Raw genomic sequence first — 57,192 nt, forward strand, 5'->3', positions numbered from 1 at the left:
TCACGGTGGGCGGCAGTGCGCAACTGGTGGCCGGTAACGACCTCATCAGCCAGGGTGCACAGCTCGGCGCGGGCGACCAGCTTGCATTGTCAGCCGGTCACGACATCACCCTCAACGCCGTCACCGACCGGCGCACGCAAACCACACAAGGCTACCAAGGCAAGACGCTGGTCAGCACCGGGCAATACGATGAAACGCTGCGCGGCACGAGCATTGATGCGTTCAACGGCGTGGCGATCACTGCAGGTAACAACCTCACTAGTGTGGCCGGTACCATCACCAGCGCCAACGGTGACGCCGTACTGATGGCCGGCCACGACATCAATCTCAATGCCGGCTATGAAAGCCATGCCTGGCAGCAAGACGGGACTCGCAAGACATCCGGTTTTCTGAGCACGGCCAAAACCGTGACCCACGACGCCAGCCAGAACAGCATCGCCGCGGGCAGCCTGCTGAGTGGCAACAATGTCAGCGTGATGGCAGGTAATGACATTACGACTACGGCAGCTTCTCTTGCGGCCACCGACGATGTAACGCTGGCAGCTCAAGGCAATATTGTCCTTCTCGCCGGACAACAGCTAACTCAAAGCGAGGAAAACAAACACCAAAGTGGTGGTTTAAGTGGCTCCAAGTGGAGCGATGTGAAAGCGCTCCAAGTCACCAATATCGGCACGAGTGTTCAAGCCGGTGGTGATGTCACCATCGTCAATGATGGTGCACAGGTGTATCAGGCGGCCAACATACAAAGCGGCGGCGACACGACTCTCGTCAGCGGTGGCGGCATCGCCTTCCTGACCGCTACGGACATTGATGAGCAAAGCCGTACATCGGGCAAACACAACATCGCCTGGCAAGCTAGTGACAACAGCGGTCACATCGATACAGCGGAAAAGCAGAGCAACTTCACGACCGGCGGCGATTTGAATGTCGCGACCACAGGTAACGTACTGGTTCAGTACGGACAGCAAAACGGTGAGACTCAAGATCAAGCGATCGCGCGTATGACCGAAGCGTCCCCCGGGATGAATTGGATGAGTACGCTACAAAATGATCCCTATGTCACATGGAACGCCGTCGGCGAACAACATGATGCATGGCACGAGCATCATGAAGGCATGACTCCCGCCTTGGGAGCTATCGTGACGGCAGTCGCTGCGTATTTCACAGCGGGTGCGGCGAGTGCACTTATTGGAAGTGCTGCGGGTGCTGCTGCAGGTTCCGGTACTGCTTTCGCGGCAGCAGGCGCCAGCGCAACGACAGGAGCAGCTGTCTCCGCGGGGTGGGCCAATGCGACTTTGGCCGGCGTGGCCGCAGGTTCTGTTGGCGGAGCAGCGGGAGCCGTAGCGCAAGGCAATGACTGGCGTACACCCGCTCTCTACGGCGGTATCACCGGTGGCCTGACGGGCTACCTGACAGCGGGCACCTACTACAACAATCCGGCCAACGGCGCCAAACAGTTGGGTGGCTATATCGTCAATGGAGAAGTCGAAAACATCGGTGAATTTGCCTTGACTTACGCTACCACCAACGCGATGGGGCAGGTGGAAGCGAAGCTGGCAAACAAGCTGGGGATGAATGGCGATCAGCTTAATTGGTTGCTGATGGCGGGGTCGATAGTGGGGAATGTTGCAACTGGCACAAGATACGAGTCACCTTCAACTAAAAGCACCAAAGATTTTGATCAGACTAGCTACACAGGTGTTCGTGGATACCTCAACCGAGGCCCGGCAGGACTACCATTCGACACTATTGACCTTTTGCTTGGATTTCAGGGCCTTCCTGACGCATCAACTGCATCGGTTCTCTACAACAGAGATTCAATCGGCATCAATCAGCCTGTAGCACAGAATCTTACTTGTCATAGCCTTGGCACTGTAACGTGCTCGTATCTCGGTCGGAATGGCCTAGTCAATGGCGACATTTACCTAGCTTCGGTGCCATTTACGGTGGTGGCGCCGCCCAATGCCAACATATTGCTTGGGAATGGCGATGCAGTGAACGGCTTTTCTGGAGGTGCACTGTTTAATTGGAATGCTACTGTGGTCCCCATTCAGTTCCTAAAAGGGCATCCTTTCGAGAATTATAAGAAATACGTTGATGAAATGGGGGCGAAGAAATGAGCTTCGTGAATCGTATCGGCACGTTGTGTCTCGCCGTATTGTCGCTGCCTGGCTGTGTCTCTTTGGCGGACTATCAAGTGGCAATGGCCAATGATGGGTCGTTTGCTGCTTACGATAGGCAATTTATTGTCGATCCAATGAGCTATCCAGTATTTGCGCTTGCTGGCAATGGGCCTATAAAAAACCCCGACTTTAAGGAGGGTGGCTCCCAATGGAAGGGTGACGAAAGCCCAGACATTTTGCCAACCGATAGGTGGGAAATTACTAGGGTCGTTAATGGAAATTATTTGGCTTACTCATTTGAATACGACGAGCGATTTTGCAGGCGTCAATTGTTAATGGACAGAAAGTGGCTTGCAAAAACTTGCAATAAAAACCATGAAATGAACACCCATGTAAATGAATATGCCTACCTTTACATAAGGAGAGATGGGGTGGTGTATGGATGGCAATATATAAACAATAACAAGAGGATGCCATTTGAAAAAACTTGGTTCAACGTGATGAATAAAGGGGATTGGTCAGGCCAGCCATGGTTCAAATGCGTAGAGCGTTGCGACAAGCTTGTGAATATGAAGTAATGCATGATTTTCTACGCCAATGTGTATTCACGATGCTATGTAAGAAATCTTGTCTGGCGTACGCCAATGAGCGTCAATTACATCGCCGTTTCGTCGGCCCGATATCGGGGAAAAATGCGCAAATCGTGGCAGCGGACGACGTCGCGACGGCCGCGGTTCGTCAGTGAAAATTCAATTCTTAGCAGGGCATCTATTTGAAAGCTACAAGAAGTAGTTTGAACAAAAAGGTGGTCGAAAAGTGATCAGTGGCGCGAATATGGTTGGAATTAATTCCTTCACATTACTCCTTTGTGGCTGCGCATCAATGGCCGACTATCAGGTGGCTACGGCAAGTGACGAGTCATTTGCAGCTTAAGATAAGAGGTTTTCGGTTGATTCGAAGAATTATCTGATTTTCGCCCTGGCGGAGGATAGGCCTAAGAAGAATCCTTGGGGACAGATACGTGATTGGCCCGAGAGCGAGACAACGGATATTTTACCGAGCGATAGATGGGAGGTCACAAGAGTTGTGGATGGTAAATATTTGGATTTTTCATCGGAGTACAACAATAGATTTTGCAGGCGACAATTTTTTATGAATCGTCCCAAATTGATGAATGCATGTAAGGTTGGCGTGATGAATGCTCATGTTGATCAATACGTTTATTTATATATTACGCGTGCGGGCTATGCATATTCGTGGCAATACGTTTTTAATAATAAAAAAATACCTTTCGAAAAAACTTTGTTTAAGGTGGTTAATAAAGGTGATTGGTCAGGCCCGCCTTGGTTCAAATGCATACAGCGTTGCGACAAGCTTCCGAGCATGCAGTAACGCATAGCTTCCTGCGCGGAGTGTATTTGCGATGTTTCGGAAGAAGATCTTTCCTTTGGTCGCTTACTCATCAGCAGCTGTGTCATCGTCACGGCCTACATGATGTCAACAGGCAGGTCGCGAAAATCTTCGCGACTGAGGATGTGATCGTGGCTGCCGGCAACAATTTCAAAATTGGCGTCGTTCTCGGTATGAGCAGTGCGACCGAACGACAAAATCCGGCAATGTGCGCTTGAACGTCTTTAACTGGACGGATGGCTCCAACAAAGAAATTCCGCACTGTACCTAAACCGACATCATCCCGCAGGGCGGCCTGAATGATGGTGTTTCACTAAGGAGGAAATATGAAGTGAATACTGGTATCGCTGGCAATGGCGGCTACGGCTGGATGCGCCTACCCAGCCAAAACAATAGTTGGTAAAAATGATGCGCAGGGTGCTGTGCAGGTGGCGCCATCCATCGTCGAGTTGCCCCCTCGTGTGGGAAGTTTCCAGGCGCCAAACCAGATCAGGGAATTCGATCGAGATTTTGTGCTGGCGTCCAGTTCTCAGAATGGCGGTCGGTTTCTATTCGAATACGTGAGCGCTAATGAAACCGTTGATAACTGGAAAACGATGATTTCCGTTGTTTACGCTAAGGGGCAGAGTCCTAGCCCTCTGCAATGGGGAAAGACTTTTTCCATGAGCGCAGCGAGAGATACGCCTCACTATAGCGTGTGGGCAACCAAGGATAACGGCTACGCCAAGGTGATATACGAGCCAAATGGCCAGTTCCCTGGCTACGAAGTTGACGCTTTCCGCACGTATCACCTTTCAGCCTGTAAGGGGCTTGTAGCCCTTCAATACGCAATTCGGCCCGATATGGCGGATGCGAATGACAATGACCCAAAAGCAAAGCATGAGGTTCTTTTAAAGCTTGCTGCTCAGTCTAAGGAGTTGGCCGATCGAATCAGGGATTCGGCTTGGGTCCCCGATTGTTCGAGAAAGTAGTAGGTGGATTCGTAAGCTTTCCATGCACGTGGCCGTGGCAAAAGCTGAACTTCGTGGAATGGTTGCCCCATTCAGGATGCTCTTTCAGGCTCAGTCCGGCACTTCAGTCAGCTTCTTTATAAACGCTTGATAGGGATTTTTAATATGCAAAGGACAGTGGTCCATCTCGTTGCCTTGTTGGCACTCACGCTTAGCTCGTCGTCGTGCACCAATGTGCGCCAAACCTCGGCTGATCAGGCGTCGAAGCGCATGGCGCTGGCGGCAAAAGCATTTCCAGGGCATCAGGAGTACCTGTATATCGACGTACCCGCTGCGGACAACGGTGTGAGCAACCTGATGATGCGAGCCGTCATCGGCGAAGCGGCGTGGATGGAGCAGCTGACAGATGCCATGGCCAGCGGAGCGAATGCACCCATCTACCTAGTGGTGGGCGGGCGCGATAACGGCGTTGCATATTCGGCCGTCAAGAAGGCCCTCAATACGTTCAAGGGACAACAACTGCCTCAATTGCATCTGGCACTGATCGGTGACGCTGGTCAGGCTGAGCAATTGCGGGGCGCAGTCGAGGCGCTTGGCTCGGAATATTGCGTACTCTCGTTGACGCCTGGATGACTGCGGGCAGACGAGCGATGCGTTGAGTCATGCCGGTGCGACTGGGATTGTTTATTGAGCTTCTTATGGTGCCCAGAGTCGCTGCCCAGTCTTGTCGATGGGTCGGGAGTATCGCCATCGCATTGGCTGCTGGTCGTGCTTCGATCGACGCTACGTCATGTTCGTCGGCCTGGGTTCCGTCGAAGCGGCGAACTGGAGATTGTGGCGAGATAAAAAAAGGCCCCCTTGCGGGGGCCGGTGCTACATGCGTGGAGTAGGCCAACCAGAGGAGTAGGCTGATTGCCCGCCGGGACTGGAGGAGTACCGGCCCGCATAGAATGAGCTAATCCAGATGTCGCCCGTAAGCAGCGGATGCCGCTAATTAGCGTGGGTGAAGGCCTACATTTTGCGGCGACGCTTAGGTCAGGTGAATGGCAACGCCGGATGGTGGTCAGCAGGCCAGCCTTATCTACGATGCGGACTGCGTACCGAGCACTTGTGGTTCACCCAGCAAGAATGCGCCTGCGCAGCACCTCGGCAATCGCCGCCGTCTCGCGCAACGGTGTCTGCTGCGCAAGCGGCTCACTGTCCAGATCATGCAGCAACCCCGCTTCGCGCAGACTTTGATGAAAGCGCGCCAGCTTGGGCGGCAATGGCGCGGTCACCAAGGTTTGCACGGCGCAACCCACGGCACAGGCTTCACTGAGCATGTTGACCGAATCGGGCGTGACCACCAGACGGTCGGCCCAGCCCATCACGCCGGGGTACGGATTGTTGCCGTCATCGGGCCCGGACCAGACGATGCCGGGGATGTTGCGCAAGGCTTCGCGCATCACGTCGATCACACCTGGGGGCGTGCGGCGTGAGCCCAGCACCATCACGCTGCCGCCTTCGCTGCGTTGGCGGGCGAGCAGCCGCGATACCAGCTGTTGTGCGTAATCGATGTCGATGCGGATACCGGTACGTGGTCCGCCGATCAGCACCCCGACGCGTGGACCGGGCAGGTCGCCCAGGGTGGAACAGGCATCGCGGCCGTCTTCGAGCCAGCTGTCGTCGATGGGGTTGAGTGATCCCAGCGGGCGCAGCACGTTGCTGCCGTTGAGCTGGTCGTGGCTTGGTGCGATGACGGTGTCCCAGTGTGCGGGATCGATGCGTGGATCGAGAATCTGTACCGTATGGCAATGGTGCTCGGTCAGGTCGCGCAGCATGCGGGTGAACAGGGCGGCGCTGCGGCCGCAGCCGATGGCGACGTCGGGCCAGGGTGGGGCGAAGGCGTTGCGTTGCGGGCGGGGCAGGGCGAGGCGTCCGCCCAGCGTCAGGCGCGGGGATAGCCATGACCAGGGCGCACGTGGCTCCCATACCAGGTGGCGTACCGGCATCCGTAGTCGTTCGGCCAGGGCCAGCGCCTGGCGCTGGTTGCCGGCGGCGAGGTCGGTGATGGCCCAGCATTCGCCTGGTGGCGCCGTATGGCTCATACAGGCCCGGCCTGGTTGACCGGCGGCAGCAGGGTGGAGGCGATTGTCGTCGGATTGTGCACAGTTCGTTCCGCCTTGTTTACTGCTGTCCGGTCTGGCTTGCCCTTACACTCTGTACCCGTTGCGCCGGCGAAGGCGCGTTGTCATGCAGAGGATACCGATGAGCGAGAAGCTTGCCGAGGCAGCACTGGATCAGTTGTTTCGTAGCGCCCGTACCTTTAACGCATTCCTGCCCAAGCCGGTGAGCGATGAGCAGTTGCATGCGTTGTACGATCTTGCGAAGTTCGGCCCGACCAGCGCCAATTCGTCGCCGATGCGCGTGGTGTTCGTGAAGTCGGCGGAGGGCAAGGAGAAGCTCAAGCCATTCCTCTCCGAGGGCAATCGCGCAAAGACGATGGCCGCGCCGGTCACCGCCATCATCGCCACCGATCATGAGTTCCACGAAAAGCTGCCGCAGCTGTTTCCGCATGCCGATGCGCGCAGCTGGTTCGTGGGCAACCAGGACCTGATCGACCGCACCGCCTTCCGCAACGCGACCTTGCAGGGCGCCTACGTGATCATGGCGGCGCGTGCGCTGGGCCTGGATTGCGGTCCGATGTCGGGTTTCGACAATGCGGGCGTGGACAAGGTGTTTTTCGCCGGTACGTCGATCCAGTCGAACTTCCTGATCAATATCGGCTACGGCGACAGCAGCCGTGATTTGTTCCCGCGCAGCCCGCGTCTGTCGTTCGACGAGGCATGCCGCCTGGAGTGAACGCGGCATGTTGCGGGGCCACCTAAGATAGGGGCTCCGCAGCGCGCTACTCGGGCTATCCAACGATGATCGAGCCACTAGAAGTTTTCCTGCGTCTGGCCCTGGCCGCGGTGCTGGGGGCGGTGATCGGTCTTAACCGCAGTCGCAATGAATGGACGGCGGGCATGCGCACTCACATGCTGGTCAGCGTAGGCGCGGCCCTGGCCATCATTGTTTCGGCGTTTGGCTTTCACGATGTGCTCGGGCAACCGAATGTGTCGCTTGATCCATCGCGTATTGCGGCCCAGGTGGTCAGTGGCATCGGTTTCCTGGGCGCCGGCACGATCATGTTCATGCAGCGCGAACAGATCATCCGTGGCCTGACCACCGCGGCCGGTCTGTGGGCCACGGCATCCATCGGTCTGGCGGCGGGTAGTGGTTTGTTTGCGGCAGCGGTGATCGCTACCGGCGTGTGCTGGCTGATCCTGGCACTGCTCAAGCCGCTGGAGCGCAGGCTGATGGCATGGGGCCAGCACGGTGTTCCGCGCTTGCGCCTGCATCTGAGCGATGCGACCGCGCTGGGTTCGGTGGAGGCGATCGTGTCACGCCGCCATCTGCCGCTGAAGAAAATAGTCCTGCGTCGTCTGGAAGATGGTGACGATCAGGTCGATCTGGTGTTTGGACCGGCGATACGCAACGACCAGCTGATGACATTGGCTGATGAGTTGCGTGGGCTGGAAGGTTTGCAATCTGTGTCATTTGAATCGGCGTCGCGAACGCCTTCTTCACCACCCCCTACTGATTGAAGCAGGAGATTCTTCAATGCGTACTCTTCGTTATGTGATGTTGGCCGGGCTGCTTGGTGCAGCGATGTCGGCGCAAGCCGCTCCGGTGACCTACAAGCTCGACCCCAATCACACCATGGTGTTGTTCAGCTGGAGCCACTTCGGCTTTTCCAATCCGGTGGCCGATATCGGTATTGCCGATGGCACGGTGGTGTTCGATCAGCAGAACCCGTCCAAGTCCTCGGTGGACGTGACCATGCCGCTGAGCAACCTGGACACCCACGTGCCGGCGCTGGACAAGCACCTGAAGGAGCCTGACTTCTTCGATGCCGACAAGTACCCGACCATCACCTTCAAGAGCACCAGCGTGCAGTCGCTGGGCGGCAAGCATTACAAGGTGACCGGCGACCTGACCGTGCACGGCGTGACCAAGCCGGTGGTGCTGAACGCCACCCTCAATGGCGTCGGCACGCATCCGATGACCGGCCAGCAGTCGATCGGCTTCAATGCCACCGGCACGCTGAAGCGTTCGGATTTCGGCCTGGGCGCTTATGTGCCGAAGGTGAGCGACGAGATCCAGCTGACCATCACCACCGAAGGCTCGGTGCCGAAGGCTGACGGCGCGAAGTAAGCGTTCTACGCCCTCTCCCCGCAGGGGAGAGGGCGGGGTGAGGGGCGATCTCGCGAAGGTGGTTGTCTGCAGCGGTTGTGCTGCGATGACGCGGCGAGATTGTCCGCTCATCCCGATCTCCTTCCCGGCGAGGAGCAGGGGCAAATGCCAAGGCGGCCCTGCTAACATTGTCAGCCCCAATGTCTCACCCGGAGCGACATCCCATGTCGGTTTCCCCTACCGCGGCCAAGCCCATCCTGGCGAATGCCGAAAATCGTTACGAAGTGACGCGTTCGGACCTACCGCTATCGTGTCCGATGCCGGGCATGGCCCTGTGGAACTCCCATCCGAAGGTGTATCTGCCGATCGTTCAGGACGGCGGCGAGTCCGTATGTCCTTACTGCGGTGCACATTACGTCCTGCGTGACTGATCGCGGGGCGGCATTCGGGCGCATGAGGCGTCACGCGGCACGATTAGTGCTTGTTTTCTTGGATGAAAGTTGCGAATGAGGGAACCATGTCCGTTGCCGCCACGCCGGCCAGGGCGCTGACTATCGTCCAGCTGATCCCTGCGCTGCGCGCAGGTGGGGCGGAGCGCTCGGTACTGGAGACGGGACAGGCGTTGGTCAAGGCCGGCCATCGTTCCATCGTCATTTCTGCCGGCGGCCGCATGACCGCCCAGCTGGAAGCCGAAGGCAGCCAGCACATCACCCTGGATATCGGCCGCAAGTCGCTGCTTACCCTGGGCAAGCTGGGCCGGCTGCGAAGTCTGTTGCGAGAGTTGAAGCCGGACGTCGTCCACGTCCGCTCGCGATTGCCGGCCTGGATGGGCTGGTGGGCGCTCAAGGGCCTGTCGCCCCGGCCGCATTTCATCACTACCGTGCACGGGCTCAATTCGCCGGGCCGCTATAGCGCCATCATGCTGCGCGGCGAGCGCATCGTGGTCGTTTCGCAGACCGGGCGCGATTACCTGCTGAGCCATTACCAGAAGCTGGATACCACGCGCATTCGCATCATTCCGCGCGGCATCGATCCGGAAGCCTTCCCGTACGGCCATCGCCCGGACGAAGCCTGGCAGAAGGCGTTCTTCAACGATTTCCCGCAACTCGCTGGCGCGCCGCTGCTCACCTTGCCGGGGCGCGGCACTCGGCTGAAGGGCCATCACGATGCCATTGAGCTGGTGGCCGAGCTCAAGCAGCGCGGCATCGAAACCCGGCTGTTGCTGCTGGGCGTGATCGAGCCTGGCCGCGAAGCCTATGTGCGCGAGCTGCAGGACCTCATCAAGGCGCGTGGCATCGCCGAGCAAGTGGCGCTGACACCGCAGCGTTCGGATGTGCGCGACATCTATGCGATGTCCGCCCTGGTATTGCAGCTGTCGAACAAGCCCGAAGCGTTTGGCCGTACCGTGGTAGAAGCGTTGTCGCTGTGCCGCCCGGTGCTCGGCTATGCCCATGGTGGCGTGGGCGAGCTGCTGGCCGAACTCTATCCCGCCGGCCGTGTGCCTCCCGGCGACCGTGAGCGCCTGGTCGAACGTGCCGCCGAACTGCTGCGCGTCGCCCCGCCGATTGCCCCGCTGCAACGCTATCGCCTGATCGATATGCAGCGCGCTGCGCTGGCGCTTTATGAGGAAGTGGCTGCCTGAGTCCGGTCTGCGATCCCCGCTGCGATCGTAGACAGGCTCCAAAGTGGCTCGCCTACAATGCAGGGATCGCTATTCCGGATCCGGCATGAGCCCTTTCGTTCCAGCGCTGAAGAACCTGCTGCGCTCACCACTGTTGCCGCTATGGCTGGTGGTGGCGCTGCTGCCGTTTGGGCGTAGCGCCGAGCTAGGCACCTTTCTGTGCACGATTGGGTTGCTGCTTGCCTGGCGGCGCGATCCTGCCGTGTTGCGTGGAAACGCCGGGGCTCGATGGCTGTGTCTGCTGCTGGCCTGCTATATCGGCGCTGCACTGCTTTCGGCATTTGGCGCTGTCATGCCAGGCAAGAGCTGGTCGACGGTGTTGGCGCTGCTGCGCTATGTCCCGCTGGGCTGGTATGCCTGCTACACCATGCGTGGTTTGCCGCGCTTGCACGGTTTCTATGTGGCTGTGGCAGCCGTTATGGCGTTCTGGGTGCTGGATGCGTGGATGCAGATGCTTACCGGCTGGAGCTTGCGCGGACACGCCGAACCGGAACGTATTTCCGGCCTTTTTGGCGCTGACGATCCCAAGCTGGGGCCAAGCTTGGCCGTGCTTTCACCATTTGCGCTGTGGGTGGCGCGTGAGCGTTGGCAAAGGCGTGGATTGATCGTCGCGTTTTTGTTGTTGCTGGGGCCGGTGATGCTTAGCGGCTCACGTTCGGCATGGATCTGTTTCGGGTTGGTTGCGTTGATATTCCTGTGGCGCGAAGCCAGGTCGCCGTTTCGTTTTATCGCGGCCTGCGCCGTAACCGGCATGATCCTGCTGGCAGCCGGTGGTGTCGCCTGGAAAACCTCGACCCGTTTCGAAGTGCGCATGCAGCGCACGCTCGCGGTCTTTGGCGGCAGCGAGCAGGATCTCAACGAAGCGACGACTGGCAGGCTGGATATCTGGCATAACAGTCTGGCGATGATCGCGGCGCATCCCATCACGGGGGTTGGTGTGCGCGATTTCCGTTATGCCTATCCACACTTTGCGCCGGCGAATGATCATTTCATGGTGGCGGAAAACTGCGGTGATGGCGTGGGCGCCTGCCATGCGCATCAGCTCGTGCTGGAAATCCTTACCGAGACGGGCGGCGTTGGTTTGCTGTTGTGGCTGGTGGGTGTCGGCATCGCATGGCGGGCATGGCGGCGCGCCGGCCAGATCGGCCGGGCCGCGGCTTTTCCGGTGACGGTGTCGCTGGTGGCCATGCTGTTTCCGATCAATACGCATATGGCCTTCTATTCGGCTTGGTGGGGGCTGTTGTTCGCCTGGTTGCTGGGCCTGTGGTGCGCGGCGCTTTATGCTCCGTCCGAGGAACCGCGTCATGGCTCGTGAGCCGCTCTCGGTAGTAGTGATTACCTACAACAACGCTGACACGCTCGATGCCTGTCTGCGTGAAGTGGATTGGGTCGATGAAATCGTCGTGCTCGATTCCGGTTCGACCGACAGCACGGTGTCGATCGCACGCATGCATGGCGCCAAGGTGGACGTGCATCCGTTCGACGATTACGGTCCGCAAAAGCAGCGTGCGTACGACATGGCGCGCAACGATTGGGTCCTGAACCTCGACGCCGACGAGATCCTCTCGCCCGGCACGCGCGCCATCATCGAGCGCGCGCTGGAAGATCCCCGGCATGCTGGTTTTCGCTTGCCGCGCCGTGAGCGCATGTTCTGGACCGTGCAGCACCGCTGGAGTCATCGCAACGGGCATTTGCGTCTGTTTAATCGCCGGCGCGGCGGCATGAACGATGTGGAAGTGCATGCGGCGGTGGAGGTGCGCGGCCCGGTGAAAACATTGTGGAGCGCCGACTTCGTCAACAAGGGCGATGGCGACATTGCCACGCGTGTGGAGAAGATCAATCGCTACAGCAGCGGCATGGTTGCGCACAAGCTGCGTCGTGGCCAGCGCTTTACCGGCTTGCGCATGGTGATCTACCCGCCGCTATTCTTCTTGCGGCAGTTCCTGCTGAAGCGTTACTTCCTCAGCGGCTGGGCTGGGTTTATTGCCAGCGTGCTGGGTTCGTTCTACGTGTTTCTCAAATATGCCAAGCTGCATGAGGCGCGCAGGGCCAAGCGAAACACATAGATAGCTACGTGGGTTGGGTAGGTTGGGTTAGCGCAGCGTAACCCAAAGATGTTTGTCGCTCCGGCGGAATTCCGTTGGGTTACGCTGCGCTAACCCAACCTACCCGACCTACGCTTAGCCGTCGCTCAAAATGCGCACGAACTCATCCGCGATGACGCGCGTGCTGAAATGCCGGTCGACAAAATCGCGTGCAGCGATGCCCATCGGTTCGCGTACTTCGGGATCGCACATCCGCGCGATGGCATTGCGCCAAGCGGCGACATTGCCTGGCGGCAGCAGCAGGCCGGTCACGTTGGGCGAGAGCGTTTCGGGAACACCGCCCACATTGCTGGCCAATACCGGTGCGCCTGCCGCCTGGGCTTCAACAGAGACGCGGCCGAAGGTTTCCGTGGCAATCGACGGGAAGGCCAGCATGGAGATCGCGCTGTAGTAAGGATGCACGTCGTCGATCCAGCCCAGCATGTGATGTCGGTGCGCAAATGAGCCGGCCTCAATGCGCTCTCCCAGCATTTGCGAATCCGGCCCATGTCCCAGCCACATGCAATGCAGGCGCGGCTCCTGGGCCATCGCGCCATCGAGCGCCTCCAGCACGGTGAAAATGCCTTTGCTGTGGTGGATGCGGCCAAAATAGCCGAGCACGATGGCATCTTGCGGCATGCCGAGCTTGTGCAGGATTTCCTGGCGCTGCTGTGCATCGGGATGGCACCAGGCCATGTTCACCGGGTTGTACAGCACTCGCACCAGTTGCGGTGGAACGCCACGATCGAGATAAGCCTGGCGCGCATGCTGGGAAACGGCGAAAAAGCGTTGCGCCAGCCGCGGCACCAGATAACCGGAAACACGCCCCATCGCCGGGGTGCGATGACGAAACAGCGCGACCGGCACGCTCAGCAAACGGCTGATCAGGATCAGCGGCCAGTATTCCTTGCCGAAATTGCCCACCAGCCAGTCCGGACGAAGCTCGCGCGCTGCCTTGAAGCTGGCGAAATAGCCGCGCAGATCGAAGATGTTGCGGAATTTCGCCGGATAAAGCCGCACCCCCGATGCTGCAAGATGATTGGCGATCAGCCCGTTCGGATACACCACTGCACTGACCTGATGGCCGGCTTCGACCATGGCCTGGGCCAGCGCGATGAAGTGCGTGGCCGCCCCGGTGTTCTCCGGGTTGGTGCCGACAAAAAGGAATTTCATGCGCGACGATTCTCGTAATTGGTAAAGGCGCGCATGGCGAACTGGGGCAGCACATGGTGTCGCGCGACTTGCACGCGTGGCAGGCGCCAGAGGTTCATGCCGGTGGTCGCGCGTCCGCGATGAGTGGTGGTGGCAGCGTCATACCCGGCCGCACGGGTGGCGTCGGCGACGCGATCGTCCATGTCACCGTAGGGATAGCAGAACTGCGTGACCGGCGCGCCGAGGTGATCTTCCAGATCCACCTTGCTGCCGGCGATTTCTTCGTGCAGCTGCGCATCGTTGCACTGGGTCAGGCGCGGATGGCTGCGCGTGTGTGCGCCGATCTCCATGCCGCCGGCATGCCAGGCGCGCAGTTGCGCCGGTGTCATCAACGGTTTCTGGATACCGAGCTTTTCGGCATCCCAGTTGTTGTAGCGGCCGATGCTGCCGCTCACCACATAGCAGGTGGCGGTGAAGCCGTAGCGTTGCAGCACCGGGAGGGCCCATTCGAGATTGTCGACGTAGCCGTCATCCAGCGTGATGACGGCAATGTGGCCCTGCTGCTCGCCACGCAGGTACGGCATGGCATCGGCCATCGACAGGCCCTTGTAGCCCATCCGCTTGAGCAACCACATTTGCCGTGCAAAAGCGCCCGGACTCACATACAGACTGCGCCAGCGGCGCAGCTCGCGCGGCGCCCGGTCAATGTTGTGGTACATGAAAATCGGGCAAGCCCGATCTTGCTGCCCCGCGGTCGCGCTCATGCGGACTCCCAGTCGGCCAGTCGCAGAATTTTACGGCAATTGGCGCCGCCGAAGGACGTGACGGGCTGTTTGGCGAAACACGGGTTAGGCATGGGAAGGTGTGGGGACGAGCCAGCGTGCTTATCTACCGGGCGATGCTGTCGATAGCCTGTCGCGGCTCAGTAAATCTGTGGATAGCCATCAGGGCGCGTTTTGAAGCGTTTGTGTACCCACAGGTATTGCTCCGGCGCTTCGCGCACCATCTGCTCGATGCTGTGGTTGACGCGGGCGGTATCGGCCTGGGCATCGGTGCTGGGCAGATCTTCCAGCGGCGCTCCCAGCCGAAGCACATAGCCCTGGCTGCCGGGCAGGCGGCGATGGAAAAACGGGATCACCGCCGACTGGGACATTCGCGCCAGATGATGGGTGGCGGTGATGGTGGCGGCCGGAACGCCGAAGAATGGTACGAACACGTTGTCCTTGCTGCGCATGTCCTGGTCCGGCGCGTACCAGAGCGTGCCGCCGCCGCGCAGGTATTTCACGGTGCCGCGGATATCGTCCTTGTCGAACATCGCCCGCGCGTAGCCGAGGCGCGCGCGCAGCACGGCCCATTCGAACACCGGGTTGTCCATGCGCCGGTACATGCCGGCAATGCGGATACGCTGGGAAACCAGTCGCGCGCACAGTTCCAGATGCGAGAAGTGGCCGCCGACCAGTAGTACGCCGCGTCCCGCCGCGTGTGCCGCTGCGAGATGTTCCAGTCCTTCGAACTGCACCGGGATTTTCGCGATCGCACGATCGGAGCCCATCCACCCCAGCGCGAACTCGATCAGCATCAGGCCAATGTCGCGCAGGTGTTCATCCACCAGCCTGGCCTGTGTCTTGGCATCAAGGTCGGGGAAGCACAGCGCGATATTGGTGGCGGCCACTTTGCGGCGTGGCGAGGGGTAGCGCTCGATCAGCGCACCCAGCCCGCGACCGATCGCCATCAGCACCGGGAAAGGCAGCATGGCCAGCAGCTTCATCACGCCCACGCCGATCCACGCCGGCCAGAGGCGTGGTGAGAGAAGGGCGGGGGTGAAGGATGGACGAGGAGTTCCGGGCATCCGATGCATTGTAGCGGCTGGTGCGAAGGGTGAGTGGGCGAGGGCACTTCCGACACGCCTCCAGGCCATGCACCCCTCGGTCCGTCGGCCCTGGACCCGTATACTTCCGCGTCCCAGCCAGGAATATCCGTTGCGCTACCTCTATACGCTCCTCATGTATCTCGCCACGCCGATCATCGTGATGCGGCTGCTGACGCGTGGCATGCGCTATGGCAATTACCACCATCGGTGGCCGGAGCGTTTCGGTATCTTCAAGGCTCCGGATCTGCGCGGCAGCATCTGGGTGCATGCCGTGTCGGTGGGCGAGGTGAATGCGGCCGAGCCGCTGATCAAGGCGTTGCGGGTGGATTATCCGAATGCGCCGCTGGTGGTGACCACGGTCACGCCGACGGGATCGGCGCGCGTGCAGCAGCTGTTCGGCGACAGCGTCTTTCATGTGTACCTGCCTTACGACTTGCCGTTCTCGGTGCATCGCTTTCTCACGCAGATCCGCCCGCGCCTGGCGCTGATCGTGGAAACCGAGATCTGGCCGAATCTCTATTTCGGCTGCTATCGGCGCGGGATTCCGTTGATGATCGTCAATGCGCGCCTGTCCGGGCGTTCGTTGCGCGGTTATGCACCGATGCGTGCCCTGCTGCGTTCGGCCTTGCGTTGCGTGAGCCAGATTTCCGCTCAGTCGCGTACGGACGCGGCGCGCTATCGATTGTTGGGCGCCGATCCGGACCTGGTGACGGTAAGCGGCAATCTGAAATTCGATATGCCGGTGCCGGTCGGTGCGTTGGAAGGCGGCGAGATTTTCCGCCGGCAGTGGGGCCACCTGCGTCCGGTGTGGATTGCGGCAAGCACGCACGAAGGTGAAGAGCTGGCGGTGCTTGAAGCGCATCTGGAGATACTCAAGCGACTGCCTGATGCCTTGTTGTTGATCGCGCCGCGTCACCCGGAACGCTTTCGGGTGGTGGAGAATTCGGCCCGCAGCCTGGGTTTTGCCACCGCTACGCGCAGTGCCGATCGCGTTCCTGGCGCTTCGCATCAGGTATTTCTGATCGACACGATGGGCGAATTGATGCCGTTTTTCGCTGCGTCGGATCTCGCTTTCGTCGGCGGCAGCCTGGTGCCGATCGGCGGCCACAACGTGCTTGAGCCAGCCGCTTTGGCCAGGCCGGTACTAGTGGGCCCGCATACCTTCAATTTCGAGGAAATCACGCTGACCTTGATTCGCGGTGGCGGCGCCAAGCGCGTGTTGCAAAGTGAAGCGCTGGGTGAGGAAGTACTGGAGCTGCTGCAGGACGAGGTGCGTTGCAGGCAAATGGGGCAGCAGGCGCGCGTGGTATTCGACAGCGAACGCGGTGCGGTGGGCAGGGTAATGAAACTGATCGACCGCATGCTGCAGGAATAGCGCGCGAATCGAAGACGCTCGAACCATAAAAAAGGCCGGGATAAACCCGGCCTTTTTTGTTGCGTCCCCCGTGCTGTTACTGCAGCAGCGAGTTCACGTATTCCATATCCTTGTAATCGATCGTGCCCGCCGATTGGCGCAGCAACAGGCGATTCAGCACCAGCTGATGGCGTGCTGCCGAGTAGGTGCTCTGGTTCTGCGTCAGGTTTTGAATCGCCGTCAGCACGTCCAGCATGATCTGCGTACCCACCTGGAAGCCGGCCTTGGTGGCATCGAGCGCTTCCTGCGCGGATTCGACCGCGGCCTTGCCCGACTTCACTTCGCTGATGCCGGCGATCACCGTGTTGTAGTAGTTGATCGTGTTCTGCACGGTCAGGCGACGCGTGGATTCCAGCGAATCCTGCGCCTCGTCACGCTCGTCGATCGATTGGCGCACCTTTGACTGCGTCGCGCCGCCCGTGAAGATCGGCACCGACAGGGTCACGCCGATGGTGTTGCCGTAACGGCCGTTGCCGATAACGTTGTAACTGCCGTTCTCCAGCCAGGACGTGCTTTTGTTGCGGCTCAGGCTGGCGGTGATGGTCGGCAGATGGCCAGCGCGCGCAACGTTGACATTGTGCTCGGCCGCGTCGACCGAATCCTGCGCCGACAGCAGGGTGGGATTGTTCTTCAGTGCGCTGCTCACCCACGCCTGTGGATCAGCCGGCACCGGCGCATCCATCGGTAGCTCGGGGCGCAGCACCTTGAGTTCACCCACCGGCTCGCCGGTGATCACGGTCAGCGCCTGACGATCGTTTTCCAGCGTGTTCTCGGCGCTGATGGTCGTTGCCTTGGCCGCCTCGTAGTACGACTTGGCCTGATACACGTTGGTGATCGCGGCAATACCGACCTTGTACTGCTGTTCGGCCTGATCGTAGGTGACCCGATAAGCCTCTTCGTTCGCCTTGGCGTACTTGAGCTGTTCCTGGTCGTTGAGGATGGTGAAGTACGCCGTGGCCACGCGGACGAACAGATCCTGTGCGGCTGCTTCGTAGGTCTGTTGCTGCGCATCGGCAGTCGAATGCGCGGCTTGCAGGTTTGCAATGTCCGCCAGGTTGAGGATCGTCTGATCCAGTTCGACACCTACCGAACGCGTACGCAGGTGCCCCGGGTTCTGGTTCTGAGACGTCTCGAACTCGTTTTCCGCGCCCGAAATAACGCTTTGCTGCTGCAGTCCGTACGTGCCATTGATCTGCGGCAACAGCAGCGCGCGCGCCTGCGGAATGCCTTCGTGCACGGCACGTTGCGTTGCATCGGCCTGGGCCAGTACAGGGTCGTTCGCACGCGCCTGACGGTATGCATCCAGCAAATCCTCGCCATGGCTCGGCAGGGATACTGCGGCCAGAGTCAGGGCAAGGGTCAGAAGCTTCAAGCGCATGAGTTCGCCTCGTGGGTTCGGGGTGTGTAGCGGGGAATCAGAAAACGAATCGGCGGGGAGGCTCGGCGTTAGCGAGGTACGGCAGATCCGTCTCAAGCACGCTTTCCTCGCGATAACGGTTATTGCCTTCGCTGGTGATCAGCATGACTTGCTGCACCGGCGACTCGCCGCGGATGGCAAGTAGACGGCCGCCGGGCTTGAGCCAGCTCAGGAAACGATCGGGGATACGGTAAACGGCGCCCGTGACAACCACTGCATCGAACGTACCCTGCGGCTGCCAGGCGTTGATGGCTTCGCCGGTGGCCAACTGCACGTTGGTAATGCCGGCGGCCTGCAAGCGCTGACCGGCGGTAGCGGCGAAATCGGCATGGATATCAACGCTGGTAACACGCGCGGCGAGGTTCGCCAGGCACGCGGTGAAAAAGCCCGAACCGGTGCCGATTTCCAGCACATGATCTTCCGGCTTCAGCGCCAGTGCTTGCAGCACGCGGCCTTCCATCACCGGCTTCATCATCACTTCGCCGTGGCCGATCGGCAGGCACAGATCAGCGAAAGCGAGCTGACGATGCTCGGGCGCAACGAAGTCCTCGCGGCGTACGCGGCCCAGTACTTCGAGCACGCGACCATCCAGCACCTCCCAGGGGCGCACCTGGTTCTCAACCATGTTTTGACGCGCCTGATCGAAGTTCATCGCCATGGAAAACTAGCCTATGTGGATCGAAAAAAGGTCAAAAAGGATAAGCGTTTAGACCCTGTTTCGACAATGGTTAGGGTGCGGGCGGAGGCTTGTTGCACGAAGTGCCGGAAGTCATCGCGATGACCTGACGTAAGTCATGCAAGAGCTTGTGTCCGCGGACACTTACGCAGTTTTTCGATGGTTGCGCAGCGTCTCCCCAACGATGTCGGCAGGCAGGCGCGCAAGCGCGCCTTCGGTACTTGCACCCAGGACGGCATCCAGTCGCTGGATGCGGCTCAGGATTGACTCCCCACGGCTCATCGCCGCCACGCACAGCCACGCCAGCCAGCGTGACAAGCTATGCCGGTCGCGCGCATCGAGCGCGGCGACGGCGGTACGCACGGCAAAAACCTGTTTGTGGATGGTCCGGTCGCGCTCCAGCCACGCGGTCAGCAACCGCTGAGCCTTGCGATAGGGGGCGCTGAGCGCCATTTCTGGGATAGTCGCGCACATCGGACAAATATTCGGTATCATTCAGGAAATAATTAAACCGCCCCGTATAATAAATTGGGTTTTTTGATTTGTGAAGGTGCCTCCATGAACTCGATCCCGCTGACCAAGCCACACGGGCCAGGCCGCCCGAAGGACATGGAAAAGCGTGCGGCCATCCTTGACGCCGCCAAGGCTCTGTTCATACGCAACGCCTTCGCCGGCACCAGCATGGATGCAATCGCCGCCGAAGCGGGCGTGTCCAAGCTGACCGTCTATAGTCATTTCGGTGATAAGGACAACCTGTTCCGCGAGGTCATTCGTGCACGGGTCCAGGACCTGCTCCCTGAAGAGACCTACAGCTTTGACCCACAGGCCGACATCGGCGATACCCTCCATCGCATCGCCCAGGCGCATGCCAACCTCGATTGCGACCCGGAAACCGTGGGCACTTTCCGCGCCATTCTCAGCGACTGCCGCCAGGGCAATCCCCGCTACGGCAAGTTGATGTGGGAAGAAGGGCCGATGCGCAGCCGTGCCCTGTTGGAACGCCTTATGCAGCAGGCCGTTGACGCCGGCAAGCTGGATATCGATGACGTGCCGCGCGCCGCCATCCAGTTCACCTCGCTGATCAAGGGCGAAATGGTGATGCGCCGCATGTTCGGCTGCGTCGAATGTGTGCAGACCTATGCCCGTGAAATCGAGGAAAACGCCCGGGCCGGCGTGGTCATGTTCCTGCGCGCTTACGTGCCGCGTTAAGACCTTTCGCAAGGTTTCACTCGTTTCTGCCCCCGCTTCGTGGTCAAATAGCCGCTTGGAAGCGGGGGTGCCGACTACATTCGGCTGAGAGAGTCCCTTCGAACCTGATCCGGTTAGCACCGGTGTAGGGAGCTTCGCCGCACAGGCCACCGTGCGTTGGCGCCATCGCTTCGATCCCGTGCGGATTTCCGTACGTTTTCCGCGCAACTCCATGCGGACACCAGAAGGACGAATGCCGATGAATGCCTTGCCCTCCGATCTCGTGCGTGCCGCACAAGAACTTTCCGAAGCCGTCACCCGGCCCATTCCGGGTTCGCGCAAGATCCACGTGCAGGGCAGCCGCCCTGACCTCAAGGTGCCGATGCGCGAGATCGAGCAAGCGCAGACCCCCACCTTGTTCGGTGGCGAAGCCAATCCGCCGGTTACTGTTTATGACACCTCCGGCCCCTATACCGACCCGGACTACACCGCCGATCTGGCTGCCGGGCTCCCGGCCTTGCGCGCCACATGGATTGCCGAGCGTGGCGACGTGGAGCAGCTATCGGGCCTGAGTTCCGCCTTCGGCCGCCAGCGCGCCGCGGATGCCGGGCTCGACGATGTGCGCTTCGGTCATATCCGCACCCCGTTGCGCGCCAAGGCAGGTGCCAATGTCACGCAGATGCACTACGCGCGTCGCGGTCTCATCACTCCGGAAATGGAGTACATCGCCATCCGCGAAAACCAGTGCATCGAAGCGCTGCGGGATAGCGCGCTGCGCACCCAGCATCCAGGCGAATCCTTCGGTGCCTCGCTGCCGAAGCTGATCACGCCCGAATTCGTGCGTGACGAAGTGGCGCGCGGCCGCGCCATCATTCCGGCCAACATCAATCACCCGGAAAGCGAGCCGATGATCATCGGCCGCAACTTCCTCACCAAGATCAACGCGAACATCGGCAATAGCGCGGTGTCATCGGGTATCGCGGAAGAGGTCGAAAAGCTCGTGTGGTCGATCCGCTGGGGCGGTGACACGGTGATGGATCTGTCCACCGGCAAGAACATCCACGAAACGCGCGAGTGGATCATCCGCAACTCGCCGGTGCCGATCGGCACCGTGCCGATCTACCAGGCACTGGAAAAGGTCGGCGGCGTGGCCGAAGAACTCACCTGGGATCTGTTGCGCGACACGCTGATCGAACAGGCCGAGCAGGGCGTGGACTACTTCACCATCCACGCCGGCGTACTGCTGCGCTTCGTGCCGCTGACCGCCAAGCGCGTGACCGGCATCGTGTCGCGTGGCGGCTCCATCATGGCCAAGTGGTGCCTGGCGCATCACAAGGAAAATTTCCTCTATACGCATTTCGAGGAAATCTGCGAAATCATGAAGGCCTACGACGTGTCCTTCAGTCTCGGTGACGGTCTGCGCCCCGGTTGCGTGGCCGACGCCAACGACGCCGCGCAGTTCGGCGAATTGGACACGCTGGGCGAACTCACCCAGATCGCATGGAAGCACGACGTGCAGGTGATGATCGAAGGCCCCGGCCATGTGCCGATGCAGTTGATCAAGGAGAACATGGAGCGCCAGCTGGAGAAATGTCACGAGGCGCCGTTCTACACGCTGGGGCCGCTCACCACCGACATCGCACCGGGTTATGACCACATCACCAGCGCCATCGGCGCGGCGATGATCGGCTGGTTCGGTACCGCCATGCTCTGCTACGTCACGCCGAAGGAACATCTGGGTCTGCCGAACAAGCAGGATGTGCGCGACGGCATCATCGCGTACAAGATTGCCGCGCATGCGGCGGATCTTGCCAAGGGGCATCCGGGCGCGCAGGTGCGCGACAACGCACTAAGCAAGGCGCGCTTCGAATTCCGCTGGGATGATCAGTTCAACCTCGGCCTGGATCCGGAAAAGGCGCGTGAATTCCATGACGAAACGCTGCCCAAGGATGCGCATAAATCCGCGCACTTCTGCTCCATGTGCGGGCCGAAGTTCTGTTCGATGAAGATCACGCAGGACGTGCGTGATTACGCCGCTGAGCATGGTGTGGATGAAATCGCTGCGCTGGATGAGGGCATGGCCGAGAAGTCGGCCGAATTCCGCGCGCAAGGTGCCGAGGTCTATCACAAGGCGTGATGGACTCTTCGTTCCCTCTCCACTGCGCTGGAGAGGGAACTGTCGGACGTACGCGGGCTCAGGGGCCTGAGCGCGGGCGTCCTGAGCCTGACAGAGAGAACAGCAAGAACAACGTTCCCACTAACAGCGCTCGCCACTCGTCGATGGCAGTGTGGTTCGCGGTCACGGCTGACAGATGCGATAGCTGAAAGATCGACAGTAGAAAAAGCAAGGCCAGAATGATCTGGCCAAAGCCCCGTTTGGTACGAGTCAAGCTTATCGTGAGTGCAGTTGGAATCTTCATGCAGCGCATTCTTCGCTCAGCGGCATAAATTTGCGATAACCCGTCAGGGCGTCACCGTATAAATCCCATAAAAAATCCTTTCCCGGGGCCTCGTTATCAACCTGGACGGGGGAGACGTGCCTCGTACTCCGCCTCCATCCGGGAATGCGTTTTCCAAAAAGCCGGCGGTTCACGTCCGTTGAGACGATCGGCCAGGATGCCCAAATGGGTATGCCAGCCACCGGCGACGCTGATCAGGGCGTCGTAGGAGGCAAGCCGTGTATGGGTGAGTACCAATAGCACCTGGTCTCCATGCGGAGTGAGTTCGAAACGTACTTCCGATTCCGCATCGCCACCCTCCACGCTGCCGAACGTGTAAGCCAGCACATGCGGTGGTTCGTAAGCCAATACGCGCCCACTCATGCGCACTTCGCCGCTGTGTCTGGCGTATTTTTCGGGCGGCGGATCGTCGTGTTTCGATAACTTGCCGTTGTTGAATATGTGTTCGATTTTTCCACCGACCCAGGGTTCGATCGGTCCGGACGAGAACCACTGTCCACGCTTTGTCGAATCGGTGAGATAGTCCCACACGCGCTCGATGGGGCCAGGGAGCAAGCGTTCGAAGCGTATCGAAGTGGGTTCGGTGACAGTGCCGTAGTCGTTCATGGAATTCACCTGCCTGGTCGATGGGGAAACTTGGCGCACTAACGTTTTCGGCGTGCTTTTTGGGGAGTGGATGCGGTTTTTTCTTCGGTGCGAAGCAGTGCCTCAAGTACATCCAGCTTCGGAGTCCAGAACTGTTCGTAGTGACGCATCCATTCCATGCCGGCGTGCATGGGTGCGGCATTCAATTGGCAAACGTGCGTGCGGCCCTGCACGTGGCGGTCGATCAATCCAGCCCGCTCCATCAGCTTGATGTGCTTGGAGGCGGCGGCCAGTGACATCGCGAATGGTTGGGCCAGTTCGCCTACGCTAAGTGATTGCTTGGCTAGGCGCTTGAGCATGGCGCGGCGGGTCGGGTCGGCCAGTGCCTGAAATACATCATCGAGTTGCGCGGAAGTATATTTAACCATGTGGTTGAATGTACGCCGGAGCAAAACATAATTCAACCTTTCCGTTAAATATGCCGGCGGCTTCCTGACTGGCTGCAGGAATGAGGCGCACTTTATCCTCACTTCCAATCCTTGCCCTCAAACGGAGAGTGACCATGCACGCAAGTGGAACCTTTGACGTAAAGCTCACGCCCCAATCCGCGGCGTCGGGCATCGAGGCGGCCAGGCTTGGCAGGCAGACCATCGACAAGCGTTTCAGTGGGGAGCTGGAGGCAACCAGCCTCGGCGAGATGCTGTCGGCCGGCGGCAACGTGCAAGGTTCGGCCGGCTATGTGGCGATCGAACGCGTTACCGGTGTGCTGCAAGGCAAGCGTGGAAGTTTTGTGTTGCAGCACGCGGGCACGATGGATCGCGGTGTGCCTGCCCTGTCAATCAGCGTGGTGCCGGACTCAGGGACGGACGAGCTGACGGGCCTGAGTGGCTCCATGCAAATCCAGATCGAACAAGGCAGGCATGTCTATCACTTCGATTACCGTTTGCCCTGATCGTCGGCCGGAAAAGCCTGAAAGGGAAGCGCGGCGAATACTCCAGTTTCACGCTTTGAATTCCGCCTTCATGATGTCTGCAGGAAGGCGGAATTCGCGGCGACACCATTACCAGCCCGAAACCACCAGCTTGCCGATCGTCTTGCCGGACTCCAGTCGACGGTGCGCTTCGCGTAGGTTTTCAGCGTTGATCGGGCTGAGTGCTTCGCGTTGGATACCGCGCAGTTCGCCCTCGTCGATCAGTGCGGCGACGCGCGCCAGAATGCGTCCCTGTTCGGCCATGTCGGCGGTTTTGAAGCGCGGCCGCGCGAACATCATTTCCCAATGGATACCAATGCACTTGGCTTTGTAGGGATCGCCGATGTTGAGCGGTGCGCTCGGCTCGACGATCAGGCCAACGTGACCTTGCGGCGCGAGCAGCTCACCCAGTTCTTCCCAGTAGCGCGAGGTATCGGCCAGATTGACCACCGCGTCGATCTGCGCAAAGCCCAGCGCCTGCAGCTGCGAGGTCAGCGACTGGTGATGATCGATGACATGCTGCGCGCCCATGGCGCGGCACCACGCCATCGTTTCCGGCCGCGACGCCGTGGCGATTACGGTAAAGCCGGCGCGTCGTGCCAATTGGATGGCAATGGAGCCAACACCGCCCGCACCGCCAATGATCAGCATCGACTTTCCATCGCCACCTTGTTCGGGGTGGTAAGGCATGCGTTCGAACAACAATTCCCACGCGGTAATCGCGGTGAGCGGCAGGGCTGCGGCGCCCACCGCATCGAGCCGGCGCGGGCGAAGCGCGACAAGACGCGCATCCACCGCCTGATATTGCGCGTTGCTGCCGGGGCGCATGACGTCACCGGCGTAATACACCTCATCGCCGGATTTGAAATCGGTGACGTCGGCGCCCACTGCTTCCACGACACCCGCAGCATCGAAACCGAGCACGCGCGGCTGCGTTTCCACTTGCGGCTTTGGCGCGCGCAGTTTGGTATCGACCGGATTGACCGAAATCGCTTCCACGCGCACCAGCAAATCCTGCGGGCCGATTTGCGGCTTGGGCAAGTCCACATCGATCAGCGATTGCGGATCGTCGATAGGTAGATAGCGGGTAAGGGCAACGGCTTTCATGACGGGTTCTCCTTCATTACTGGGTAGACGATAACGCAGGAACATCACGCGGGCTTCGCTCGGCGAAAGGCTTATGCCAATGCGGGTGAGCGGTAAGACGGGTGTGTGGCAATCAGGACTCGCTGCTTGCACACAGGCTGGCGGGCAGGCGCAGCTCGCTGTTTTCGCGCTGACGTGCCCATAGCGCGACCAGCAGGCCTGCCAGGGTGATGAGTGCCGCCACCCAGGTCAGCGCGCCAAGTCCCGGGCCATGCGCGACGACAGTACCGCCCAGCCATGCACCGAGCGCATTGCCAAGATTGAACGCACCGATATTCAGGCTGGATGCAAGGCTTTGCGCATCATTGGCCTTGTGCAGCACCCACAGTTGCAGCGGCGGCACGGTTGCGAAAGCCGCGACGCCAAGCAGGCCGACGAACAGCACCACAAGGACTTTGCTGTGCAGCGCGAAAGTCATCACGCTCAGCACGGCAATCAGCACCACCAGGGTCGACAGCAGTGCGGGCATCAGGCGGCGATCAGCCAGCTTGCCACCGAGCAGATTGCCTGCGATCAACCCGATGCCGAAGATCAGCAAGATCGGCGACACCGCGCTTTCGGCGAAGCCGGTGACTTCCGTGAGAATCGGCTGGATATAGGTGAAGACGGTGAACACGCCGGCAAAGCCAAGCACGGTCATCAGCAAGCCAAGCAGTACGGAAGGCTGGCTGATGGCGCGTACTTCTGCGCGAACGGCAATCCGCTTGCCGGCGTCATGGCTGGCCGGAACCAGCGCGGCAATCACCACCATCGCCAGCACGCCGATGGCGGCCACGGCCCAGAAAGTCGAACGCCACCCGAAATGTAGCCCTAGCCATGCGCCGGCCGGAACGCCGAGCAAGGTGGCAATGGTCAGGCCGGTAAACATGATCGAAATCGCCGAGGCCCGGCGGTCGGGCGCGACCAGGCTGGTCGCGACCACCGCGCCGACGCCGAAGAACGTACCGTGCGCCAGCGCGGTGATCACCCGCGCCAGGAGTAACACGGGGTAGTTCGGAGCCAGCGCGCAGAACAGATTGCCGATGGTGAAGATCGCCATCAAGGCGAGCAGTACCGTCTTGCGCGGCAGGCGGCTAGTCGCCACCGTCAGTACCGGGGCGCCGAAGAAAACCCCCAACGCATAGCCGGAAATCAACAGGCCGGCGGAGGCGATGTTGATCTTGAGGTCGGCGGCGACCTGCATCAGCAAGCCCATGATCACGAATTCGGTGGTGCCGATGCCGAACGCACCGGCCGCCAGGGCGTACAAGGCCACGGGCATGGAACGGGAGGGGTGAGCAGCCACGGGAGGCTCCGTCGGAAGAGGACGGACATAGCCTAGGTGCTTGCATATTCTTCGAAAACCACCAAAATGGCTAATTAATTTCAATGAAATATTGAAAATCATGGATCGCGTCGGCGACCTCATCCTGTTCATGCGGGTACTGGACCAGGGCTCGATCAGCGCTGCCGCGCGCAGCCTGGATCTTTCCGTAGCGGTCGCCAGCCAGCGGCTGAAACGCCTGGAGCATGATCTGGGTGTGCGCTTGCTGCACCGGACCACGCGCCGCCTGCATCCCACGACGGAAGGATTGGCCCTGGCCGAACAAGGGCGACCCCTGGTGGAAGATCTGGAAGCACTGACCTCGGGCCTGCGCCAGGGGGCAAAGGATGTGGCCGGTACGCTGCGCCTGACGGCCTCCGCATCATTTGGACGTCTATACGTGTCGCCCTTGTTGCCGGCCTTCATGGCGCGCTACCCGCGCGTGCGCCTCAGCGTGAACCTTACCGATGAACTGCAGGATCTGATCAGCGCCGGCTACGACCTGGCCATCCGCATCGGCGCGCTGCACGACTCCCGCCTGGTGGCGCGCAAGCTTGCGGCCAATCGTCGAGTGTTGTGTGCATCACCGGACTACCTGCGCCGCTACGGCATGCCACGCACACCGGAGGATCTGGCCAAGCACGAATGTCTGATGCTGATGGGCAGCGCCGGTCGCCAGGATGTTTGGCGTTTGCACGATGCGCAAGGTCATCTGCATAGCGTGCGCGTCAGCGGGCGGCTCGAGTCATCCCTGGGCGAACTGTTACGCGACGCTGCTCTGGCCGGATTGGGGATTGCCCTGCATTCCACCTGGCATGTTCACGATGATTTGCGTCGTGGCCGCCTGCAACTGGTACTACCCGAATATTCGATCGCCGACACCGGGATTTACGCGGTCATGCCGCAGCGGCGGCTGGTACCGTTGCGAGTAAGAGCCTTTGCGGATTTCCTCGCCGAGCAGTTTGGCGATACGCCACCGTGGGAACGGGGTTTGGCGGCCTAGGGATGCTCTGATCTATTCCACGCATCCGGCATGGCGTTTGGCGCGATACGCGATGGGCAAAAATGAAAGCGGCGCATCACCCGGGGCGACGCGCCGTTCCGTAGCTGCGGAGCTTCAGGAACTCAGTCTTTGCTCTGCTTGTGGCGCTCGATGCCGGCGAGGATTTCGGCCTTGGCTTCCTCGGCGCCCACCCAGCCTTCGACCTTCACCCACTTACCCTTCTCGAGATCCTTGTAGTGCTCGAAGAAGTGGCCGATGCGCTCCAGCCAGTGGCCCGACACACCCTTGATGTCTTCGATATGGGCGTAGCCCGGGAAGATCTTCTTCGACGGAATCACCACCAGCTTTTCGTCGCTGCCGGCTTCGTCCGTCATCTTCAGCATGCCGACCGGATGGCAGCGGATCACCGAACCCGGCACCAGCGGCAGCGGCAGGATTACCAGCGCGTCCAGCGGGTCGCCGTCACCGCCCAGGGTGCCCGGCACATAGCCGTAGTTGCAGGGATAGCGCATGGGGGTGGAAAGGATGCGGTCGACGAAAATCGCGCCGCTGGCCTTGTCGACTTCATATTTGACCGGCTCGGCATCCTTGGGGATTTCGATGACGACGTTGATTTCGTTCGGCACGTCGCGGCCGGCGCTGACCAGATCCAGGCCCATGGGGCACTCCTTACGTCTATCTAAAAGCGGGGAAGCCAATCAGGATACGGCAAAGCTTGCCGCGGCGCACCAAGGCCGGTGTAGGCGTGGCGCAATCGCCCGGCCATGCGAGTACGCAATTGTAAAAATGGCATGCGGATTGGCTCTACGCGATGGATGCAGATTGGTCATGGCAGGGCGGTTGGCTGGCGCCTAGCATGCGAACTTGGGCGCGCGGCAGCGCGCCCCGCAAGTGCGCAACTCCCTCATCCCGCGGGACGGTTCCCCCCACGCCGCCCGCGGGCTTTTTGTGACGGGCAGGGCTCGGAGCCGGGTGTGGTCGTCGCAGGTTGGCAGAATCGTTCAGCGCGCCTGGAAATGATCCAGACATTGGCCGAAAAGCTGCATGGCCTCGCGTATTTCCGTGACGGAGAGACTGCAGTAGCCGAGCATCAAGCCGGGCCGTGGTGGTGCGTGCAGATAGAGCGGCGCCATGGGATACAGGCCCAGACCCTGGTCATGCGCGTAGGCGATCAAGGCGTCGCACCGGGTTTGATCGTAGCCGGGCAGCCATACCACCAGGTGCATGCCGGCCGGCGTATCGGCGATCTCCACGCGATCTCGCGCATGCTCCTTCAAACCGGCGATCAAGGCTTCGCGGCGTGATTTTAGTTCCTTGCGCGACAGTCGCAGGTGACGCTCAAAACCTCCGTCTTCCATGAAATGCGCCAATGCCGATTGCTCGATCACCGGACAGGACATGTCGCCAAGGTATTTGGCATTGCGAAAATCCACGCGCAACGCGGCAGGCAAAACCATATACGCAAGGCGCAAGCCGCCGAACATCACTTTGGAAAACGTGCCGACATAGATGACGCGGTCGCCATGATCGAGCGAGCGCAAGGCGGGCATCGGTTGCGATTCGTAACTGAATTCGCCGTCGTAATCGTCTTCAACGATCCAGCACTGATGCTGTTCCGCGTAGCGCAGGAGTTCCTTTCTGCGCTGCAAGGAAAGAATGCTGCCGGTAGGAAACTGGTGCGACGGGGTGACGTAGATCAGGCGCGGCGATTGCTCGGGAAGTTCGCTGCACAGGATGCCTTGTTCATCCGTACGTATGGCTACCAGTTCGACGCCATGCGCGACCAGCGCCTGGTGCGCGCCGAAATAATGCGGTTCCTCCAGCACCACGCGATCGCCTTCCTCAAGCAATACGCGTGAGATGAGCGTAATCGCTTGCTGGGTGCCGCAGACGATCAGCAGGTCATCCGGTTCGGCCTGCACACCGCGACGACGCGCCAGATAATCGCAGGTCTGCTTGCGCAAGGCGTTCAGGCCGGCAACTTCATTGACCACCAATCGCGTGTAGTTCGCAGCGCGCGCCAGCTCGCGGCCCCACGCATTATTGAGCGCGGGATTGACCAGCGGATTGCCGTATTGCAGGTTGTAACGCAGCCCGCGATGGATGCGGGGTATGTCCCAGTTGCGTACCTCACGCGCGCGTTGCGCATAACGGGAAGGCGCCGGGATGGATGTTTCGGCATGGTGATTGCACGGTCTGGCTTGCAGATCGCTGACGTAGCTGCCGGAACCGACCCGGCCGGCGATAAAACCCTCCGCGCGCAGCTGCTCGTAAGCGGCCAGCACGGTGGTACGCGAAAGATCCAGTTCGTCCGCCAGTTCGCGCGTGGGCGGCAATTGCGTGCCCGCGGCAATGCGGCCGTCCAGAATGGATGCTTTCAAGGCTCGCGTGAGTTGGTCATACAGCGGCCCACGGCCGTCGAGTTCCAGGTACACGCCACGTCCTCCAGTTGGGATGACAGGTCCTTGCAATTGGCTCTAAGAAAATACGAGCAATTGGTTATGGAGGGAACGTTACTGAATACCTAGTCTGGCGTTGCGCGGGGTTCCGGAGCGAACCCTGTGCCGGCTCTACCCCAGGCCGGCAGACACGGCGGCGTGCTCCCTCACGTCCCGCACCCGCGGGATGGCCAACTCTCACGGCCATCCCGCGGTTTTTGGGCGAGCGCGTAAAGCGACCACCTATCGCACATGAGTCAGGACGAATGCCGACACCTCAGGCCGATCATCACACGCTGCTTGATCTCCCACCACCTCGCCGAGCCTGGCTGCCCATCGCAGCGATAGCTTTCTTGCTGGCCACGGTGGATCTGATTTTTGCCTGTAGCTACTGGCAGCGGCTTTACGGCCTGCCACCGTCGCGACTGGTGCAAAACATTGCTTCAGGCCTGCTCGGCAAGGCGGCTTTTGCAGGCGGTAGCAACACGGTGTTGCTGGGCCTGCTGCTGCAATACGCCATGATGTCGGTGATGGTGGGCGTGTATTACCTGCTCAGTCGGCGATTTGCCGGGCTGCGCAGGTATCCCTGGCGCTACGGTTCGCTATACGGCGTGATGCTCTACATCGTCATGAATGACATCGTGCTGCCGCTGTCGGCCGCACCGAAAGCGCCGTTCGTGATGAGCTGGATTTTTGCCAGCATCGTGATGCACGTGTTGATCGGACTAGCATCGGCGCATAGTGCGCGCTGGGCAGCCAGCCGTGGGTGAGGCGCTGCAGCTAGCTTCGCGATGACTTTTGAAGCGGCCGCTCGCGCAGCCACTTGGTCGCAATCCACTTCTCGCCCTTCTGCACCGGCAGGCCGGCGTGCAGCGACGCAGTATCGCCTGTGTCGTAGGCGAAATAGACGGCTGAACCGCGCAGCGCGGTTACCGTCAGTCCGATCTCGGGAAATGCAGTGCCGCCGCCCGAGTCAGGCGTGTTGAGATACATCACCAGACTGGCGATGCGCTGACCACCTTTTGCGGTGATAGCCGCAAAGCCGGGTTGCTCCGGATCGAACCAATCGTAGTGCGGCTCGTACTGCTGGCCGGGCAGGTAATGCAGCACCTGCAAACCTTCCCCATGATCGATGGGAAGGCTCAGCAGGGTCGCGATACGTTGTTCGATGCGCTTGATCAACGGCGATTCGCCGATGGTGAAGAACATGCCTTCGCTGGTGCGGCGCGCATCGATCTGTTGCTTGCCGGAGCTATCGACCGTCTTGGCGCGTTGCAGGCGCGGTCGGGATTCGGCGATCAGCGCTTCGCATTCTTCTGGCGACAGCAAGTTGTTGAGCACGCGCACCGTCGGTGATTCGACACTCAGCGCGACATCGATCGTCCGCCCATCCACCGAGACCTGCGGTGCTTCCGGATGTCGCGTACGCCGCCCCGGCTGGGCTTTCGGCTGCGTATGCGCATCGAGCGCCGTGATCGGCATGTTGAGCACGCTGGCGACGATGCTGCGGCTTTGCCGCGGGTCGTAGCCGGTTTCCTGCATCAGCTTGAGGACGGCTTCGACACTGTGGCCGGCGCGGGTGGTGGAGAGGATCCACTCGCGGAGTTCTGGGCGGATCGGGGGGCGCGATGTCATGGCGAGAAACAGGGGGAAGGGAAACGGCGAGGGGCATTCTATCCCCTCGCCACCTATCCCTCATTCCTGCGGGTTACTCCAGCCGATCCCACAGGAAGTCATAGGCCAGCGCATGCAGGTAGGCGGCCTGCTTGTTGTCGGCGCCGCCGCCGTGGCCGCCTTCGGTGTTCTCGAAGAACCAGACGTTCTTGTAGCCCATGCCTTCCATCTTGGCGGCCATCTTGCGGGCCTGTACCGGGCCTACGCGATCATCGCTGGTGGCGGTATAGAACAGCACCGCAGGGTAATGCATGCCGGGTTTGACGTTCTGGTAGGGCGAGAACTGCTTGATGAAGGCCCACTGTTTGGGATCGTCCGGATTGCCGTATTCGGCGATCCAGGAAGTGCCGGCGGACAGGTGGATGTAGCGCTTCATGTCGAGCAGCGGCACTTCGCAGGCAATCGCGCCGAACAATTGCGGGTAGAGCGTGAGCATGTTGCCCATCAGCAGCCCACCGTTGCTGCCGCCCTCCGCGCCCAGATGAGCGGGCGAGGTGACGCCGCGCTTGATGAGGTCTTCCGCCACGGCGGCGAAGTCTTCATAGGCACGCAGACGATTCGCCTGCAAGGCGGCCTGATGCCAGCGCGGTCCGTATTCGCCGCCGCCACGAATGTTGGCAACCACGTAGACACCGCCGCGTGACAGCCATGCGCGACCCACGCTGCCGCTGTAGGACGGTTGCAGGGAGACTTCGAAACCGCCGTAGCCGTAGAGCAGCGTGCGGTTACGGCCATCAAGTTTGAGGTCCTTCGGGGCGATCTCGAAGTAGGGCACCTTCGTTCCGTCTTTGGAAGTTACGAAGTGCTGGCTTACCTCGAGCTTCGATGCGTCGAAGAAGGCCGGACTCTGCTTGATGACTTGCGCCGGGCCTTCGCCAAGCACACCGCGTTCCAGCGACGACGGATTGAGGAAGCCGGTTACGCTGAGCCAGTATTCGTCAGTGTTGTCCGGATCGGTGTCGATCACGGAGATCGTGCTGAAGGTCGGTGCACCGGGCACATCCTCGCGCGCCCAGTTGCCTGTGGCTCGCGGGGTCAACACGTCGATGCGGCTTTTCACATCGTCCATGATGTCGAGGATGAGGTGATGGCGCGTCCATGAATAACCCGACAGCGCGGTGTGCGCATCCGGCGCAAACAGCGTGACGAACTGGCGCTTGCCGGCGATGAAGTCGTCGTACTTGATCGCGATCAATGCGCCAGAAGGATAGGTGGCGCCGCCAACCGTCCAGGTGCTGCGAAGCAGCACGAGCAACCATTCGCGATGCGGATCGGCGGTCGCATCGCTGGGCACATCGAGATGGATCAGCTTGCCGTTGTTGAGCTGGTAGGTATCGCTGTGGAAAAAATCGTGCGCGACGGTGACAAAGTCACGTTCGAAACCGGGCGTGCGGTCGTGCGAGGCGGCGATCACAAGATCATCGGCTTTGCCTTCGTAAACGGTCGTGGCGGCGCTGAGCGGCGTGCCACGCGTCCATAGTTTGGCAATGCGTGGATAGCTCGACGTGGTCATCGAGCCAGGGCCGAAATCGGTGCCGACGAAGAGATGGTTCTCATCGATCCAGCTCGCCTGGGTCTTGGCGACGGCAAGCTCGAAGCCGCCTTTCACGAAGGACTTGCTGGGAATATCGAACTCGCGCACTTCGATCGCATCGCCACCGTCCGGCGACAGGCTGAGCAGGCAGCGGTTGTAGTCCGGCTTCAGGCAATCGCTGCCCTTGAACACCCAGCGCTTGCCTTCGGCCTGGTTGAGCGCGTCGATATCCAGCAGCACCTCCCACTTGGGATCGGCCTTGCGGTATTCGTCCAGCGTGGTACGGCGCCAGAGGCCGCGTGGATGGGCCTTGTCCTGCCAGAAGTTGTAGAGGTAGTTGCCGCGGCGCGCGACGTAGGGAATGCGCGCGTCGGAGTCGAGCACTTCCAGGATGCGATCGCGCGTTTGCGCGAATTCGGGGCTGTCTGCGAATTGCTTTTGGGTGATCGTGTTCTGGGTTTTTACCCAGTCCATCGCGCGTTCACCGTGGACGTCCTCCAGCCAAAGATAGGGATCGTCGCTGCTGGCGGCCATGCCGGGCGCCGAGGTGTCATGTGCCTGAGTCATGCCGCCCATTATGACGGCAAACGCCAGCGCCAGCCGGACCGATGTCTTCAAGCTCATGCCTACCCTCCGTGATGTGCGCGATCCCTCCGTCGCGCGGAAGCTCCAGCATGCACGTTCCCGAAAAAAGCGCCAGTGAGGGACGTCAGCCGAAGCCGCCGAAGTGGTCGTTTTTGGGGTATCAGGCTCGGCCTTGCAGGGTTGGGGTTGCACGGAAGGGGTGCGGCGCGAGTTTTCGCGCCTTGGGCAACGCATGCGCCATGCGCCGCACCGCTTCGTCGATTTCCTTCTCGTCGAGATAGCTGAAACCCAGGCGCGTGTAAGGCTGTTCGCGTTGCTGGAAGTCGTAGCGCTTGCCATGGAGCAATTGCACGCCGTGCCTGGCTCCTTCACGGATCCAGGCGGAAAGATCGATGGAGTCATCCACACGTGCCCATAAACCCATGCCGCCTTCGGGAATACGAAAGCGCAAAGCACCACCCAGGTGCCGGGTCAGCGCATCGACCAACGCATCGCGCCGCGTACCGTAGACACGCCGCATGCGGCGTACATGGCGAAGCAGTTCGCCGTCTTCGAACAACTCGGCGATGGCGCTTTCCATCGCGACATCGCTGCGCGCATCGCTAGTGGCGCGTAGCGAGGCCAGCTGTGTGAACACGGACGGTGGCGCCAACACGAAGCCCGTGCTGATACCGGGCGCCAGCAAGTTGGCCAGTGAGCCGATATAAATCACATTCGCGCGTCCTGGACCTGACGCAATCGGAAGCACCGGTTTGCCGGCGTAATGAAACTCGTGATCGTAGTCATCTTCGATGATGGCGAAGCCGTGCGACAACGCCAGCTGCGCCAGGCGCGCGCGTCGTTGTTGCGACATCACGCTGGTGGTTGGAAATTGATGGTGGGGTGTGAGAAACACGGCACGAATGCTTTGCCTGGATAGCAGTGCTTCCAATGCTTCCACATCGAGTCCGTTTTCATCGAGCGGCACCGGGATCAGCGTGGCGCCCGTCAGGCTCAGCATGTTCCACGCTGGTGGATAACCGAACGCTTCCACGGCGACCACATCGCCCGGCCGCAACAGCATACGTGCGACCAGATCGATCGCTTGTTCCAGACTTCGCGTCACCATCAGGCAATCGGGCGTTGCGGGCAAGCCACGGGTGCTGCCGAGCATATTGGCGAGTTCTTCGCGCAAACGGCGGTGACCGCATGGATCGGCATAGCCGAGCAGCGAGTGACCGCGCTGCGCAATCGCGCGACGGAATGCGCGCGTGAGTGCGGCGGCGGGAAACAGGCGCGTATCCGGCAAGCCGTTTGCAATGAACAGCGTACCCGGCGCCGGTGCAACGACGGATGGCGCTGCGGAGGCTGGTGCGGCAAGTGGGTAGGTTGGCGTGTCGCTGGTGGGGGCAACGGTGTGCGTAACCGTGTGCATGGGTGTGGCGACGAAGGTGCCGCCACCCACGCGTGTGCTCACCAGGCCTTCGGCAACGAGTTCTTCGTAGCCGGCCACCACCGTATTGCGATTGATCGACAGCTGCTGGGCCAGTTCGCGCGTGCCCGGCAGGGGTTCGCCGGCTTTCAGCCTTCCGCTGCGGATGTCGCCCGCAATCGCGTTGGCGAGCTGCAGAAAGATCGGCAGTTCGTGTTTGGGGTCGAGCGCGATGGTCAATTCCCAGCGGCGCATGACCCGACTATACGCGCGAACCGGACTAGCCGGTATCGCCAAAGTGGCGCTTTTCCAGCTAGTCCGGAGTGACCAAGCTACAGCCGTTCGTCCCCACGGCTGTAGGTCGTTACAACTGATTGAAGGAGCATCCCATGCATCGGATCACGAGCGTGACGGTGGCGGCTGCGTGCTTGGCGGGCCTGATGGCATTGCAGAGTCAGGCGGCATCGCCCACCCAATACCAGGTTCGCAATCTCGGCGCGCTGGGCGGCACGTCCAGCGGCGGTAGCAGCATCAACAACTTCGGGCTGGTCAGCGGTTTTTCCAATCTTCCAGGCAACCAGAGCACCCATGCGGCGGCCTGGCTAAATGGCGCTACCTTGGATTTGGGCACGTTGGGTGGCGCCAACAGCGCTGTCCTGTGGCCGGTCAAAAACGACTTCGGCGTACTCGTCGGCGTGGCGGAGACGGCGCAGGTCGATCCGCTGGGCGAGAACTGGAGTTGCTCGGCATTCTTTCCCACGGTTACCGGACACGTCTGCCTGGGCTTCGTGTGGCGATGGGGGCATATGCAGGCGTTGCCGACCCTGGGTGGTAACAATGGGTTCGCTGCAGGCGCCAATGATTTCGGGCTGGTCGTCGGATGGGCGGAAAATACCGTGCACGATCCCACCTGCACGCCGGGTTCTACGCAGGTGCTGCAGTTCAAGCCCGTGGTATGGGGGCCCGATGACAACGACGTCCGCGCGTTACCGTTGATCGGCACCGATACATCGGGTGCAGCGACAGCGATCAACAACAGCGGTCAGATTGTGGGTATCTCCGGTATTTGCGATCAGGCGGTCGGCCGCTTCACTGCGATTCACGCGGTCCTGTGGCAGGGCGATACCGTCACGAACCTGGGCAGTCTTGGCGTACCGGCCTGGAATACGCCGATGGCGATCAATCAAAAAGGCATCGTGGTGGGATTTGCGAATGCGCCGGGCGGAGGTGCCCTCGGCAATTTCAACGTGCATGCGTTTATCTGGACGCCGGCTACCGGCATGCGCGATCTGGGCACGTTGCCTGGCGATACGACCAGTCAAGCATTAGGTATCAACGACGAAGGTCTCATTGTCGGTGAATCGTGCGGTGCGAACGGTTGCCGTGCGGTGCTGTGGCAGAACGGCAGCATCGTCGATATGAATACGCTGGTCGCGCCCGGTTTTACCGATCAATTGGTGTATGCGAACGACATCAACGATGAGGGTGTGATTACCGGGCAGTCGGCGAACGCGACATCCGGTGTCAGTTGGACCTTCGTTGCGGTGCCGAGCGGGCACTAAAGAACGGTGGAATTCCCCTCGCCCGGTCGGGCGAGGGGAATCGGTAGAGTAATCATCAAAGCAGCGGAATCAGCAACAACGCCACGATGTTGATGATCTTGATCAGCGGATTCACCGCGGGGCCCGCCGTATCCTTGTAGGGATCGCCCACGGTGTCGCCGGTGACGGCAGCTTTGTGGGCATCCGAACCCTTGCCGCCGAAGTTGCCGTCTTCGATGTACTTCTTGGCGTTATCCCAGGCGCCGCCGCCGGTGGTCATCGAAATGGCGACGAACAAACCGGTGACGATGGTGCCGATCAACAGGCCGCCCAGCGCAACCGGGCCGAGCAGGAAGCCCACCAGGATCGGAATCAGCACCGGCAGCAAGGAGGGAATCATCATCTCCTTGATCGCCGATTTGGTCAGCATATCCACCGCGCGCGAATAATCGGGCTTGGTGGTGCCTTGCATGATGCCGGCGATTTCGCGGAACTGACGGCGCACTTCTTCCACCACCGCGCCCGCCGAACGGCCGACCGCCTCCATCGCCATCGCGCCGAACAGGTAGGGAATCAGGCCGCCGATCAGCAGGCCCACGATCACCCGGTGATCGGAAAGATCGAAGGTGAAGGTCTGGCCAGGATGATCCAGCGCCAGCCGATGCGTGTAGTCGGCGAACAGCACCAGCGCGGCGAGACCGGCCGAACCGATCGCATAACCCTTGGTCACCGCCTTGGTGGTGTTGCCAACCGCGTCAAGCGGATCGGTGACGCCGCGCACTTCCGGCGGCAGCTCGGCCATTTCGGCGATGCCGCCGGCGTTGTCCGTTATCGGGCCATAGGCATCGAGTGCCACGATCATGCCGGTCATCGACAACATGGCGGTGGCGGCAACGGCAATGCCGTACAAGCCGGCCAAGGCAAAAGCGCCCCAGATGGCTGCACACACCGCCAACACCGGCAGCGCGGTGGATTTCATCGAAACGCCGATACCGGCAATGATGTTGGTGGCATGACCGGTGGTCGATGACTGTGCCACATGGCGTACTGGACCATACTCGGTCGCGGTGTAGTACTCGGTAATCACCACGATCACTGCGGTTAGCACCAGACCAATCAACGCGCTGCCATACAAACGCGTGACGCCCAGCGTGGCATCGGCCATCAGTATGGAAGTGATCGGCCAGAATGCGAGCGCAGCCAGCACGCCCGACACGATCACACCTTTGTACAACGCGCTCATGATCTTGGCGCCGCCGCCGGCGCGCACAAAGAACGTGCCGATCACCGACGCGATGATCGAGGCGCCGCCGAGCAGCAACGGATAGAGCACGGAGTTCGAGCCGGCCTGATCGCCCAGCACACCGCCCAGCAACATGCTGGCAATCAACGTGACGGCATAGGTCTCAAACAGATCGGCAGCCATGCCCGCGCAGTCGCCAACGTTGTCGCCGACGTTATCGGCGATTACCGCGGGATTGCGCGGATCATCCTCCGGAATGCCGGCCTCGACCTTGCCGACCAGGTCCGCGCCGACATCCGCACCTTTGGTGAAAATGCCACCGCCCAGACGGGCAAAGATGGAGATCAGCGAGGAACCGAAGGCCAGGCCCACCATCGCGTGCAAGGCGTGCTCGGTGTCATAGCCGAAGTGGGTCAGCGCAGCGTAGTAGCCCGCTACGCCGAGCAGGGCCAGGCCCACCACCAGCATGCCGGTGATCGCGCCACCGCGAAACGCTACGTTAAGCGCGGAGGCCAGGCCGCCGCGGGCCGCCTCAGCCGTACGTACATTGGCGCGCACCGAAACATTCATGCCGATATAGCCGGTGGCCCCGGACAGGATCGCGCCGATCGCAAAGCCGATCGCCGTCCCCCAATCCAGTGCAAAGCCGATGATGATCAGCAATATGAGGCCCACCAGGGCGATCGTGCGGTACTGACGGTTCAGATACGCCCGTGCGCCTTCCTGAATCGCGGAGGCAATTTCTTGCATACGTTCGTTGCCCGGCGACTTCGCCAACACCCAACGTACTGAAAACGCTCCATACAAAATCGCCACGACCGCGCAAGCCAACGCGATCCACAAGCCGTACTGCTGCAGCATCGGTGCCTCCCCATCAGTTGTGAGCCATGCTGCCGGGTGCATAGGCGGCCCGGCATCGATCGTCCATTACGGACAATTCTGAGAGAGCCCTGAAACAACCTGTCCGCCGTTTCGGTATGCGCCGGAGCGGCGGACTGGAGGGGCGTCCCAGATTTTTCCTGGGGTGAGTATAGGCAGACCTTTGTGGATTCCATGTTGTGCAACGCAGCGGGTGCCACGCGTGGCTTGGGCGAAAACCTCAATTTGGGAAGAATCCGAATTCAAATTCGGTCTGGTCCGATATGTCTGCGAAGAGTGCATGACTAACCTTGCATGTGTCCGGTGAGTACCTCCTTTGAGCGGCGTGAAACCGGAGAAACCCTAGAGCCCAAAGCCTCCCACGGCCGGTGTATGGCGCACTTCACTTCATCCGGTCACCTAATCGAGAAACGCCATGAATCACGTTGAGAACATCATGAACGTCATGGACGCGGCCACCATCACCAAGGACGCGCACATCACCCCCAGCCACGCTCCCGCCGCCGCACCGGCCCAGCCGATGGTGCCGATGTGGAACACGCGTTACGGCATCGTGCCGGCCAGCCAGACGGATGATCTCGTCACGCAATCGCTGAAGAGCTACGGCGAATGGGCCGAGCACGAGCTCGACATCATCGCCGCCTTGCTGGACGAAGGCAGCATCGCCGTCCAGTACGGCGCCGAGCTGGGTGCGCAGGCGCTCGGTCTGGCCCGCCTGGTTGGCGGCACCGGCCAGGTACATGTGATTGAGCCGCGCCGCCTGGCGCACATCACGCTGTGTACGTCGGTCGCGCTCAATGGCCTGCAAAACGTCTATCCGCACCATGTCACGCTGGGTGATCGGAACGGGCAGGTGGATCTGCCGGCCTCGCCTGGTCATCCGCAGGAGCGTGCGCGGCTGGCCGCACTCGACTCAATCGAGCTTCCGGCGCTGCAACTGCTGAAGATCAATCCACCGGGCTGTCTGCTGGCGGTGCTCGCCGGGGCCGGTGGGATGTTGCGCGAGTACAAGCCGGCGATCTACTTCCGTCTTTCGACGATGGATCTGGCGCTCAGTGGAATCGCTGCGCTGAAGGCGAAGGGTTATCGCTGTTGGTCGCACTTGCCCCACCTGTACAACCCGTCCAACTTCAGCGGCAGCAAGCACAACATCTTTCCTGGCTTCGTCAATCAGAACGTGATTGCCGTGCATCAGGACACTTCGGCGGGGTTTGAAAACCTCGTCGAACTTTGATCGATGCGGGTTCGCAGTCATGGGCGAGTTTGGACACCGCAGACAGTCGGGCGAACTCGACCAGCAGGCGCGATGCTCATCGCGCCTGCTCCTGGCAGGATCGTTGGCCGGATACATGAGTCTGGCGGCGTGCGTAGCTGCCAAGTCGACGAACACGCAAACGGCGCCATCTACCGGGCCTCGAAGCGAGTCGGCTGTTGAGCCCGTAAAGCCGCAGGCATCGCATTCGCCAGTGCAGCAGGCTTCCACGCAGCAGCATCCTGCGGCAATCGCCGAAACGGCACCGGCTGTAACCGGTCACAGGCAAGCCGCCGTGCATCGCACGCCGCCTGTCGCTGCGGTTCCGAAACCGGAGGTCGTCGGCGATGCCGAAGTGGTGTTGTCCCCCCAGACAACACAAGCCGCCGCGATCAACAATTCCGATGACGTTGGCGATGCCGAGTTGGTGTTGCCCCCTCAGGCGGCAAAAGCTGCCGCGATGGAAGTACTCGATTACGTATGGTGGCTGGCGGCTGCGGTGCTCGCGCTGATTGTTCTCGGCATGCGCTGGGCGCTCCGCCGCGAAGCATCGGAATGGACTCTTGCGCAGCGTGCGCCGGCGCTTGAAGAACATCCCGCACGCCAGGCGTCTGCACCGGTTCCCGACGTTCCGGGTGAGGCCATGCCCGCTACGCCGGCCACGCCACCGGTGAAGATGGAACCGGTTCCGGCAGTGGCTGCTCCTGAGGCGCCAGTGTTGAACCCTGAATCCTTATCCGCTCCCGAGATTACAAGCGAGGCCGTTCCCGTTATGCCAGCGACATCACCCAGTGAGATGGAATCGATTCCGACAGCGGCCACTCCTATGGCGACGGTGTTGAATCCGGCATTCTTCGAGCCGCGCACCACCGTACAGATCACGGTGACGCCGTCACACCGTTCCGACATGGCGAGCGCTCCTGTCCGGGATCTGCGCCGCGCACGGCTGTTGTTGCAGCGGGGCGAGTTGGGGCAGGCGCTGACGCCGATCGCGTCATTCCTGCGCGATTTGCAGCGCGAACGTCCAGCTGAGGAGAGCCCTGGGCGACCGGGGCTGTTGCCGGATCCGCTGTATCTGGATAACAGCCATCCGGTGTCGCGTCTCACCGCCGCGCTTCATGCCGACATCCGCTGGCGACTGGCGCGGCAGAGCCGCAGCGATGCGGACCATGTGCAGGCTATTTGCGCACTGGAAACCTATCTCAGCTTCCGGTCGCAGGACATGGCTGCCCGGTTGCGCCTGGGGCATTGCCTGTTGCATCTGGCGGGACGGGAGAAGAACGCCGCCGCACAAGCGTCGCTATTGCACTACTGCATCGACATCTTGCGGCAGCCCTTCCACTTCGAGGCGGCACATCAGCAGTTGCTGCTCGCTTTGCTGGGTGAAGCGCTCTGCCGTCGCACCCTGCAGGATTCCGTCATCGATCAGCACAGCCAGGCAGAGGCGGAAGACTTGCTGCGTCAGGCCATCGCGATGGGGCCGATGCCGGGTCGGGATGCCACATGGTGGCTGCAGAAATCGTTGACGACGACGGCCGCCGGCATGCAATCGGACCTGGAGCCAGCTCGACTGAACGAAGCCATCGCCTTGTTGCAGGATGCCGTCGAGGCCACCGTGACCAGACCGGAACACAGCCGTTGGCTGGCGGCTCTGCTGCGCGCCGAGCTGAAAGAGGCGCACTTGAATCCCGCGAGCGTATTGGCGCTGCGCCTGCGTCTGCGCGAGTTGCACGCACGGTATGCCGGTGAGATACAAACTGAGACATCGCCGACGATGCTTGCGGCATGGGTCGATTTGTTGTGCGCAATGGCCACTCCCTTGACCGGTGCTGCCGCACAGGCCCGCTATGGCGAAGTGGACGCCGCGCTCGATCGTCTTTCAACGCATGATGCGGACGGCGGCCTGTATGCATCCGCGTGGATCCACATGGCGCAAGGGCGCCTGCGCGTCGAGAGCTGTGCGGGGCGCCGCGATCTGCTGCAACGTGCGGAGTCATTGCTCGCGCCGCACCTGGATGGTGCCGATCCGGCCCTCTGCGTCGAGGCGGGTGAACTCGCGCATGCCCAGGCCTCTCAGGAAGAGGATCTCCAGGAGAGGAACGCAGCCTGCGCACGAGCGCTCGCCTTTGTGCGCCCTGCGCTCGGCTCGACGTCACCGCTCGCGGCACGGGCACTTCGCTGTGCACTCAAAGCGGCACTGGCCTTGCAGCATGAAGAAGAGCGCCGTGTGCTCGCTGCGGATCTCAGCCGGCTGGCGCCTGAGGACACGGAATCGTTGGGCCTGCTTGCGGCCAGTGCCAGTCAGGACGGCATGCCTGCCGACGCCTGCGGTTATCTGGAGCGAGCCGCGCAGGGATCGAAGGCGTTACCTGACGATCTGCTCGAGCTCTGGAAGCATGCCAGCGTGCTATGGGCCAGTCAGTGCGGCAACGATGCCGCATGGCAAGTCAACCAGCATCAACTGCGGTTTGCGGAAAACCGTCGCGGTCGAGGTCGGCCGCCGGTGGTTGACGCGCACCGCACCGTTTGCGTGGCCGCTACGCCTTGAAATCAGGAAGCTTGCGTGCAACGGCCACGTTCTTGAGCTGCACATAGGATGGCAATCCGTTTTTGCCGTAAGGAAGCGGCGCTTCACCCTTGATCAAGGGTGCAAGATAACGCCGCGCAGCGGCCGTGATACCGAAGCCGTCGCGGGTGAGAAATCCGGCCGGCATTTTTTTCTCGCGATTGGCGATCCTGTCCAGCGGCGCCGGCTCGATCTTCCAGCGATACGGCGCATCGGCGGTGCGCACGATGACCGGCATCACCGCGTTCATGTCAGCCAGCGCGTAATCGACAGCGGCCTTGCCCACCGCGTACGCCTGGTCCGCATCGGTCTTGGAAGCCGAGTGACGAGCGGAGCGTTGCAGATAATCAGGCAAGGCCCAGTGATACTTGTAGCCTAGTTTTTCCTTGACCAAGGCTGCGAGCACGGGCGCAACGCCACCGAGCTGGGCGTGGCCGAACGCATCGCGAGTACCTGCTTCGGCCAGGAATTGGCCCTCGGCATTACGAATACCTTCGGAGGCCACCACCGTGCACCAGCCGACGCGTTCGACCGTGGCCTTCACCTTGGCGAGGAAGGCGGCTTCGTCGAACACGCGTTCCGGGAACAAGATGATGTGCGGAGCCGCGTCAGCGCCTTCGCCGGCCAACCCTGAGGCCGCGGCAATCCAGCCTGCATGGCGGCCCATCACCTCCAGGATGAACACCTTGGTCGAGGTGTCGGCCATCGAAGCCACGTCCAGGCTTGCCTCCAGGGTAGAGACGGCGGTGTACTTGGCCACCGAGCCGAAGCCGGGGCAGCAATCGGTAACGGCCAGATCGTTGTCCACCGTCTTGGGGACGCCGATGCAGCGGATGTCATAACCCATGGCCTTGCCGAGCTGGGAGATTTTCAGCGCGGTGTCGGCGGAGTCGTTGCCACCGTTGTAGAGGAACCAACGGATGTCGTGCGCGCGCAGCACATCGATCAGCCGCTCGTATTCGGCGCGGTTGGCTTCCAGTGATTTCAGCTTGTAACGACATGAGCCAAAGGCGCCGCCCGGCGTGTGGCGTAGTGCTTCGATGGCCGCGGCGGTCTCCTTGCCGGAATCGATCAGATCCTCGCGCAGCGCGCCGAGGATGCCGTTGCGTGCCGCATAGACCTTGATGCCGTGGGTGCGGGCGTTCTGGATCACACCTGCCGCGGTCGCGTTGATCACGGCGGTCACGCCGCCAGATTGGGCGTACAGCAGGCGGCCGGTGGCGGGGCGGACTTTGGGCTTCATCGGGCGTTCTCCAGACGGTTCTCAGTGGCCATGTGACAGTAAGGCTGCAAGCTCGGATCTCATAGGGATCAGGCACTTGGCGAAAATTCGGACAATCCGCGGTTTGACGACACCCCCCGCAGACGTTACCTTGACCTGTATTCATTTACGAATCTGTGGAACTGTCGCAGTGTGCGGCAGAACTCGGATCTTGTGGGGTTCTATGCGACTTGTCCTCCTTGGTGCGCCCGGTTCGGGCAAGGGTACCCAGGCCGCTCGGCTGAAGACCGAACTCGGCGTGCCGCACATCTCGACCGGCGACATGCTGCGCGCCGCCGTGAAAGCAGGTACTCCCCTTGGCGTTAAAGCGAAGGCGGTCATGGATGCCGGCCAACTGGTTTCCGATGACCTCCTGCTCGGCATGCTGGAAGAGCGCCTGGCCGAGGCCGATGTCAAATCCGGCTTCATCCTCGACGGCTACCCGCGAAACCTGGCGCAGGCTGATGCGCTGGATCACCTGCTGACCAAGATCGGTCAGCCACTCGATGCAGTGGTGAAGCTGGAAGTGCCGAACGAAGTGATCATCAAGCGTTGCGAAATCCGCTTCGCTGCCGAACATCGCAAGGACGATGATCCGGTGGTGGTGCGCGATCGTCTCAAGGTTTACGCGGAGCAGACCGCGCCGGTCGCCGATTTCTATGCCCGCCGCAGCAAGCTGCAGGTGGTGGATGGCGTGGGTGAGCTGGATGAGGTTACCGCTCGCGTCAAGCTTGCGCTGGCCAACGAAGCGGCCGCAGCCAGCGGTTGATGCCTGTCGCTCCCCCTCCCCATAAGGAGAGAGTGGAGAGGAGTGAGAAGTAAGAGAAGAACCACACCGCTCTTGCTCTCTCTTACTCCTCACTCCTCTCCACTCTCTCTTCGCTCTTAAGAGGGGAGAGGGCGTCAACGCACATACAGGTCTCGCATGCGTCTTCACATCCTCGGTATCTGCGGCACCTTCATGGGCGGCGTCGCTGCCTTGGCGCGCGAACTCGGTGAAACGGTCGAGGGCTCCGATGCCAACGTCTATCCGCCGATGAGCACCCAGCTCGAGTCGCTCGGCATCGCCTTGATGCAGGGCTACCAGGCGGAGCATCTGCAACCCGCGCCGGATCTGGTCGTGGTGGGCAATGCGATGGTGCGTGGCAATCCCGCCGTCGAGTACATGCTCAACCAGCAGCTTCGCTATGTGTCCGGCCCGCAATGGCTGGGTGAGCGCCTGCTGGTCGAGCGAGAGGTGCTGGCAGTGGCCGGTACGCATGGCAAGACCACGACCACCAGCCTGTTGGCGCATCTGCTCGACAGCACCGGATTGGCGCCCGGTTTCCTGATCGGTGGCGTGCCGGGCAATTTCGGTATCTCTGCACGTCTGGGGCAGGGCAAGCACTTCGTGATCGAAGCGGATGAGTACGACAGTGCCTTCTTCGACAAGCGTTCGAAGTTTGTGCATTACCGCCCGCGCATCGCCATCCTCAATAACCTGGAATACGACCACGCGGACATCTTCCCCGACGTGGCCGCGATCCAACGTCAATTTCATCATCTGGTGCGCACCGTCCCGGGCAACGGGCGGCTGATCGTCAATGCGCACGATGCGTATCTCGAAGAAGTGCTGGCCATGGGCTGCTGGACGCCCGTGGAAACCTTCGGCATCGGCAAGGGCGACTGGCAGGCAACGTTGATCGCGGTGGATGGTTCGGCCTTCAGCATACGCTACAAGGGCGAATCGATCGGCGACGTGCGCTGGTCGCTGCTGGGCGATCACAGCGTGATGAACGCACTCGCTGCGCTGGCTGCCGCGACGGCGGCCGGTGCCGATCCGCGCGCACTGTTGCCGGCGTTTGCGACCTTCCAGAGTGTGAAGCGCCGCATGGAGCTGGTGGGCGATATCGGCGGAGTGCGCGTCTACGACGACTTCGCACACCATCCCACCGCCATCGCTACGACCCTGGCTGGCCTGCGTGCAAAGGTGGGCAAGGCGCGTATCCTGGTGGCACTTGAGCCGCGCTCAAATTCCATGCGCCTGGGCGCGCATGCCGACGGACTGGCGCCGTCCCTGGCCGATGCCGATGGTGTTGTCTTCCTGCATCGTCCTGAGTTGCCGTGGGATGCCAAGCGAGTCACCGATGCCTTGCACGGCCGCGCCAGCACGGCGCCGAGCGTTGATGCATTGCTGGCGACACTGAAGACGCAAACCCAAGCGGGCGACCATGTGGTGTTCATGTCCAACGGTGGCTTCGAGAATGCGCCGCGCCGTTTCGTTGCTGCGCTGGGCAGGCCCTAGCCGATCGGTGCGTCGAAACGCGGCGCGCGCTGTTGATATTCACGCTGTGCGGCGAACCACACCGTCAACGCGAAGCCCAGCGTGACCACGGCAAGCACGCCGCCACCGATCAGGTAGCCCGTCGCGCCGACCAGCCAGTAGCCGCCCCAGTACACCGCCATCACGCCGAACAGGATCACCAGGTTGGCGATACTGCGTCCGGTTCTGCTCTCCGGCCCGATCAAATGAAGAGAGAGTGCCGCCAGACTTGCGGCTGCGGACACGATGAGCGCCACGAACAACATGTGCCAGGGATCTGCCGCGTGCACCAGCACCGCACCCAGCGCGGTATAGGTGAGGGCGGTAAGCATGCTGATCGGCACCAGGATCAGCAATGCATCTGAAATGGTCTTTTGATACTCGGCGCGGGTTTCCGGCGCCAGCGTCAGGTACAGGTCTGCCATGTTCGGGCGCATGAGGGCCATGCCGATATTCAGCTGGGGGAATCGCGAGAGACTCAGCATGATCGTGTAGGCGCCAATCACCGCCGGCTCAACCCGCTGACGATGCAACATCGCGAGGAAATAAAAGGAGACGATCACTGCAACCAGGATAATCCGCAGCGCGATGGCTTCGGGATTGTCGTGAGGCAGCAGCAATCGGCGCACCAGCAGCATGCGATGCGCAAGGTCGGGACGACGGGAATAGCCGGCCAGTGCGCGATTCATGGCGCGCTGTGATGTCCAGTCGTACAACGCGTTGAGGCGCTTGCCAAGGCGGCCCAGGCGTTGTGGTTCGCCGGGAGCATGGCGCGTCGAGCCGCGATTCAGGCCGGTACTTTCCAGCGGCGATGTATCGGCTTCACGGTCTTCGATGCGCAACAACGGCGCAAGACTGAACCTTAGCAGCAAGGCAGTCAGCGCCAGGATCAGCAAGGGCGTCAGCGGGGAATGCAGGGCATCATCCGTGAGTTCTACAAAAAAGCGCGGAGCCCACCCAAGCACAATGAAGACGGGCCAGATGAACACGCTGGCGCGTGGGTTGCTGCCCATGAGCAGGCCGAATGCGGGAACCAGCGGCAGGATGCTGGCGATCAACAGGGTATACGGCAGCTTCAGGATAAAGACGAATAGCAGCGGCAGCAGCACCCAGATGGCGATATCGATCGCACCGTATTCAAGCAGGCGGCGGCGAAACTGTGGCAGCAGGAAACTTTCGGGGATGCAGATACTGCGAAGGTTGAATCCCTGGCCGATATGCCAGACCCAGGAGGCCATGCCGAATAGCCAGGCGGTCAAAGGCGCCAACCTCGGTTCGCCGCGCAGCCATTGCACCGCGAAATACAGCGCGGCGAGCCGCAACACGTTGCCCAGCACCACCAGCACCGGGACACGCCGAAACAATTGCAGCCACAATTGCCAGGCGGTGTTCATGCCAACTCCACGAACAGATCTTCCAGGGTCGGAACTTCGATTCGCAGGTTTGCGTTTTCGCGAGCAGCCAGCGCATGCAGGCTGTCGATGACCGGATCTTCGACCAGCAGTATCGCCTGATCGCCCTGCACATGGCTCTTCATGACACCGGCAACCGCGGGTGGCTGAGACCAGCCGTCCGCGCGCTGAAAGATCACTCGCTTCAGGCGCTCGCGCAGTTCGGCCAACGGACGCGTAAATTGGATGCGGCCGTCACGGAGCAGGGCGATGTCTGCATCCGCGCGTTCAAGGTCGGCGGTGATGTGCGTGGAGAAGATCACCGTCTTGCCCGGCGCACGCATCAAGGTCAGCAATTCCCCCATAAAAGCGCGGCGTGCTTGCGGGTCGAGGCTGGCCACCGGTTCGTCAAGGACCAGCAAGTCGGGATCGGGCGCAATGGCGCGCACAATCGCCAACTTCTGCCGCTGGCCTTGCGAGAGCTCACCGATCTTCTGCTTTGCATCCAGTTCCCAGTCGGCAAGCAGGCGATCAACCAGGATCTGATTCCAGCGCGTATAAAACGCTGCGGTGAAATCCAGATACGCGCGTACCTTCATCCACGGGAACAAGTCGAATGTCTGCGGCACGAAGCCGATGCGATGCATACGCTCGCCGCCCGGTTCGATCATCGGCTCACCGAATAGCTCGATCGAGCCACCGTTGATCGGCGACAGCCCCAAAAGGCAGCGCAGCAAGGTGGTCTTGCCCGCGCCGTTGCGGCCAAGCAGGCCGACCACGCGGCCGGTCGGAACATGCCAATCCAGGGCCTTCAGCACCTGGCGTTGCTTGAAGGACTTTTCCAGTCCGCGGACTTGCAGCACGGGCCGCGCAGATGATTCAGATGCAGGCATCGTGCCTGGTGGCGTAGTAGCCGGGTCAATAACAGTCATCCTTGTCATCCCTCGTGTTGACCATCGCACTCTGCCGCGAGCAGGTGTCGGTCGTCCAGTGACAGGCTTTATCATGCGGCCATGGCTGCCCAGCTACCTTTTATTGAAGTGCCACTGTTCCCGCTCAACACCGTGCTTTATCCGGGCGGACAGTTGCAATTGCGCATCTTCGAACCACGCTACCTGGATCTGGTGCGCGAGTGCACGCGGACAGGATCGGCTTTTGGCGTGTGCCTGATCCTGGAAGGGAACGAGGTGGGCGCCCCGGCGCGTCCCGCCGCAGTAGGGACCCTGGCACGCATTACCGACTTCAATCATCGTGAGGATGGTCTGCTCGGGATCGCAACCGAAGGTGGCGAGCGCTTTCGCGTGTTACGCACACGCGTGCGCTCGGATGGATTGCTGCGCGGGGAGGTGGAGCTGTGGCCGAACGAGGCAGCACAACAAGTACCGGTGGAATACACGCTGCTGCAGACCATCCTGGAACGTTTGATTGAAACCATGGGGCCGCAGTGGCGGCACGCGCCGCGGAGTTCTTATGAGGATGCGGGGTGGCTGAGCTTCCGGCTGGCTGAACTGCTGCCCTTGGCCGGTGATGAGCAGCAGCAATTGCTGGAAATGACTGATCCGCTGCGCCGGTTGGCCACGTTGCGCGATATCCTGCCTCGTTTCCAGAAAGCCTGAGAGAGCATTCGATGAGCAACCTTGCCGGCAAGACCCTGTTCATTACCGGTGCCTCACGCGGTATCGGCCTGGCCATCGCCTTGCGCGCTGCGCGCGACGGCGCCAACGTGGTGATTGCGGCCAAGAGCGGAGTGCCCAATCCCAAGCTGCCCGGCACCATTCATACCGCTGCCGCCGAAGTGGACGCGGCGGGCGGCAAGGCACTCGCACTACAGGTGGATATTCGCGAGGAAGCCGAGGTGCACGCCGCGGTGGCGCAGGCGGTGGAGCGCTTCGGCGGCATCGACATCCTGGTGAACAATGCCAGCGCGATCTGGCTGGCCGGCACCGAAGGCACGCCGATGAAGCGCTATGACCTGATGCATCAGGTGAACTCGCGAGGCACCTTCATGGTGACCCAGGCCTGCCTGCCGCATTTGAAGAAAGCGAGTAATCCGCACGTGCTGATGCTGGCACCGCCACCGAACCTGGACCCGAAGTGGTTCGCCCCGCACACCGCCTACACCATCGCCAAGTACGGCATGAGTTTGTGTGTGCTGGGCATGAGCGCCGAGTTTGCGCCACTAGGCATCGCGGTCAACGCCCTATGGCCGCGCACGGTGATTGCCACGGCGGCTATCGCCATGATCGAGGGCGTCAAGCCGGAGCAGTGCCGCCGCCCCGAGATCGTGGCCGACGCCGCTTATGCGATGTTGACCCAGCCGGCTCGGCAATATACCGGGCACTTCGCCATCGACGAGGACGTGCTGCGCGAAGCGGGCATTCATGACTTTGACGGCTATGCCTACCAGCCGGGCGCTCGCCTGTTACCCGACCTGTTCCTGAATTAAATCGTTCAAAATCATTTTTGCCGGCCTGTCATCAGGCCGCCGTGATTCCTGGCGTAGTATCCGATCCACGTCACTTTGATGGCGGGGCTGTTGGTTTGCCTGCTTAAAAAATGACCACATCGAGAGAAACCGGTGTATATTCTGTGAACTGCGCCACATTCTTCGGGCGCAGGCTGGTTTGGGGTTGGGGCATGAACCTGTCCAGGACGGTCAGGGCATTAGACCAGCAATCCTGGAGGGAGGCGTTGCGATGACTAGCGACACGTCGATACGGTGTGTGGTGTGGTTTGGTGAGCCAACCGGTATTGAAAGAACGCGTTTGGCTCAGGCTGGCTGGCACACGCGTGTAGCGGATGCGAATGCACAAGGAAATGGCGTAGGCATCCGGCGTGGCGACGTGGTCGTTGCGATGGCCGATCTGCGCAAAGCCGATATCGACACCTTGGGGCAAATGGCCAAATTGATGGCCGATCATCCACGGCTTCCCTGGCTGGCGTTGCTCTCCGCAGAGACAGTAGTGCAGACGCCGGAAGTGGAACGCGTGTTGCGCGCAAGCATCGATTTCTTTACTGCACCCATCGATATGCAGCGTCTGATCGAGACGCTCGGCAATCTGGCAGGTGATGTACCCGCGCCTATTGCGTATGCCGATGTGCCCGGCATCACCGGTTCAAGTCCGGCGATGATGGCCGTGGTCGCCAGCCTGAGAAAATATGCGCCGGTGGATCTCCCGGTATTGGTTACCGGCGAAACCGGTACCGGCAAGGAAGTGGCAGCACGCGCCTTGCATAAATTATCGCCGCGACGGGATCGGCCCTTCGCGGCGATTAATTGTGGTGCGCTGCCGGCGAATCTGGTGCAGTCGGAGCTGTTCGGTCATGAACGCGGCTCTTTCACTGGCGCCAATGCGCGGCGTATCGGCCATTTCGAAGCGGCTGCAGGTGGTACCGTCTTCCTGGACGAGGTCGGCGACCTGCCACCCGATGCGCAGATCAGCCTGCTGCGATTGTTGCAGGAAGGTACGCTGGAGCGCGTCGGCTCCACGCAGTCGATCAAGCTCGATGTACGGGTGCTGGCCGCGACCCACGTCGATCTGGAAAAAGCCGTCGCACAAGGCCGTTTTCGCGAGGACCTGTATTACCGGCTCAATGTACTTCGCCTGCGCATGCCTGCGCTGCGCGAGCGCGCCGATGACGTGCTGCAACTTGCCCAGCTGTTCCTGGATGCGTTCCGCAAGCAACACGATTGCAACGCGCGCACATTCAGTGCGCTGGCGCGCAAGGCGTTGCGCGATTTCAGTTGGCCTGGAAACGTACGCGAGCTGCTCAATCGCGTGCAGCGCGCTGCCGTCGTTGCAGAAGGTGCGCAGATCAGTGTGGCTGACCTGGATCTGCAGGATGTGATCACCACGCGTACCGGCCATTCAAGCCTGGGTCTTACACGTACTTCGGCCGAGCGTGATGCCGTCGTCGCCTGCCTGCGTGAAACTCGCTTCAATATCAGCGAATGCGCGCGCCGCCTCAAGGTGTCACGCGTCACCATCTACCGACTGTGCAAGAAGCACCAGCTCGTGCTGGAAGACATGCATTGAAAATAAAGCGGACGCGCAGGCGCAATGCCTGCGCGTCCGTCTTGCGATGCTCAGAACATGTAGGGGATCTTGAACGTCAGTGTGAAGTCCGGCGCATCCGGCGTCATGCCCATGCCGAGGATCGTCACGATCGTCGTATGCGGACTGGCTGCGTAGGTGAACCCAAGGTTCAAGACGGCCGCATTGGCCTGGCTGCCAATGATCTTGGTCCACGGGCCGCCCGTTTCACGCAGCGAATCCTTGCCGTTGATGCGGTCGCTGAAAGAAAGGCTCAGGCTCGCTCGATCATTGAAGGCAAACGCAATGCCGGCGCCGTAGTAATACACGTCGGACAGTTTCACGCTGCCCGGCGTGGTGACTTCAGGATCCGTATCGATATCGCTGAAGCTGCGAATAAAGGAATGGATGTAGCCGATATTGCCGAAGACGATCGCCGGATCGATCGTCTTGACGAATGACGAGGCCAACGTTCCCTGCCATACGCCGTTGCCTGTCGGTTGCCTGTCCGGCACGGCGAATTCCTCGTATTGCGAACTGGCGACGTCGAGCCATTTGATGCCATAGGGTGCCTGTCCGGTGGGTGCAGTCACGCCGAGCGTAAGTACCGTATCGGGACGATAACGGGTTTCTGTGAGGACCTTGTAGTTGACCGAGAAGTTGACATCACCCAGCCCTTTGCCGGTAGAGCTGGCTTCATCGAGCGCGGCGGCCGAGCCACCGGCGCCGCCTTGTTGGTAATCCGTACTGCGACCTACATAAGGCACATCGAGATTCAGGCTGAGCCGAGGCGTGATCGCATAGCGACCGATCAGGTCGTTGGTTAGCGAATCGGAGGTGACGCGGTCGATGGCGATATTGCCGAGGAAGATCGAGTTCAGTGCCAGGAAGCCATTGAGCGTGAGCTCGGCACGATCGTAATGGTTGTAGGTCAAATCGTCTTCGAGCGTGAACTTGCGGCTGAAGTAGGCGTTCTGTTGCTGCTCCAGTACATCTTGCACGCTTCGGCTTTGCGTCGACGTGCTGGCCTGTGCCGCCTGGGTGGTCGAGGCCGCCTGGGAGTTTTCGACCGACGCGTTATTGCCGGCAGTACCTGCATACGGGGACGCAGTCCCAGGTGCCGCTTCGGCAGGCAGCGGTACGCCGCCAACCTTCCCGGCGAGTCGTGCTTGCAGCGCCTGCACTTCGGCATCGAGTACGCGCAGCCGCCGCACTTCCTGCGCGTAATTGACTTTCAGCATCTGCAATTGGCGGACGAGTTCCTGCACGTCCGCCTGATTTTGCGCGCTGGCCGCCTGGCCAGCGGCGGTGGATGCGGTGGATTGGGCATCCTGTCCAAAAGCGGCAAAACTCGCTAAACCAGAGATCCAACTGCATGCCACAGCGGTGGCCAAAAGTGTCTTGCGCATGATCGTATCCCCTGCGTGGGAGCGCGTGCTGGGCTAGGGCGCGCGCTCAGTGGCCGTTGAGATGGGACAGGTTGAGCGACTGCGTCAGCGAATGAGCGAGCTGTTCCGTCGAACTCAACTGCTGCGTGACGAGATTGATAATCAACTGATTGGTCACTACCGCGTTATCCGTCGTAAGCGCGATGGTTTGGCCGAGGCTTCCAGCATGAATCCATTCCGAGGTTGAACCTTGTCCGGCGATCGACGTGGTCACCTCGGCGCCGGCATTGGAATACGTCGATGAAACCGAGGCGTCGCCGACAGTGGCCGTGCGGCCATTAGCTGAGTTGACTCCGGTGTTCGTCGTCGTGGCTGGCGTGTTTCCGTTGGATGTGTTGCCGTAGTCCCCGTTTCCTCCTGTAACCGTGGTGGTGGAAGAACCGATGTTGATCATCGATCCGTCGATGTTGATGCTGGCTGATGACGGCGAAGGTGAGTTGGTGGAGCTTGTCGTTGTACTGCTATTGCTGGTGCCGGACGTGTTGGGGCCGCTTCCGCCATTTTGTATGTTCAGGATGGTGACATTGGCTGTTGCGTTGTTGTCACCGGCAATTTGTACGCTTTGAACCAGGCCGCCGACATTGGCGATACCGCCGCTTTGCACGCTTCGGCTCACCAGCGGTTGAACTGTGGATGCGGTCGGAAGCGGCGCATTAGGCGTTGTGATGGTGACCGTCGGTACAAAGGTCACCTGCGGCGAATTGGGGTTCTTGTTGAAATTCATGCCCAAGGTCATGCTGCCCTGGACGGTTTGTCCGTTGCTGGTCTGGAAGGTGGAAATCATTTCCACGCCAAACCACACAACCGTGTTGTCACCTACGGTGTAGCGCCCACGCATGGTGGAAAGTTCTTCATCGGTGACATCGTGGATACCTGCGCCAAGATGCTCATCGGCGTTATCGTTGGCCAATGCGGCCGCGCATCGGCACCCGAGAATGAGTGCAAGTGCAGTGAATATCAGTGAACGCTTATACATTGCCGGATCCCTCAAAACGAATTCAGATCGGCGTGAGTAAAGCCGAAATCCAGTAATTCGGCGTCAGTGATGGCGCCGCTCCCTTGGCGTGCAAAAAGGCTCCGTGCGCTGGGCTTGTCGACCGGCTGAAGCAGAACGGTGTTGCGGTCGAAGTCGCTCCCAATCACGACGAACAAAACGTGCGATGGCCAGGCTTTCATGAAGTCGTTCAGCTGCATGGTGCGGTTGCCGAGAATGGGGTCGGCAAGTTCGACCTGATCGTCATGCACTTGTTTCAGGACGACAAAGTGCCGGTAGCCGCGCACATCCATCAGCACGATCACCGGTACGCGCAAGGTGCGAAGCCGGGTGGCGTCCACGCGATAACCACGTCCGCGGAAGCCAAGAAGCTCGACGTAGTGTTTGATGTCGAGCATGGAAAATCCGCGCTGCCTGACCAACACCGGGTCGGCGACGCCAAGCATGCCGTCGATCACGGTGTTCTCGTCGACGGGCAGGTTATAGGCATAGCGCAGGATCGTCGCCAGTGCAGCGGCACCGCAGCTGTAGTCGGTGTGCTGCCGGACGATATTGGCGAAATGGATCTCCTGCATGCTGTTGACGCGCGTGACGTATTGCGCGCCATTGGGCAGCACACCAGTGAAGCTCACTTCACCTGCGTAGGCATGCGTGCTCAGGCACACGATGGCGAGCCCGAGCAGGCCAATGATGTTCAAGCCAGCAAGTCGCACGTTCCCTCTCCCCTCGTCCTTACGAAGGGAAGACCCCCTGCCCGCAGGGGACGGGCAGGGGGCTTCCACATGGTGCCCGGCGGCATGTCGCCGGGTTACCGCCCTCGTTGCCGTCTCGCGACGGCGCATTGCTCCTAACCAATCTCCATTACTTGGGGTTGGCGACTGCCATGGACAGGCTGTTGCTCTGCAGGTTGCCGGTGCCCGAGGCTTGGTTTACACCGATATTGCCGCTGGCGCCGCTGAGCACATCACCCGACAGATTGGCGTTGTTGCTGGTGTTCTGCTGATAGAAGCAGAATTCGTCGTACGGGTCGTTGGAGACCTTGTTGCCAGACCATTCCTGATCGAGCGTCGAGGTTGCCAGTGCATACACGTTGTTCGACGTGGTGGCGGCGGCGAGCGAGTTCAGCTGCTCGTTGTTGTCGCCCGACGCCTGGTTCACACCAATGTTGCCCGACGCGCCGTTGAAAGCATCGCCGCTGATGTTGGTGCTGTTGGTCGTGCCCTGGTTGCTGGTATTGGTGCCCGACAGGCTCTGGTGAGCAAACGTTTCGGCGTCGGCCATGCCGCCGGCGCTGCTGCTGCCGGGATCTCCACCGCAGTTGCCGTAATCGCAACCAAAGGTGAAGTTTGCATCGCCCGACGATGACGATGACGAGCCAGCTGCCGCGATCGCGGCGCTGTTACCCTGAGCGTTGAAGTCGCCTGCGGCCTGGTTCACGCCCACGTTGCCCGATGCCGAGTTGCCAACGTCTCCGCTGATGTTGGAGTCATTGACGACCGCGCCGTTGTTCGACACCCAGTTGTAGTTACCGCTCTGTGTGCTCTGGGAAAGCGCAACTGCTGCAGCATTGATGTCGATGTTGCCGCTGACGTAGGGATTGCCGTTGACGTTGATGTTGGAGCTCAGCGAGATCTTCTTGGTGATCTTCACGCTCGTGCCGCTGCTGCCGTCGTTGTCGCCGGCATATGCCAGCGAAGCGCCAAAGGCGCTCAGTACGGTCAGTGCTATCAAAGTCCTTCTAAGATTAGCGTTCATGGTGTCCTCTCCAGTTAACTGGGTATTTCAGGTTGCATTCAATGCGAGGAAGGTGGCGCGGACAACAAAAGCAAGTTGTCCGATGCATTGCCAGACCCCGCGACCTGGTTGAGTTGCATCACACCGTTGAATCCTTCCATTGCGGACGGATCGACTCCCACGCTCCGCGTGCCGCCGGCCTGTGCATGTGGATTCGACGATGGTTGCCCCCCTGCCGACGCGGAGACAGCGGCCGACAGGGTGCCGTCCGTCGCTTCGCGTATGCCTTGACTGGCCAGCGTTGCCGCAACGCCGTTCAACTGGGTGTTGCTGTTGCCGCTGACCTGATTGATGGAAGCGATACCTTGACCGTTGTCATAGGCATTGCCGCTGATGATGGCGCTGGCATAGAGCGTTGCGCCCGGTGTTGAATAGTTGCGTGTGTGTTGCTGTGCCTGGATCAGCGTCTGGGCCTGCGATCCCAGGGCGAACGCATGCAGGTTGCCTTGAAGATTGCCATTGCCGGCCGCGGTGTTGACTGAACTGATGCCCTGTGTACCTTCCAGCGCGTTGCCGCCGATGGTGTCGTTGTCCAGGTAATTGAGCATGGCCGCGTAGCTTTCCGGGGGCGTGGATTGCGCCAATGCACTTGCGCACATCGCGAGGGCTAGTGGACTAGCCATGCGTACTGCAAGGCGGCGGAGCGAGCATTTCATGGCTTACCCCTAGTGGCCGCCGATCATGGGAATTTGCGAGACGGCGTTGGTCACCTGGTCGCCAAGGCTTCGCGTGCTGTCGGTAATGGAGCCTGCTGCGCCGGCCGGGCCGCTGACCAGATTGCTCACGCCATTACTGGCGGTGTTTCCCCCCGCGTTGTTGCCGCCGGTGTTGATACCCAAGGCCGAATTCAGGGAGCGCTGCACGCTGTTCTGGCCGGAACCGCCATTGCCGGAGCTGACATTGGCGGTAAGGTCGGCGATTTCCGTATCGGTCATCTCGCCGCTGCTGCCGTTGCCATTGATGGCGCTGTTGAGCTGCGGGTTGGGTGACGCGTTGACCATCAGCGCCATCCCAGGTGCGGTGGGGTTACGGTCGGCGGGACGCGCCGCAACGTTACGGATCAGCACGATGTCACCAGGCCCGGCCTTCTGGGCTACGTGCGCGCCGTCCGCAAATGAAATGGTGGGCGACAGCCCCATCGCAGAGATGATCGCGACGGATGCGCAACGGCATACCTGGTTATGGATACGTTGGCGGGT

51 protein-coding genes and 1 riboswitch (1 of these 52 only partly in view) are annotated in these 57,192 nt (G+C 60.9%); of the genes, 25 read left to right on the forward strand and 26 right to left on the reverse strand.

Annotated elements, in window-relative coordinates:
• The 4 genes from ISP19_RS00255 to ISP19_RS00270 all read left to right on the forward strand — a co-directional run.
• On the forward strand, positions 1-2,120 hold a 2,120-nt coding region (locus ISP19_RS00255; protein ID WP_204678276.1), incomplete at its 5' end, for a hemagglutinin repeat-containing protein.
• 5 nt (positions 2,121-2,125) lie between these two features.
• Entirely contained in the window at positions 2,126-2,701 is a 576-nt protein-coding gene (locus tag ISP19_RS00260) for a hypothetical protein (RefSeq protein ID WP_204678278.1), read from the forward strand.
• Positions 2,702-3,886: 1,185 nt separating this feature from the next.
• Positions 3,887-4,504: a hypothetical protein gene (locus ISP19_RS00265; protein WP_204678280.1), complete on the forward strand. Its 618-nt coding sequence runs from the start codon at positions 3,887-3,889 to the stop codon at positions 4,502-4,504.
• Positions 4,505-4,648: 144 nt separating this feature from the next.
• Complete coding sequence (locus ISP19_RS00270; RefSeq protein ID WP_204678282.1) at positions 4,649-5,116, forward strand: hypothetical protein; 468 nt, start codon at positions 4,649-4,651, stop codon at positions 5,114-5,116.
• A 482-nt stretch (positions 5,117-5,598) separates the two neighbouring features.
• On the opposite strand, the gene ISP19_RS00275 is transcribed toward ISP19_RS00270, so the two are convergent.
• The gene (locus ISP19_RS00275; RefSeq protein WP_204678283.1) at positions 5,599-6,570 is read right to left on the reverse strand and encodes a mitochondrial fission ELM1 family protein; all 972 of its coding nucleotides are present in this window, start codon (positions 6,568-6,570) and stop codon (positions 5,599-5,601) included.
• A 160-nt stretch (positions 6,571-6,730) separates the two neighbouring features.
• Here ISP19_RS00275 and ISP19_RS00280 point away from each other — a divergent pair, with 160 nt between their 5' ends.
• From ISP19_RS00280 to ISP19_RS00310, 7 genes are all read left to right on the forward strand, one after another.
• The gene (locus ISP19_RS00280; protein WP_204678285.1) at positions 6,731-7,324 is read left to right on the forward strand and encodes a malonic semialdehyde reductase; all 594 of its coding nucleotides are present in this window, start codon (positions 6,731-6,733) and stop codon (positions 7,322-7,324) included.
• A 65-nt stretch (positions 7,325-7,389) separates the two neighbouring features.
• A complete protein-coding gene (locus ISP19_RS00285) occupies positions 7,390-8,109 on the forward strand; it encodes an MgtC/SapB family protein (protein WP_204678287.1) in 720 nt (239 codons plus the stop codon).
• Positions 8,110-8,125: 16 nt separating this feature from the next.
• The gene (locus ISP19_RS00290; RefSeq protein ID WP_204678289.1) at positions 8,126-8,719 is read left to right on the forward strand and encodes a YceI family protein; all 594 of its coding nucleotides are present in this window, start codon (positions 8,126-8,128) and stop codon (positions 8,717-8,719) included.
• Between the two features lie 203 nt (positions 8,720-8,922).
• A complete protein-coding gene (locus ISP19_RS00295) occupies positions 8,923-9,129 on the forward strand; it encodes a zinc-finger domain-containing protein (protein WP_204678291.1) in 207 nt (68 codons plus the stop codon).
• An 86-nt stretch (positions 9,130-9,215) separates the two neighbouring features.
• Positions 9,216-10,340, forward strand: a complete 1,125-nt coding sequence (locus ISP19_RS00300; protein WP_204678293.1) for a glycosyltransferase — start codon at positions 9,216-9,218, stop codon at positions 10,338-10,340.
• A gap of 85 nt (positions 10,341-10,425) precedes the next feature.
• Positions 10,426-11,694, forward strand: a complete 1,269-nt coding sequence (locus ISP19_RS00305; RefSeq protein WP_204678295.1) for an O-antigen ligase family protein — start codon at positions 10,426-10,428, stop codon at positions 11,692-11,694.
• Positions 11,684-12,445: a glycosyltransferase family 2 protein gene (locus ISP19_RS00310; RefSeq protein ID WP_204678298.1), complete on the forward strand. Its 762-nt coding sequence runs from the start codon at positions 11,684-11,686 to the stop codon at positions 12,443-12,445. Before ISP19_RS00305 ends, ISP19_RS00310 begins: the two co-directional genes overlap by 11 nt.
• Before the next feature lie 114 nt (positions 12,446-12,559).
• On the opposite strand, the gene ISP19_RS00315 is transcribed toward ISP19_RS00310, so the two are convergent.
• The 3 genes from ISP19_RS00315 to lpxL all read right to left on the reverse strand — a co-directional run bounded on the left by ISP19_RS00315 (position 12,560) and on the right by lpxL (position 15,473).
• Positions 12,560-13,636 carry a glycosyltransferase family 4 protein gene (locus ISP19_RS00315; RefSeq protein WP_204678300.1) on the reverse strand — a complete coding sequence of 359 codons (1,077 nt, stop codon included), beginning with the start codon at positions 13,634-13,636 and terminating at the stop codon, positions 12,560-12,562.
• Positions 13,633-14,379 carry a polysaccharide deacetylase family protein gene (locus tag ISP19_RS00320; RefSeq protein ID WP_239556288.1) on the reverse strand — a complete coding sequence of 249 codons (747 nt, stop codon included), beginning with the start codon at positions 14,377-14,379 and terminating at the stop codon, positions 13,633-13,635. Before ISP19_RS00320 ends, ISP19_RS00315 begins: the two co-directional genes overlap by 4 nt.
• Before the next feature lie 158 nt (positions 14,380-14,537).
• Positions 14,538-15,473 (reverse strand): LpxL/LpxP family Kdo(2)-lipid IV(A) lauroyl/palmitoleoyl acyltransferase, encoded by a 936-nt coding sequence (gene lpxL, locus ISP19_RS00325; protein WP_204678302.1) that lies wholly within the window; start codon positions 15,471-15,473, stop codon positions 14,538-14,540.
• Positions 15,474-15,594: 121 nt separating this feature from the next.
• Between lpxL and waaA the strand changes: the two genes are divergently transcribed.
• Positions 15,595-16,860 carry a lipid IV(A) 3-deoxy-D-manno-octulosonic acid transferase gene (waaA, locus tag ISP19_RS00330; RefSeq protein ID WP_239556291.1) on the forward strand — a complete coding sequence of 422 codons (1,266 nt, stop codon included), beginning with the start codon at positions 15,595-15,597 and terminating at the stop codon, positions 16,858-16,860.
• A 76-nt stretch (positions 16,861-16,936) separates the two neighbouring features.
• Here the strand turns inward: waaA and ISP19_RS00335 are convergent, their stop codons facing one another.
• The 3 genes from ISP19_RS00335 to ISP19_RS00345 form a co-directional block, all read right to left on the reverse strand.
• Positions 16,937-18,277 (reverse strand): TolC family outer membrane protein, encoded by a 1,341-nt coding sequence (locus ISP19_RS00335; RefSeq protein ID WP_204678307.1) that lies wholly within the window; start codon positions 18,275-18,277, stop codon positions 16,937-16,939.
• Positions 18,278-18,314: 37 nt separating this feature from the next.
• Positions 18,315-18,974, reverse strand: coding sequence for a protein-L-isoaspartate O-methyltransferase family protein (locus tag ISP19_RS00340; RefSeq protein ID WP_204678309.1), 660 nt, complete (start codon positions 18,972-18,974; stop codon positions 18,315-18,317).
• 162 nt (positions 18,975-19,136) lie between these two features.
• Positions 19,137-19,466: a hypothetical protein gene (locus tag ISP19_RS00345; protein WP_204678311.1), complete on the reverse strand. Its 330-nt coding sequence runs from the start codon at positions 19,464-19,466 to the stop codon at positions 19,137-19,139.
• Between the two features lie 84 nt (positions 19,467-19,550).
• Between ISP19_RS00345 and ISP19_RS00350 the strand changes: the two genes are divergently transcribed.
• Both ISP19_RS00350 and thiC read left to right on the forward strand, forming a co-directional pair.
• A complete protein-coding gene (locus ISP19_RS00350; RefSeq protein WP_204678313.1) occupies positions 19,551-20,201 on the forward strand; it encodes a TetR/AcrR family transcriptional regulator in 651 nt (216 codons plus the stop codon).
• 53 nt (positions 20,202-20,254) lie between these two features.
• Positions 20,255-20,349, forward strand: a riboswitch (TPP riboswitch).
• A gap of 90 nt (positions 20,350-20,439) precedes the next feature.
• Positions 20,440-22,317 carry a phosphomethylpyrimidine synthase ThiC gene (gene thiC, locus ISP19_RS00355; RefSeq protein ID WP_204678315.1) on the forward strand — a complete coding sequence of 626 codons (1,878 nt, stop codon included), beginning with the start codon at positions 20,440-20,442 and terminating at the stop codon, positions 22,315-22,317.
• A gap of 379 nt (positions 22,318-22,696) precedes the next feature.
• Here the strand turns inward: thiC and ISP19_RS00360 are convergent, their stop codons facing one another.
• Together ISP19_RS00360 and ISP19_RS00365 are read right to left on the reverse strand one after the other, a co-directional pair.
• Complete coding sequence (locus ISP19_RS00360; protein ID WP_204678317.1) at positions 22,697-23,245, reverse strand: SRPBCC family protein; 549 nt, start codon at positions 23,243-23,245, stop codon at positions 22,697-22,699.
• A gap of 38 nt (positions 23,246-23,283) precedes the next feature.
• Positions 23,284-23,652: an ArsR/SmtB family transcription factor gene (locus tag ISP19_RS00365; protein WP_204678318.1), complete on the reverse strand. Its 369-nt coding sequence runs from the start codon at positions 23,650-23,652 to the stop codon at positions 23,284-23,286.
• A gap of 134 nt (positions 23,653-23,786) precedes the next feature.
• Between ISP19_RS00365 and ISP19_RS00370 the strand changes: the two genes are divergently transcribed.
• On the forward strand, positions 23,787-24,176 hold the full coding sequence (locus ISP19_RS00370; RefSeq protein ID WP_204678320.1) for a DUF3224 domain-containing protein: 390 nt from the start codon (positions 23,787-23,789) through the stop codon (positions 24,174-24,176).
• Between the two features lie 108 nt (positions 24,177-24,284).
• Here the strand turns inward: ISP19_RS00370 and ISP19_RS00375 are convergent, their stop codons facing one another.
• Entirely contained in the window at positions 24,285-25,301 is a 1,017-nt protein-coding gene (locus ISP19_RS00375) for a zinc-binding alcohol dehydrogenase family protein (protein WP_204678322.1), read from the reverse strand.
• 112 nt (positions 25,302-25,413) lie between these two features.
• Complete coding sequence (locus ISP19_RS00380) at positions 25,414-26,601, reverse strand: MFS transporter (RefSeq protein ID WP_204678390.1); 1,188 nt, start codon at positions 26,599-26,601, stop codon at positions 25,414-25,416.
• 124 nt (positions 26,602-26,725) lie between these two features.
• On the opposite strand from ISP19_RS00380, the gene ISP19_RS00385 reads away from it, so the two are divergent.
• Entirely contained in the window at positions 26,726-27,646 is a 921-nt protein-coding gene (locus tag ISP19_RS00385; RefSeq protein WP_204678324.1) for a LysR family transcriptional regulator, read from the forward strand.
• 122 nt (positions 27,647-27,768) lie between these two features.
• Here the strand turns inward: ISP19_RS00385 and ppa are convergent, their stop codons facing one another.
• The gene (gene ppa, locus ISP19_RS00390; RefSeq protein WP_204678326.1) at positions 27,769-28,305 is read right to left on the reverse strand and encodes an inorganic diphosphatase; all 537 of its coding nucleotides are present in this window, start codon (positions 28,303-28,305) and stop codon (positions 27,769-27,771) included.
• Positions 28,306-28,647: 342 nt separating this feature from the next.
• Positions 28,648-30,081: a MocR-like pyridoxine biosynthesis transcription factor PdxR gene (pdxR, locus tag ISP19_RS00395; RefSeq protein ID WP_204678328.1), complete on the reverse strand. Its 1,434-nt coding sequence runs from the start codon at positions 30,079-30,081 to the stop codon at positions 28,648-28,650.
• Positions 30,082-30,350: 269 nt separating this feature from the next.
• On the opposite strand from pdxR (ISP19_RS00395), the gene ISP19_RS00400 reads away from it, so the two are divergent.
• A complete protein-coding gene (locus tag ISP19_RS00400) occupies positions 30,351-30,854 on the forward strand; it encodes a hypothetical protein (protein ID WP_204678330.1) in 504 nt (167 codons plus the stop codon).
• 10 nt (positions 30,855-30,864) lie between these two features.
• Here the strand turns inward: ISP19_RS00400 and ISP19_RS00405 are convergent, their stop codons facing one another.
• From ISP19_RS00405 to pdxR (ISP19_RS00415), 3 genes are all read right to left on the reverse strand, one after another.
• Positions 30,865-31,719: a 2OG-Fe(II) oxygenase gene (locus tag ISP19_RS00405; RefSeq protein WP_204678332.1), complete on the reverse strand. Its 855-nt coding sequence runs from the start codon at positions 31,717-31,719 to the stop codon at positions 30,865-30,867.
• A 73-nt stretch (positions 31,720-31,792) separates the two neighbouring features.
• Positions 31,793-33,910 carry a prolyl oligopeptidase family serine peptidase gene (locus tag ISP19_RS00410; protein ID WP_379946568.1) on the reverse strand — a complete coding sequence of 706 codons (2,118 nt, stop codon included), beginning with the start codon at positions 33,908-33,910 and terminating at the stop codon, positions 31,793-31,795.
• A gap of 127 nt (positions 33,911-34,037) precedes the next feature.
• The gene (gene pdxR / locus ISP19_RS00415; protein WP_204678336.1) at positions 34,038-35,543 is read right to left on the reverse strand and encodes a MocR-like pyridoxine biosynthesis transcription factor PdxR; all 1,506 of its coding nucleotides are present in this window, start codon (positions 35,541-35,543) and stop codon (positions 34,038-34,040) included.
• A 134-nt stretch (positions 35,544-35,677) separates the two neighbouring features.
• On the opposite strand from pdxR (ISP19_RS00415), the gene ISP19_RS00420 reads away from it, so the two are divergent.
• Positions 35,678-36,850 carry a hypothetical protein gene (locus ISP19_RS00420; protein WP_204678338.1) on the forward strand — a complete coding sequence of 391 codons (1,173 nt, stop codon included), beginning with the start codon at positions 35,678-35,680 and terminating at the stop codon, positions 36,848-36,850.
• 55 nt (positions 36,851-36,905) lie between these two features.
• Here the strand turns inward: ISP19_RS00420 and ISP19_RS00425 are convergent, their stop codons facing one another.
• Positions 36,906-38,933, reverse strand: coding sequence for a sodium-translocating pyrophosphatase (locus ISP19_RS00425; protein WP_204678345.1), 2,028 nt, complete (start codon positions 38,931-38,933; stop codon positions 36,906-36,908).
• A 433-nt stretch (positions 38,934-39,366) separates the two neighbouring features.
• On the opposite strand from ISP19_RS00425, the gene ISP19_RS00430 reads away from it, so the two are divergent.
• Together ISP19_RS00430 and ISP19_RS00435 are read left to right on the forward strand one after the other, a co-directional pair.
• Positions 39,367-40,185: a class I SAM-dependent methyltransferase gene (locus ISP19_RS00430; protein WP_204678347.1), complete on the forward strand. Its 819-nt coding sequence runs from the start codon at positions 39,367-39,369 to the stop codon at positions 40,183-40,185.
• 232 nt (positions 40,186-40,417) lie between these two features.
• Positions 40,418-42,751 (forward strand): hypothetical protein, encoded by a 2,334-nt coding sequence (locus tag ISP19_RS00435; protein WP_204678349.1) that lies wholly within the window; start codon positions 40,418-40,420, stop codon positions 42,749-42,751.
• Here the strand turns inward: ISP19_RS00435 and ISP19_RS00440 are convergent.
• On the reverse strand, positions 42,741-44,012 hold the full coding sequence (locus ISP19_RS00440; RefSeq protein ID WP_204678351.1) for a 6-phosphofructokinase: 1,272 nt from the start codon (positions 44,010-44,012) through the stop codon (positions 42,741-42,743). The genes ISP19_RS00435 and ISP19_RS00440 overlap by 11 nt on opposite strands.
• A gap of 202 nt (positions 44,013-44,214) precedes the next feature.
• On the opposite strand from ISP19_RS00440, the gene ISP19_RS00445 reads away from it, so the two are divergent.
• Together ISP19_RS00445 and mpl are read left to right on the forward strand one after the other, a co-directional pair.
• Positions 44,215-44,799 carry an adenylate kinase gene (locus tag ISP19_RS00445; RefSeq protein WP_204678353.1) on the forward strand — a complete coding sequence of 195 codons (585 nt, stop codon included), beginning with the start codon at positions 44,215-44,217 and terminating at the stop codon, positions 44,797-44,799.
• A 156-nt stretch (positions 44,800-44,955) separates the two neighbouring features.
• Positions 44,956-46,314: a UDP-N-acetylmuramate:L-alanyl-gamma-D-glutamyl-meso-diaminopimelate ligase gene (gene mpl, locus ISP19_RS00450; RefSeq protein WP_204678355.1), complete on the forward strand. Its 1,359-nt coding sequence runs from the start codon at positions 44,956-44,958 to the stop codon at positions 46,312-46,314.
• Here the strand turns inward: mpl and ISP19_RS00455 are convergent.
• Complete coding sequence (locus ISP19_RS00455) at positions 46,311-47,726, reverse strand: hypothetical protein (RefSeq protein WP_204678357.1); 1,416 nt, start codon at positions 47,724-47,726, stop codon at positions 46,311-46,313. The genes mpl and ISP19_RS00455 overlap by 4 nt on opposite strands.
• Entirely contained in the window at positions 47,723-48,655 is a 933-nt protein-coding gene (locus ISP19_RS00460; RefSeq protein WP_204678360.1) for an ABC transporter ATP-binding protein, read from the reverse strand. Before ISP19_RS00460 ends, ISP19_RS00455 begins: the two co-directional genes overlap by 4 nt.
• An 81-nt stretch (positions 48,656-48,736) precedes the next feature.
• Here ISP19_RS00460 and ISP19_RS00465 point away from each other — a divergent pair, with 81 nt between their 5' ends.
• From ISP19_RS00465 to ISP19_RS00475, 3 genes are all read left to right on the forward strand, one after another.
• Entirely contained in the window at positions 48,737-49,339 is a 603-nt protein-coding gene (locus ISP19_RS00465; protein ID WP_204678361.1) for an LON peptidase substrate-binding domain-containing protein, read from the forward strand.
• An 11-nt stretch (positions 49,340-49,350) separates the two neighbouring features.
• Complete coding sequence (locus ISP19_RS00470; protein ID WP_204678362.1) at positions 49,351-50,169, forward strand: SDR family oxidoreductase; 819 nt, start codon at positions 49,351-49,353, stop codon at positions 50,167-50,169.
• A gap of 250 nt (positions 50,170-50,419) precedes the next feature.
• Complete coding sequence (locus ISP19_RS00475) at positions 50,420-51,760, forward strand: sigma-54 dependent transcriptional regulator (RefSeq protein ID WP_204678364.1); 1,341 nt, start codon at positions 50,420-50,422, stop codon at positions 51,758-51,760.
• 50 nt (positions 51,761-51,810) lie between these two features.
• Here ISP19_RS00475 and ISP19_RS00480 read toward each other — a convergent pair whose 3' ends face one another.
• The 6 genes from ISP19_RS00480 to ISP19_RS00505 all read right to left on the reverse strand — a co-directional run.
• Entirely contained in the window at positions 51,811-53,166 is a 1,356-nt protein-coding gene (locus ISP19_RS00480; protein ID WP_204678366.1) for a hypothetical protein, read from the reverse strand.
• Between the two features lie 46 nt (positions 53,167-53,212).
• Positions 53,213-54,181 (reverse strand): hypothetical protein, encoded by a 969-nt coding sequence (locus ISP19_RS00485; RefSeq protein ID WP_204678368.1) that lies wholly within the window; start codon positions 54,179-54,181, stop codon positions 53,213-53,215.
• Between the two features lie 11 nt (positions 54,182-54,192).
• A complete protein-coding gene (locus ISP19_RS00490; protein WP_239556300.1) occupies positions 54,193-54,897 on the reverse strand; it encodes a C39 family peptidase in 705 nt (234 codons plus the stop codon).
• A 163-nt stretch (positions 54,898-55,060) separates the two neighbouring features.
• A complete protein-coding gene (locus ISP19_RS00495) occupies positions 55,061-55,954 on the reverse strand; it encodes a hypothetical protein (RefSeq protein WP_204678371.1) in 894 nt (297 codons plus the stop codon).
• 38 nt (positions 55,955-55,992) lie between these two features.
• Positions 55,993-56,649, reverse strand: a complete 657-nt coding sequence (locus ISP19_RS00500) for a hypothetical protein (protein ID WP_239556294.1) — start codon at positions 56,647-56,649, stop codon at positions 55,993-55,995.
• Between the two features lie 9 nt (positions 56,650-56,658).
• Positions 56,659-57,192 carry the 3' portion of a hypothetical protein gene (locus ISP19_RS00505; RefSeq protein WP_204678372.1) on the reverse strand. 9 nt of this gene lie beyond the right edge of the window, so the window shows 534 of its 543 coding nt (coding positions 10-543); its start codon lies off the right edge, out of view — the gene reads right to left on this strand; it ends in the stop codon at positions 56,659-56,661.

The organism is Dyella flava (assembly GCF_016904955.1).
GTDB lineage: Bacteria > Pseudomonadota > Gammaproteobacteria > Xanthomonadales > Rhodanobacteraceae > Dyella_B > Dyella_B flava.

Excerpts from the sequence above, each read along its gene's own strand:
- ISP19_RS00470 (WP_204678362.1), top strand. The coding sequence starts at position 49,351 with ATGAGCAACCTTGCCGGCAAGACCCTGTTCATTACCGGTGCCTCACGC.
- lpxL (WP_204678302.1), bottom strand. The coding sequence starts at position 15,473 with ATGCATCGGATGCCCGGAACTCCTCGTCCATCCTTCACCCCCGCCCTT.
- ISP19_RS00375 (WP_204678322.1), bottom strand. The coding sequence starts at position 25,301 with ATGAAAGCCGTTGCCCTTACCCGCTATCTACCTATCGACGATCCGCAA.
- ISP19_RS00485 (WP_204678368.1), bottom strand. The coding sequence starts at position 54,181 with ATGTATAAGCGTTCACTGATATTCACTGCACTTGCACTCATTCTCGGG.
- ISP19_RS00335 (WP_204678307.1), bottom strand. The coding sequence starts at position 18,277 with ATGCGCTTGAAGCTTCTGACCCTTGCCCTGACTCTGGCCGCAGTATCC.
- ISP19_RS00280 (WP_204678285.1), top strand. The coding sequence starts at position 6,731 with ATGAGCGAGAAGCTTGCCGAGGCAGCACTGGATCAGTTGTTTCGTAGC.
- ISP19_RS00495 (WP_204678371.1), bottom strand. The coding sequence starts at position 55,954 with ATGAACGCTAATCTTAGAAGGACTTTGATAGCACTGACCGTACTGAGC.
- ppa (WP_204678326.1), bottom strand. The coding sequence starts at position 28,305 with ATGGGCCTGGATCTGGTCAGCGCCGGCCGCGACGTGCCGAACGAAATC.
- ISP19_RS00345 (WP_204678311.1), bottom strand. The coding sequence starts at position 19,466 with ATGTGCGCGACTATCCCAGAAATGGCGCTCAGCGCCCCCTATCGCAAG.
- ISP19_RS00300 (WP_204678293.1), top strand. The coding sequence starts at position 9,216 with ATGTCCGTTGCCGCCACGCCGGCCAGGGCGCTGACTATCGTCCAGCTG.
- ISP19_RS00305 (WP_204678295.1), top strand. The coding sequence starts at position 10,426 with ATGAGCCCTTTCGTTCCAGCGCTGAAGAACCTGCTGCGCTCACCACTG.
- ISP19_RS00460 (WP_204678360.1), bottom strand. The coding sequence starts at position 48,655 with ATGACTGTTATTGACCCGGCTACTACGCCACCAGGCACGATGCCTGCA.
- ISP19_RS00365 (WP_204678318.1), bottom strand. The coding sequence starts at position 23,652 with ATGGTTAAATATACTTCCGCGCAACTCGATGATGTATTTCAGGCACTG.
- ISP19_RS00425 (WP_204678345.1), bottom strand. The coding sequence starts at position 38,933 with ATGCTGCAGCAGTACGGCTTGTGGATCGCGTTGGCTTGCGCGGTCGTG.
- ISP19_RS00465 (WP_204678361.1), top strand. The coding sequence starts at position 48,737 with ATGGCTGCCCAGCTACCTTTTATTGAAGTGCCACTGTTCCCGCTCAAC.
- ISP19_RS00315 (WP_204678300.1), bottom strand. The coding sequence starts at position 13,636 with ATGAAATTCCTTTTTGTCGGCACCAACCCGGAGAACACCGGGGCGGCC.
- ISP19_RS00430 (WP_204678347.1), top strand. The coding sequence starts at position 39,367 with ATGAATCACGTTGAGAACATCATGAACGTCATGGACGCGGCCACCATC.
- ISP19_RS00380 (WP_204678390.1), bottom strand. The coding sequence starts at position 26,601 with ATGCCCGTGGCCTTGTACGCCCTGGCGGCCGGTGCGTTCGGCATCGGC.
- ISP19_RS00385 (WP_204678324.1), top strand. The coding sequence starts at position 26,726 with ATGGATCGCGTCGGCGACCTCATCCTGTTCATGCGGGTACTGGACCAG.
- ISP19_RS00320 (WP_239556288.1), bottom strand. The coding sequence starts at position 14,379 with ATGAGCGCGACCGCGGGGCAGCAAGATCGGGCTTGCCCGATTTTCATG.
- ISP19_RS00270 (WP_204678282.1), top strand. The coding sequence starts at position 4,649 with ATGCAAAGGACAGTGGTCCATCTCGTTGCCTTGTTGGCACTCACGCTT.
- ISP19_RS00290 (WP_204678289.1), top strand. The coding sequence starts at position 8,126 with ATGCGTACTCTTCGTTATGTGATGTTGGCCGGGCTGCTTGGTGCAGCG.
- pdxR (WP_204678336.1), bottom strand. The coding sequence starts at position 35,543 with ATGCGCCGCTGGGAATTGACCATCGCGCTCGACCCCAAACACGAACTG.
- ISP19_RS00480 (WP_204678366.1), bottom strand. The coding sequence starts at position 53,166 with ATGCGCAAGACACTTTTGGCCACCGCTGTGGCATGCAGTTGGATCTCT.
- mpl (WP_204678355.1), top strand. The coding sequence starts at position 44,956 with ATGCGTCTTCACATCCTCGGTATCTGCGGCACCTTCATGGGCGGCGTC.
- ISP19_RS00405 (WP_204678332.1), bottom strand. The coding sequence starts at position 31,719 with ATGACATCGCGCCCCCCGATCCGCCCAGAACTCCGCGAGTGGATCCTC.
- ISP19_RS00340 (WP_204678309.1), bottom strand. The coding sequence starts at position 18,974 with ATGGCGATGAACTTCGATCAGGCGCGTCAAAACATGGTTGAGAACCAG.
- ISP19_RS00310 (WP_204678298.1), top strand. The coding sequence starts at position 11,684 with ATGGCTCGTGAGCCGCTCTCGGTAGTAGTGATTACCTACAACAACGCT.
- ISP19_RS00360 (WP_204678317.1), bottom strand. The coding sequence starts at position 23,245 with ATGAACGACTACGGCACTGTCACCGAACCCACTTCGATACGCTTCGAA.
- ISP19_RS00285 (WP_204678287.1), top strand. The coding sequence starts at position 7,390 with ATGATCGAGCCACTAGAAGTTTTCCTGCGTCTGGCCCTGGCCGCGGTG.
- ISP19_RS00370 (WP_204678320.1), top strand. The coding sequence starts at position 23,787 with ATGCACGCAAGTGGAACCTTTGACGTAAAGCTCACGCCCCAATCCGCG.
- ISP19_RS00420 (WP_204678338.1), top strand. The coding sequence starts at position 35,678 with ATGCATCGGATCACGAGCGTGACGGTGGCGGCTGCGTGCTTGGCGGGC.
- ISP19_RS00295 (WP_204678291.1), top strand. The coding sequence starts at position 8,923 with ATGTCGGTTTCCCCTACCGCGGCCAAGCCCATCCTGGCGAATGCCGAA.
- ISP19_RS00475 (WP_204678364.1), top strand. The coding sequence starts at position 50,420 with ATGACTAGCGACACGTCGATACGGTGTGTGGTGTGGTTTGGTGAGCCA.
- ISP19_RS00440 (WP_204678351.1), bottom strand. The coding sequence starts at position 44,012 with ATGAAGCCCAAAGTCCGCCCCGCCACCGGCCGCCTGCTGTACGCCCAA.
- ISP19_RS00350 (WP_204678313.1), top strand. The coding sequence starts at position 19,551 with ATGAACTCGATCCCGCTGACCAAGCCACACGGGCCAGGCCGCCCGAAG.
- ISP19_RS00500 (WP_239556294.1), bottom strand. The coding sequence starts at position 56,649 with ATGAAATGCTCGCTCCGCCGCCTTGCAGTACGCATGGCTAGTCCACTA.
- thiC (WP_204678315.1), top strand. The coding sequence starts at position 20,440 with ATGAATGCCTTGCCCTCCGATCTCGTGCGTGCCGCACAAGAACTTTCC.
- ISP19_RS00400 (WP_204678330.1), top strand. The coding sequence starts at position 30,351 with ATGCCGACACCTCAGGCCGATCATCACACGCTGCTTGATCTCCCACCA.
- ISP19_RS00265 (WP_204678280.1), top strand. The coding sequence starts at position 3,887 with ATGGCGGCTACGGCTGGATGCGCCTACCCAGCCAAAACAATAGTTGGT.
- ISP19_RS00455 (WP_204678357.1), bottom strand. The coding sequence starts at position 47,726 with ATGAACACCGCCTGGCAATTGTGGCTGCAATTGTTTCGGCGTGTCCCG.
- ISP19_RS00275 (WP_204678283.1), bottom strand. The coding sequence starts at position 6,570 with ATGAGCCATACGGCGCCACCAGGCGAATGCTGGGCCATCACCGACCTC.
- ISP19_RS00445 (WP_204678353.1), top strand. The coding sequence starts at position 44,215 with ATGCGACTTGTCCTCCTTGGTGCGCCCGGTTCGGGCAAGGGTACCCAG.